Source organism: Chryseobacterium sp. PvR013 (assembly GCF_017833095.1).
Classification (GTDB): Bacteria; Bacteroidota; Bacteroidia; order Flavobacteriales; family Weeksellaceae; genus Chryseobacterium; species Chryseobacterium culicis_A.
In genome coordinates this window covers 1,153,428-1,211,098 of the sequence record NZ_JAFIBT010000001.1, presented here as the reverse complement: position 1 = coordinate 1,211,098, position 57,671 = coordinate 1,153,428, and the positions used below count along the sequence as shown (strand labels likewise).

Here is a 57,671-nt window from a genome sequence, read left to right as displayed (position 1 = left end):
GTGAGTCTGATTTTTCAAAGAATCTGAAATTTATCGACAGCAAAAAAGATATCGTTTCTAAAAAATACACGAACGAAAAAATCAAGAAATCTGAGGTTAATTATAATGCGAATACTTTAACTGTTAATTTCACTAATGCAGACCAGCATCAGATCGTTGTTGAATTTCAGGTAAGTAACAATAATATTGCTTTCCGCTATAATATTCCACCGATGAAAGATCGGTTAAGCGCCATCGTTAAGTCAGAAACTACAGGTTACAGATTCCCGTCACAAACCACTACTTTTCTATCACCCATGATGAAGCCTATGACAGGATTTGCCCGCACAGCACCCAGTTATGAAAGTGGCTATAAAGCAGATGCTGAACTGGGAATCCCATCTGATTACGGGTATGTTTTTCCTGGTCTGTTTCATATCGGAAATGAGGGTTGGGTATTGCTTTCTGAGACAGGAGTGAACAGTACATATTGTGCTTCACACCTTGAAAACACAGCAGAAAAAAGCCTTTATAAAGTAGCCTATCCGAATATCGCAGAAAATAACGGTTTCGGAAGCACCGGAGCTGCTGTTTCTCTTCCTGGAAAAACGCCTTGGAGAACAATTACATTGGGCCGCTCTCTGAAACCCATTGTAGAAACCACCATTCCTTTTGATGTGGTAGATGCCATGTATGAGCCTTCACAGGAGTATCAGTTTGGGAAATCCACCTGGAGCTGGATTCTTTGGCAGGACAAAAGTATGAACTATGATGATCAGGTAAAATTCATAGACCTTGCCGCTGCGCTGAAATATCAGTTTATTCTTATGGATGCACTTTGGGATAAAAATATAGGCAAAGAACGAATGAAAACCCTCATTCAATATGCAAAATCAAAAAATGTAGGCGTATTGCTCTGGTACAATTCCAACGGAGCAGCCAATGATGCACCGATGGGACCTAGAAACAAAATGAGCTCATCCGTTGAGCGTAAAAAAGAAATGAAATGGCTGAAAGATGTCGGTGTAAAAGGACTCAAAGTCGATTTCTTCGGAGGAGACAAACAGGAAACTATGCGTCTTTACGAAGATATTTTATCAGATGCCAATGATTATGGATTAACCATTATTTTTCACGGAGCCACTGTACCAAGAGGCTGGGAAGTAATGTACCCGAATTATGCAGGAAGCGAAGCCGTTCTTGCCTCAGAAATGCTCTATTTCTCAGAAGATGTCCGTAAGCAGGAAGCTTTTTTTGCCACACTTCATCCTTTTATCAGAAATACCGTGGGAAGTATGGAATTCGGAGGAACTTTTCTCAATACATATTTAACGGAATCTAACAGGGATAAAAATAAAAGATATACCACCGACAGCTTTCAGCTGGCTACAGCAGTGCTGTTTCAGAATCCGGTTCAGATGTTTGGGATCATGCCGAACAATCTTACTGATGCTCCGGAATTTCAGCTCCGCTTTATGAAAGAAGTTCCGACCCTTTGGGATGAAACGGTTTTCATAGACGGCTATCCCGGGAAATATGCTGTGTTAGCGAGAAGGCATCAGAATCAATGGTATGTAGCTGGTGTAAATGCTGAGAAACAATCCCAAAAACTGAAAATAAAACTTCCGATGTTCGCCGGGAAAAATTTGAAACTTATCAATGATGATGTAGCAGGAAATTCATCAGAGAAAGAAGTGAAAATGAATGCTAAAGGAGATTTTACCATTGAAATGCAGCCACAAGGAGGTTTTGTACTGAAAAATTAAAGAAGTAAACCTTACAGGTTTTTAAAACCTGTAAGGTTTGAATTGAGTAAAAAGACTATAAAGCTTTTGAAAATTAAAAGAACTGATTATGAATCATTTAAAAATATTTTTTCTCACTGTATTATTTGGGTTTTGTATACAAATTCATGCAGCAGAACCGTTCATCACCACTGAGAAAACCTCCGGAAGTATCGCTTTAAAAGAAAAAACATTCCATCTTTCGATTTTTACTAATTCCGGAACAGATCAGGGGATTATGAGGGCTGTGAAAAATCTGCAGACCGACTTTGAGAAAGTGACAGGAGAGCAGCCTGTGATTCTTAACCGTATTTCAGGATTGCAGTCGCCTTTACTCATTATCGGAACGGTCGGGACAAAATCGGTCATTGATGATTTAATCAGGCAAAAAAAACTGGACGGTAGGGGATTAATCGGAAAAAGAGAAAAATATATCATTCAGAATGTCAGCAATCCTTTTCCGGGAGTTTCTGAGGCCATTGTGATTGCAGGAAGTGATAAAAGGGGAACCATTTACGGGATTTATGAAATGTCTCAGCAAATAGGTGTTTCACCATGGTATTACTGGGCAGATGTTCCGGTTGAGAAAAAAGAAAATTTATATTTCAAAAAAGGGATCTATACTGATGGTGAGCCTGCTGTAGAATACCGAGGAATTTTCCTTAATGATGAGGAACCTTCACTCGGAGGTTGGGCAAGATCTACATTTGGCGGAGTAAACAGCAAGTTTTACGAAAAAGTTTTTGAGCTGATCCTGCGACTAAAAGGAAATTACATCTGGCCGGCAATGTGGGGAAAAGCATTCTATGACGATGATGCTCTGAGCGGGCCGTTAGCGAATGAAATGGGTATTGTTATGGGAACTTCGCACCATGAACCTATGGCTTTGGCACAGACCGACTGGCACAGGTATATTAAAAAAAATAACCTCCCGAATGTCTGGGATTACGCTAAAAATGCAGAAGTACTGCAAAAATTCTGGAAATCCGGACTCGAAAGAAGCAAAAACTGGGAAAAGCTCGTTACAGTGGGAATGCGGGGTGACGGTGACGAAGCGATGGGAGAGGGAACCAATATTTCCCTGCTGGAGAAAATTGTAAAAGATCAGCGTAAAATCATTGTAGATGTTACGGGGAAAAAAGCAGAGAAAACCCCTCAGGTCTGGGCATTATATAAAGAAGTTCAGGATTATTATGATAAAGGAATGCGGGTTCCGGATGATGTGATCCTGCTGTTCTGTGATGATAACTGGGGAAATGTAAGAAAGCTTCCGGACCTTTCAAAACCTTTGCATAAAGGAGGATATGGAATCTATTACCACTTCGATTATGTGGGCGGACCGAGAAACTCCAAATGGATCAACATAAGTCCCATCCAGAGAGTCTGGGAACAGATGAATCTTTCTTATGAACATAAGGTAGATAAGCTTTGGGTCGTGAATGTGGGAGATTTAAAACCCATGGAATTTCCGATTAGTTTTTTTCTGGAAATGGCCTGGAATCCAAAGCAGTTTAATGCTAAAAACCTTTTGGAATATACTGAAAAATGGGCTGCTCAGCAGTTTGGTGAAAAACACGCAAAAGAAATTGCCGGGATGATTAATCTGTATGCCAAATACAACAGGAGAGTAACCCCTGAAACCCTTGACAGCAAAACGTACAGCCTTGAAAATTATCATGAATTTGAAGTTGTTTTAAATGATTACAGGGCTCTGGCAGTAGAAGCCTTACGATTAAAAGAACAGATTCCTGCTGAATACCAGGATGCCTATTATCAGTTGGTTTTGTATCCGATTGACGCATGCAGTAATTTATATGAAATGTACTATGCGGTAGCAAAAAACAGAGAACTGGCAGCGAAAAAAGATCCGGAAGCCAATTTCTACGCAGATAAAGTGAAAGTATGCTTTGAAAGAAACGTTTATCTGGATAAGCAATACAATAATGTGATTGCCGGAGGAAAATGGAAGCATATGATGGATCAGATGAGGATAGGATATAAAAACTGGGCAGACGGAAAAGAAAATATAATGCCTGAAGTAATCTATGTTTCTGACGCTGAGGTTTCCAAAGAAAAGGTATTTCAGGAGAAAAACGGATATGTTTCCATTGAGGCAGAAAATTTTGCAAGAATGAGCAATTCTGACCGAATCCACTGGGAAGTGATTCCTGATTTCGGAAAAACAAAATCCGGGGTGACCACATTTCCACAAAATACCTATCCTAAAGCTGAAGAAAATATCTGGCTGGAATATGAGATTAATTTTGAATCCAAAGGTGAGTTTGAGGTTGAACTTCTTTTAGCTCCTACTTTAAATTTTAACCACAACAAAGGTCTCCGTTATGAGATTTCTTTTGACAACGAAACTCCACAGGTTGTCAACTTCAATGGTCATTATAAAGGAGAATTGGGGAGATGGCAGTCTGAACATATCATTAAATCCGTTACCAAACATTCAATTCTGCAGGCAGGAAAACACACATTACGCTTCAAAGTGCTGGAGCCAGGCATTGTCCTGGAAAAACTCCTGATCAATACCGGAGGGTTAAAACCTTCTTACCTGGGCGCTCCCGAAAGCGAAATGCTTCACTAGTGCAAGGTACTTATCACAAACAATACTTTAACCATGAAACATTCATATTCCAAGCCGGATTCTGATAGTTATTGAAATTAACTGTCTCACCGGGAACACACAAAATCACAAAATATTTAAACCAAAACATTATGAAAAAAATTTTAAGTCTTGTTACCATTCATTCTATCGCTCTGTTTTGCAGTCTGATGCTGCAGGGACAGCTTACTACGGTAAAAATTGACAAGAATACTGCTTATCAGAAAATTAGAGGGTTTGGAGGATTTGTCTGCAGTCCACAGTTTGCCTATAACCATATGTCTACATCAGAAATTCAAACGCTTTGGGGTGCTTCCAGTGAAGGCGGTTATAACATTATGAGATTATATATTCCCGAGAACAGCAGTAACTGGAGTTCCGTACTGGCTACAGCACAGCTCGCCAAATCTATGGGGCTTACTATTTTTGCTTCACCGTGGACAATGCCCGCAGCCTGGAAAACCAATAACCATGTAAATGCTGTCTATACCGATGCCAATGGAGTACAGCAGATTGGATATTTAAAGCCGGAAAATTACCAAGATTATGCGCTTTATCTTAACAGTTTTGTCACCTATCTTCAAAATAATGGGGTAGATCTTGATTATATTTCTATTCAAAATGAGCCGGATGAAATGGCTCAGTATCAGGGATGTATCTGGACGCCTGCACAGATTACTAATTTTATCAAAAATTACGGACAACTCATCAACTGCAAAGTGATTGCTCCGGAAAGTGTAGGATTTACGGATAATTTTGCCAGTGCTTTGCTGGATCCTATTGCAATGGCCAATTTTGAAGTATACGGAGGACATCAGTATGGTCTTATTCAGTCTACCTATAAACAATTCCAGAATTATAACAAAGAAATCTGGCAGACAGAATATCTGATCAACTGGAACTCTTCAGCCACCCAGCCGGCCCGGGATTTCAGCTGGAATACAGATGCTTTTACTTTCGCAAGCAGTGTCAACAATGCATTATTAGGGAATATCAATGCATGGATCCATTACTCTTCCAAAAGGTATTATGGGTTAATGGGTGACGGAGCTTACGGAACCTCCGCAGGCGTAATGACCAAAAGAGGCTATATACTTTCACATTATGCCAAATATACAATAGGGAAAACGAGAATAGAAGCCAAATGGGATGACAAAACCGGTGTTTTACAAGGCTCATCCTATATTTCCCAGGATGGAAATCAGGTGGTTCTTATGGTCATTAATCCTTCTCAGAACACGTATAGTTTAAAGGTAGATCTGCCTTTTTACACGACTTCAGGAACAAAAGTTCTTACCAATATGCAATCCAATATGGTAAGCACACCGATTTCAATGGGTACGGCAACATTCAGACCTACAGCTGACATCAGTCCTTCCAGTGTCATGACTTTTGTTTTTAATAAAAGCGGTGACAGACCTGCTTCTCTGATGACAGGCGGCGATATTCATTATAATAAAATTGAAACCCAGACTGCTACCAGTACAGCCTTTGGTACAGGATTCAATATAAGTAATACAACCGTAACATTCTCCAATCCAAGCCCTCTTATCAGCAATAATATGACTGCGGCTAACGGATATCTTCAGCTTAATGACAGGTATAATAAGCTAATCCTGCATGTAAACAGCTATACAACAGCAGGACAAAGCTATTCAGACAATACAACGTTATATTATATCAATAGCCAGGGTGTAACGAAATCGTATAATTATGGAAAGATTAATTTTCCCCAGGGAGGAAATTTTGATATCACATTCGATATTTCCAGACAGGTTCTTACAGATGGATGCAAAGGAATTTTAGGATTGAGAAATTCCAACTACAGCTCTGTGCTTACCTTTAATCTGGGAGATGTTTATTTCAATGTAGGTAATGAAATTGCTTCTAAATTCGGAGGAACTTATTCCGCAAGTGATAGTTATCTGATGGATGCCCTTGAAAATGGCTATTACACTTCTGTAGATTTCAGAAATACATCAGGAGTTACTTCCTCCAATAACTGGCAGCCTATGAGTACTAATACCAACAGCATTTATTATGTAAATTCGAATGTAAGCTCATCTGCCAATAATGTGATTGCAGGTACAACTTGTTCAAATCTTGTCCTTTCCGGTCAGAACACGGATTTTCAGGTACCTTTTAATTTTACCGCCAATACCGCTTCTTACAGCCGTACTTTTAATGGTTATGACGTATTGATCTTACCATTTCAGGCTAATATACCATCCGGAGTTACTGCCTATATGATGTCTCCCGATGCCAGTAATATCAACTGTACCACAATTTCAAACGGAATCATTCCTGCAAATACTCCGGTAATCATCAATGCAACAGGAAATATTACGTTCAACGGTTCAGGAAATGTTTCCACACCCAAAGCAATCACGTTCAATCAGATAAACGGAGTCTATCAGAGTATCAAAGTTCCGGCTAATGCTTATGTGCTGAAAACAGAAAACGGAGTAACAGGTTTCTATAAAGTAACAGCCGGAAGTGAGCCTTCAATAGGTTCTTTCAAAGCATATCTTACAGAAGAGAATACCTATTCTTCCAACGTTCTTCCTTTAAATTTCGGATCATTAAGCACCAGAAATATTTCTATGGAAACTAAAAAAGAGGGTGTAAAAATATATCCTAATCCTGTAAAAACAGATCTTTTCATTGATTCTGATTTTTCAGAAGCTGCTGCCACCATTTTTGATGCAAAAGGAAGCGTCATCAGATCCGGACTGAAAATAAACCAGGGAAAAAACCAGATTAATATGGGAGATTTCCCGGCTGGCATTTACTTTATTGAGGTTACTCAAAAAAATAATACGGTGGTAAAACAAAAATTTGTCAAAGAGTAAATGGAATCCAAAGCCATCATAAGCTATTGTTATGATGGCTTTATCAATATCCATACAATGATGAAATAAAAATGAAGATTGAAACAGAGAAGCATTAAAAACATACATACAGTCATCTTTGAAAATCTTTGAAATCTGTGGTTGGAAAATTAGCCGCAAATATCATAAGAGTTTTCGGGACTTTATTGAAACCATACTATTTATGAAAAGAATTGTATTAACCCTATGTGCAATACTGGCAGTGCCTTTATTGTTTGCACAAGATCATTATAGATACCCGTTCAGGAACCCGGATCTTCCGGTGAATGAAAGAATAGAAAACCTTCTTAGTTTACTGACAACAGAAGAAAAAATAGGAATGATGATGGATAATTCCCAGGCAGTTCCCCGTTTGGAAATCCCTGCTTATGGATGGTGGAATGAAGCGCTGCATGGAGTGGCAAGAGCAGGAACAGCTACTGTTTTTCCTCAGGCGATCGGGATGGCAGCCACATGGGATGTTCCGGAACATTTTAAAACTTTTGAAATGATTTCTGATGAAGCACGGGCGAAATACAACAGGTCTTTTGATGATGCTCAAAAAACAGGACGATACGAAGGGCTCACCTTCTGGACACCCAATATCAATATTTTCCGTGATCCAAGATGGGGAAGAGGCCAGGAAACATACGGCGAAGATCCTTATCTTACCTCTGCTCTCGGGGTGGCAGCCGTCAAAGGTTTGCAGGGAAACGACCCGAAATATTTTAAAACCCATGCTTGCGCCAAACATTTTGCGGTACATAGCGGACCAGAATGGAATCGCCACTCTTACAATGCAGAAATTTCAAAAAGAGATCTGTATGAGACCTACCTGCCCGCTTTCAAAGCATTGGTTCAGGAAGGAAATGTAAGAGAAGTGATGTGTGCGTACAATGCTTTTGACGGGCAGCCATGTTGTGCAAACAATACTTTACTTACTGAAATTCTCCGTGGAAAATGGAAGTATGACGGAATGGTGGTCTCAGATTGCTGGGCACTGGCCGATTTCTTTCAGAAAAAATACCATGGCACCCATCCTGACGAGAAAACAACCGCAGCAGATGCCTTGAAACATTCTACAGATCTTGAATGCGGAGATACATATAACAATCTGAACAAATCTCTTGCAAGCGGCCTGATCACCGAAAATGATATCGATGCATCGATGCGCCGAATCCTGAAAGGCTGGTTGGAACTGGGTATGCTTGATCCGAAATCTTCCGTTCACTGGAATACCATTCCATATTCTGTAGTAGATTCTGAAGAGCATAAAAAACAGGCATTAAAAATGGCACAAAAATCAATTGTGCTGATGAAAAACGAAAAAAATATTCTGCCTCTCAGCAGAAGTATTAAAAAAATTGCAGTTGTAGGCCCGAATGCTGATGATGGATTGATGCAGCTGGGAAACTATAACGGAACTCCTTCTTCCATGGTAACCATTTTAGATGGAGTCAAAACCAAATTCCCGAATGCTGAAATTATTTACGAAAAAGGAAGTGAAGTAACAGATCCTTCGTCCAGAACTTCACTCTATCAGAATTTTATCAGTCAGAAAAACGGCTCGAAAGGAATGAAAGTAGCGTTTTTCAATAACAATGAATTTAAGGGTCAACCGGCCAATACTTCCGTAAATTCCACTGCTATCAGCTACAACAGCTTTGGAGGAACCCAGCTTGCACCCAATGTAGGAAGAGAAAATACTTCAGCTATTATTTCAGGCATTTTCAAAAGCACTTATACAGGTGATGTTGTGTTTTCTGCTTCCACTTCTGATATCTATACACTTTTCGTGGATGGGAAAGAAATTGCTACAAGAAAAGGACCTGACGCAAGACATCCTTCAGAGTTTCCTGTAAAAATGGAAAAAGGAAAAGAATACCGGATAGAGCTGCGTCATACACAAAAAGGAAAATATGTGAGCATCACCTTTGAAGTGTACAGAAAAGACCCCGTGAATTTTGCTCAAGTAAGAGAAAAGGTAAAAAATGCAGACGTCATTGTCTTTGCAGGCGGACTTTCTCCAAGTCTGGAAGGTGAAGAGATGATGGTGAATGCAGAAGGCTTCAGAGGAGGGGACAAAACTTCGATCGCCCTTCCCAAAGTGCAGCGGGAACTTTTGGCAGAACTGAGAAAAACGGGAAAACCTGTTGTCTTTGTTCTTTGTACCGGAAGCGCTCTGGGATTGGAACAGGATGAGAAAAATTACGATGTATTGTTGAACGCCTGGTATGGCGGACAGTCCGGAGGAACTGCTGTGGCAGATGTTTTGGCAGGGGATTATAATCCTTCCGGAAAATTACCCATTACTTTTTATAAAAACCTTGAACAGCTGGACAACGCTCTTTCAAAGACAAGCAAACATGAAGGTTTTGAAAATTATGATATGCAGGGGAGAACGTACCGTTATATGACAGAAAAGTCTCTTTACGAATTCGGACATGGCCTGAGCTATTCAAAATTTGTTTACGGAGATTCAAAGCTGGGCAAAAATACAATCAGTACTAACGAAAATGTAACGATCACAATTCCGGTAACCAATGTTTCAGAAAGGGATGGCGAAGAAGTCATTCAGGTCTATATCAAAAGAAATAATGATACCCAGGCACCGGTAAAAACGTTAAGAGCTTTTGAAAGGACTTTAATCAGATCTAAAGAAACAAAAAATATTCAGCTGACGCTCTCTAAAGACTCATTTGCCTTCTATGATGAAAAAGCAGATGATCTGGTTTCAAAACCTGGCGACTATACCATTTTTTATGGCGGAACTTCTGATGATGCAGGGTTGAAAAGTATTCCGATAAAAGTAAAATAAAACTGATCCGGAACAATTGAAACCATTGCAACCCTACTGTAGCTTTCAAAATATACGATCTATGACAACAAAAAATAAAATATTTTCCATTGCTATTTCCCTCAGTGCTGCTTTTTTTTCGGCTCAGAATAATACGGTCCGTACTTTTAATCTGGATCTGAAAGAAACCTCTGCACCTATTAAAATACAGCCCACCATGTACGGGATTTTCTTTGAAGACATCAATTTTGCGGCAGATGGCGGATTGTATGCGGAACTGATTAAAAACCGCAGCTTTGAATTTGACGAACCTTTCACAGGATGGAAACAACCTAATACAAAAACACTTTCTCCTAATCTGGATTCCGGATTTTTGACCATTTATTCTGATCCTGCCAAAACGAATAAAAATTACGCAAGAATTACCGTTCTCAATGATAAAAATTATATTCTGGAGAATGAAGGATTCAGAGGAATAGGCCTTCATCAGGGAGAACAATATGATTTCAGCTTTAATCTGGAGAATGTTTCTGGAAATATTGCTGCAGTAAATGCAAGTCTTGTTGATGAAAACGGTAAGGAAATTTCTTCAGTTTCCACACTCATCAAAGGAAAGGGATGGCAGAAGTATACAGCCGTTTTCAAAGCATCGCAAACCATTGAAAAAGCAAAACTTCGGATCACATTTACAGGAAATGGTATTGTGAACATGGATATGATTTCTCTTTTCCCACGGGATACCTGGAAAGGCAGAAAAGGAGGCTTGCGAAAAGATCTCGTTCAGAAGTTATATGATTTGCAGCCCGGATTTTTGAGATTTCCGGGAGGCTGTATTGTAGAAGGAAGAACATTGGCGGAACGCTATCAGTGGAAAAAAACAATAGAAAATGTTGCAGACCGCGAATATCTCATCAATAAATGGAGTACAGGATTTCCGCACAGGCTTACACCGGATTACGGGCAGTCTTTCGGATTGGGATTTTTTGAATATTTCCAGCTTTCCGAAGATCTCGGCGCAGAACCTGTTCCTATTCTGAGCTGTGGAATGGCATGTCAGTTCAATACCGCCGAGCTGGTAAAAATGGAAGATTTGGATTCTTATGTTCAGGATGCTCTGGACCTTATTGAATTTGCCAACGGAGATTCCGGAACAAAATGGGGGAGAATCCGTATTGAACTGGGACATCCAAAGCCTTTTAATTTAAAATTTATCGGAGTGGGAAATGAGCAGTGGGGAGCAGATTATATCGAACGCTATAAAGTATTTGAAAAAGCCATTCATGCAAAATATCCTGACATTAAGATTATCTCCGGAAGCGGCCCGTCACCCGATGGCGAATTCTTTGAATATGGCTGGAGAGAACTAAAACAGCTTAATGCACAGATTGTCGATGAACATTATTATAACTCACCCGAATGGTTCATGAAAAATGCCGGAAGATATGACGAATATGACCGTTCCGGACCTAAAGTTTTTGCCGGAGAATATGCAGCCCAATCTGTAGCTGTGGTAAAACCTGATAATAAAAATAACTGGTTAACTGCACTTTCAGAAGCCACTTTTATGACTGGTCTTGAGAGAAACGCAGATGTTGTTTATATGACTTCCTATGCACCACTTTTAGCACATGCTGATGGCTGGCAGTGGACACCTGATCTCATCTGGTTCAATAACCTGAAATCTTATGCCACTCCCAATTATTATGTGCAGAAATTATTTTCCAACAATAAAGGAACGGATCTACTCAAAATAGAAAGTAACGGAAAAGCTGTATCCGGCAAGGAAAAATTATACGCTACCGCAGTGAGGGATGCTAAAAATAATGAGATCATTATTAAAATGGTTAATGCTGATAATCATGCTAAAACGGTTAGTGTCAATTCTGGAATTCTGAAAATGGGTAAGAAAATAACTAAGATCCTTCTGTCTGCACCACAGCTTTCTACTGAAAATAATTTCGATGCTGAACCGATAAAACCTAAAGAAGAGATTTCTGAAACCAAAAATGGTGAAATTTCAACGGAAATTCCTGCCAATTCTTTAGTGGTTTTAAAAGTGAAAACAATTTAATTTATTGTAATATATGTGTTTATAAAAAATAAGTGTGTTTTTTACATTTATTTAAAATAGAATCTTATATTTGTTTTTATCTCATCAGGAGAATTGAAATCTCAACAATCAAAAACGTTTTACAACCATGAAAAAATATGTTATCGGGCTGGACTATGGCACAGATTCCGTACGGGCGGTTCTTAGCGATACAGAAAACGGATCTGAAATAACTTCTTCAGTCAGCTATTATCAGAGATGGAAAGAAGGTAGATTTTGTAATCCCTCAGCAAATAGTTTCAGGCAGCATCCTTCAGATCATATGGAAGGTCTGGAGAAGACTATTTCAGAAGTAGTAAGAGAAAGCGGGATACCACCTGAGCACATCGTTAGTATTTGTATTGATACCACAGGCTCTTCACCGTTACCTGTAAACAGTGATGGTATTGCCTTAGCACTGGTTCCCGGATTTGAAGAAAATCCCAATGCCATGATGATTTTATGGAAAGACCATACCGCTATCCCGGAAGCCGAAGAAATCAACACTCTTGCAAGAACATGGGGTGGTGAAGATTATACAAAATTTGAAGGTGGAATCTACTCTTCAGAATGGTTTTGGGCGAAAATATTACACATCAATAGAATAGACGAAGAGGTAAAGAATACTGCTTTTACCTGGATGGAACATTGTGATTATCTTACCTATCTTTTATCAGATCATAAAGATCTTACCACCTTTAAAAGAAGCCGTTGTGCAGCAGGTCACAAAGCAATGTGGCACCAGTCATGGGATGGCCTGCCTTCTGAAGAATTTCTTAACAGGCTTGACCCTTCTCTGGGAGAGCTTAGAAGAAGATTATACAGGGAAACCTATACTTCAGATGAAATTGCAGGCTATCTGAATGAAGAATGGGCGGCAAAAACAGGTCTTTCCACCAAAACGATTATTGCCGTAGGAACTTTTGATGCCCACTCAGGAGCTGTGGGAGCAAAAGTGGAAGAAAATACGCTCATCAGGATCATGGGAACTTCTACCTGTGATATTATGGTGGCCTCACGGGAAGCCATTGGGGATAGAACCGTAAAGGGAATCTGCGGACAGGTTGACGGCTCCGTAATTCCTGGCTTGATAGGGCTTGAAGCAGGGCAATCCGCCTTTGGAGATGTTTTAGCATGGTATAAAGATATTCTGATGTGGCCTGTTCAACAGGTTATGATGTATTCCGAAAGTATTTCAGACGCACAGAAGGCAAAGCTCGTTGCTGAAATGGAGACCGGACTTATCAGGAAATTAACTCTTGAAGCAGAAAAAATTCCTCTTTCAGACAGTGTTCCGATTGCATTAGACTGGATCAATGGAAGAAGAACACCGGATGCAGATCAGGAGCTTAAAGCGGCCATCAGCCAGCTTTCTTTGGGAACAAAAGCACCTCATATTTTCAAAGCTTTGGTGAATGCTATTTGCTTTGGAGCTAAAAAAATTGTTGACCGTTTTGAAGAGGAAGGTGTGAAAATCAATAAAGTGATCGGGATCGGAGGAGTAGCAAGGAAATCGCCGTTTATCATGCAGACACTAGCTAATGTCCTGGATATGCCGATTGTTGTTGCCGCTTCGGACCAGACTCCCGCGTTAGGGGCTGCTGTTTATGCAGCCGTATCAGCAGGAATTTATCCGACTGTACAGGAAGCAAGTATAAAAATGGGCTCCGGATTTGAAGCGGAATACCAACCCAAAGCCGAAGAAGTACAGCACTACAGAAAACTAATGAAGCAATACCAGAAGCTCGCTGATTTTGTAGAATACAATACCCAACTGAAAAACAACAGGAAAGAACTTCAGAACTCCTGAATATTAACCTTTTGAATGATACTCAAAATGAATACTTATAAAGAACTCCAAAGAGAATGTTATGAAGCGAATATGCAGCTGGATGCGCTGAAGCTGGTGGTGTATACTTTCGGGAATGTGAGTGCTGTAGACCGTGATAAAGGAATTTTTGCCATTAAACCAAGCGGTGTCCCTTACGACATTTTAAAGCCGGAAGATATGGTGATTCTGGACTTTGATGCCAATGTCATTGAAGGCAGACTCAGACCTTCTTCCGACACCAAAACTCATGCTTACCTATATAAGAACTGGGGAAATATCGGTGGAATTTCACACACTCATGCCATCTATTCCGTGGCGTGGGCACAGGCACAAATGGATATTCCTGTTTTCGGGACCACCCATGCAGACCATTTAACAACAGATATTCCCTGCGCTCCACCCATGCGGGATGAGCTGATTGAAGGAAACTACGAATACAATACAGGAATCCAGATTCTGGAATGCTTTAAAGAAAAGAAGCTCTCTCCGGAAGAGGTAGAAATGGTTCTGATCGGCAATCACGGTCCGTTTACCTGGGGAAAAAATGCTGAGAAAGCAGTCTACAACAGCAAAGTACTGGAAACCATTGCCGAAATGGCTTATCTCACCAGGCAGATCAATCCTGATGCAGAACGTCTGAAGGATTCGCTCATCAAAAAACACTACGAACGTAAGCACGGCAAGAATGCCTACTACGGACAGGAATTTAAACACTAAACACTTCAACATAAACAACTATTAACGATCAACAAAATTATGTTAACACCCCTCAATACCAAAGAAGTCTGGTTCATCACAGGAAGTCAGCATTTATACGGTCCTGAAACACTTGCTCAGGTAGCAGACCACTCACAAAAAATTGTGGCAGAACTTGAAAAATCTTCTTTCATTCCGGTAAAAGTTATTGTAAAGCCAACGGTAAAAACTACCGAAGAAATATTTGAAACCATTGCAGCAGTCAATCAGGCAGAAAACTGTATAGGAATCATCACATGGATGCATACTTTTTCACCCGCCAAAATGTGGATCAGAGGATTAAAAATTTTACAGAAACCTCTTCTGCATCTGCATACCCAGTTCAACAGAGATATTCCGTGGTCTACCATGGATATGGATTTTATGAATCTTAACCAGGCAGCTCACGGAGACCGTGAATTTGGTTTTATGGTAAGCAGACTGCGAAAGAGCAGAAAAGTAGTGGTAGGACACTGGTCAGAAGAAAGAGTTCAGAAGCAGATTGGTGACTGGAGCCGTGTTGCTGCAGGTTGGGACGACTGGCAGGGAGCTAAATTTGCCCGTTTCGGAGATAATATGAGATTTGTAGCCGTTACAGATGGTGACAAAGTGGAAGCTGAAACCCAATTTGGCTTTTCAGTCAATACCTGGGGAATCGGTGATCTTGTCGGAGTTATCAACTCTGTAAGTGAAGGAGAAATAAAAAGCCTGATGGAAGAATATGAATCTTCTTATCACATGGCAGCATCTCTTTTGGCAGGAGGATCCAACAGAAGTTCACTTCATACCGCTGCAAAAATTGAATTGGGACTTGAAAAATTTTTAAAAGACGGAGGATTTAAAGGATTTTCAGATACCTTTGAAGACCTTCACGGACTGGAGCAGCTGCCGGGAATTGCCGTACAGCGACTGATGCAGAAAGGATACGGATTTGCAGGCGAAGGAGACTGGAAAACAGCAGCACTCGTACGTGCAATGAAAACAATGGGGCAGGGCCTTGAAGGAGGAAATGCCTTTATGGAAGATTATACGTATCATCTGGATCCGTCCAATCCTTCTATTTTAGGCTCCCATATGCTGGAAGTAGACCCTGTGTTGGCCGCCGGAAAACCTTCATGCGAGATTCATCCGCTGGGAATCGGAGGAAAAGCAGATCCGGTGCGTCTCGTTTTTAACTCCAGAGGAAATATTGATTCTCTGAACGCTGCCCTGATGGACTTTGGAAACCATTTCAGGCTGCTGATCAACAAAACCAGAGCATTGGAAATTACAGAAGAGCTGCCAAAACTTCCAGTAGCAAGGGTTTTATGGAAACCTCTTCCTGATTTATATACCGCCGCAGAAGCCTGGATACTGGCTGGAGGTGCACACCATACATGTTATAGTGAAAATATTTCAGCGGAGCAGCTGGAGGATTTTGCTGAGATAGCAGGGATTGAATCATTAGTCATTGATGAAGATACCAAAATGCGTGACTTTAAAAATACACTTCGTTGGAATGAAATGTATTATCGTTAATTAATTTTAAAAAATATGTAAATAATTATGAAAAAAGCAACACATAATGGCATTTTTATTTTATTATTTTTAATTATTTTCGGCTGCAGAAAAGAAAATAACAAACAGGATATTTCAGGAAAAATGGAGAATGTGCATACTTCAGACTATGGAGTGACGCCAAAAGGCGATTCTATTAAAAAATATACGCTGACCAATAAAAACGGGATGAAAGTTGAGGTCATCAACTTCGGAGGAATTATCACTTCCTTAACCGCTCCGGATAGAACCGGAAAATACGAGGATGTAGTGCTTGGCTTTACAAAACCTGAAGGATATTTCAATGGCAACCCGTATTATTTCGGGGCATTGATCGGAAGATATGGCAATAGAATTGCCAACGCAAAATTCTCACTGGAAGGTAAAGCATACGAAATCGATAAAAATGATGGCCCCAACAGCCTTCACGGAGGAAAAGAGGGATTTCATACCAGATTCTGGAATATTGAAGAGGTAAAGGATGCAAAATTTCCGACATTGAAATTGTCTTACACCAGTGCAGACGGTGAAGAGGGATATCCGGGAAAGCTGACAACAACCGTTTTCTACACCCTTACAGACGACAATGCTTTGGAAATTTCCTATGAAGCAGAAACCGATAAGCATACAGTGGTAAATCTTACCCAACATTCTTATTTTAACCTGTCAGGAAATTTTACTAAAACGATCACTGATCATGAACTGCAGATTAATGCAGATCATTTTCTTCCGGTCAATGAAACTTTGATTCCTACCGGTGAGCAGAAAGCCGTAAAAGGGACTCCTTTTGATTTCACGGTTTCAAAACCGATCGGAAAAGATATTAGTGCAGAAGACGATCAGCTGAAAAAAGGGAAAGGATATGACCACAACTGGATACCGAACGGAAAAGGTCTGAGAAGTATCGCCAAGGTATATCACAAGGGAACAGGAAGGCTGATGGAAGTCTTCACAGATGAACCTGGAGTACAGTTTTATTCCGGTAATTTTCTTGACGGAAAGTTTGATACCAAAACCGGCGGTAAAAATGAATTCAGAACAGGATTCTGCTTAGAGACACAGCATTTCCCGGATTCACCGAACCAGCCTTCTTTTCCTTCCACAGAATTGAAACCCGGGCAGAAATACCAGTCGAAAACCATCTATAAATTCTCCGTTAAAAACTAAACCATGGGAAAATTAGCAACTATTGATATTATCATATTCCTGATCTATTTCGTAGTGGTAGCTTCCTACGGACTATGGATTTATAAAAAGAAAAAATCTGAATCTACAGGAAGTAAAGATTATTTCCTGGCGGAAGGATCTTTGACCTGGTGGGCGATCGGAGCCAGCTTAATCGCTTCCAATATTTCTGCTGAACAGTTTATCGGAATGAGTGGTGAAGGTTTCTTTGTCGGGATTGCTGTTGCCGCTTACGAGTGGATTGCTGCCCTTGCGCTGATCATTATTGCGGTCTGGTTTATTCCGATTTATCTTAAAAATAAGATCTATACCATGCCCCAGTTTCTGGAAAGAAGGTATAACAAATCGGTTTCATTGATCATGGCAGTCTTCTGGCTGTTTCTATATGTTATCGTGAATCTTACTTCCATTCTTTACCTTGGAGCTCTAGCTATCGATACTTTACTAGGAGGAGAACATCTTCACGGTATTATGATCGCTCTTTTGTTGATGGCCCTTCTGATAGGTCTCGGAGGAATGAAAGTGATAGGATATACAGACGTTATCCAGGTGGCTGTCCTTATTATCGGAGGTTTTGCAACGGTGTATATGGCTTTGCAGATTGTAGACCAGAGAATCAACGGAGCGGCTGTAGGAAATGCGCTGGCAGGATTCAATACCCTGATCAATGAAGCTCCGCAGCACTTTAAGCTTATTCTTCAAAAACCGACAACTACAACCACTACCTTGGCAATGCCTCAGAACCTTGATGTACAGAAGTATGTCGTGTTACCAGGTTTGGCCATGTATTTTGCCGGTCAATGGATCGTTAACCTGAACTATTGGGGCTGTAATCAATACATCACCCAGAGAGCTTTGGGTGCAGATCTGAAAACAGCAAGAACAGGAATTTTATTTGCCGGATTTCTGAAATTATTCATGCCTGTGATCGTAATGCTTCCGGGAATTGCTGCTTATGTTTTATATTCCAAGGGACATCTTCCGGGATTCAACGGAGTGAAAGATGGAGCATACTCTGCAATATTAGGATTTTTACCTGCAGGCCTTAAAGGGTTGGCTATTGCAGCATTGACGGCAGCAATCGTAGCTTCACTGGCTGGAAAAGTGAATAGTATCTCAACGATTTTTACACTGGATATCTATAAAAAATATCTTAAAACAGATGCCACTGAGATCCAGATGGTAAGAACAGGAAGATGGGTAATTATTATTGCGATGATGACCGCCCTAGCATTTACATGGACGGATGTTTTGGGAATAGGGGGAGAAGGGGGCTTTACGTTTATTCAGAAATATACAGGATTTATCAGCCCCGGAGTTTTTGCCATGTTTATCTTAGGAATGTTCTGGAAAAGGACAACTGGAACGGCTGCTTTAGTAGGTGTTATCTTAGGTTTTGTTCTGGCAATCTTCTTCAACAGCTTTGCTGTGGATATTTTTGGCAAAGAAACCTGGATGTATACAGCATTTACCTATGAAAAGCTTGAAAACGGAATCGTTCATACCATTACCGAAATTCCTTTTCTGATCAATATGGGATGGTCGTTTTTTATCACGATAATTGCCATGATACTGATCAGCCTTGCAGGTCCCAAGGTGAATCCTAAAGCCTTTGCCATTGATGCAACAATGTTTAAAGTAGATAACAGAACTTTGGTTTTAATTGTGATGACACTACTTTTACTGACTGCCTTATATGTAAAGTTTTGGTAAAAGTAAATAGTCAATAGTGAATTCGTTTCACTTGTCAATTTTAAAAATTCCCCATTAACTTGCGGAGCAAAATTGACTTTTCACATAAGATTTAAAATTTATTACATGACAAAAGTGAATAGTCAATAGTGAATTCGTTTCACTGTCAATTTTAAAAATTCACCATTGACGTGCGAAGCAAAATTGACTTTTCACATAAGATTTAAAATTTATTACATGACAAAAGTGAATAGTCAATAGTGAATTCGTTTCACTGTCAATTTTATAAATTCACCATTGACTTGCGAAGCAAAATTGACTTTTCATATACAATAAAAAAACAGGATGCTTAAAAAGCATCCTGTTTTTTTATTGGTATCAGTTCATCCCAATATATTTGAACTTGAACAATTGACACGAAGTACCGTAATAGTCCCAAAGATGTAGGTTTGAATTGCCATCCATGGTACAGTTGGGGATATCCCAGCCACGTGTAGGATCCACCTTGGACAGGATTTTGTAATAACCGTTGGAGGCGGCAACTACCTGCCAGCTCTGTGCATCATTACTATAGCTTTGCCAAAGCCGGATTGCAGTTCCCAGTGTATTGCTGTTACTGGCAAGATCAATGCAGCGATTGGATGTACTCGCTTTGGATACAAAACGCCAATAGCCATTACCTGCGTCAATAGCGACCCATCGCTGTGCCGCAGCACCATTCCTTGTCCATGGTCTTAATACTGCGCCATTGGCGTCCTCTCCGGATTTCAAATCAAGTACTTTGTTCGTATCGGTCTGAAACTCGATCTCATAAATACCATTATTGACCAGGCTGCTGTTTGTATTACAGTTTCCAACAGGATAATTGGAGGATGCATATTGCTGGAACCACTGTTTAACTGGTGCGGCGCATGCTTCCCAATCGTTGTTGTAGGCGGTTCCTGTATTAACATCGCCTTTGTGGAGAAGATTATCCGGGGCAAGAACATTCCAGCTTACATTGCCTGACTGATCAACAATATATTTTAAATTGGCGCCAAATCCGCTTCCGCCTGCCGTACCAGTTGTACCGATGCCGAAGGTACCATATCCCTGAGGTGCCCAGTCGGTTTCAGTAATGGCGATTGGTGCTATATCTGCAATTGGTTTAACATTGATATTCCATGCGCTCTGAAAGGATTGATAGTTGGTGAGGCCGCCCCAATAACCAGGATAGATGTGAACAGCATATCCAATATTGCCACCGGTGATTTGGTTATTGACATAGCCTTGATAATGTGATTGCCAGCCCGTACCTGGTATCCAGCAAACATTATTAGCCCCGTTGTTGCGAATGATGTTCACTAATGGCTGAAAGAAGTTTTTGAGTGCTGCAAAATGTTCATTTCCTGTACTGCCCCAAGTACCATTTGTTCCCAGGATTTCAACAGGTTCATTGGCTAATTCAAACATCACATTGTCAGCATTCTTTAATCCGGGATGCTGAGACAGAAAAGTCCATACGGTCTTGAGATAGCTATGGTACGCATCATTGACTGCAATACGACTTGGGCATACGCCTGGTGGACGTAGGATGACATACATTCCCAGGCTTCGGGCATGGTTGATCAGTGGGATTATCACCTGATCTGTATAAGTAACCAGACGGTTATAATTGAATCTTGAGATATCATTCTCAGGGATAGCCGGTCCGGGATCATTGGTCCAATACGGATCAATATGAAGGCGGATGTAATTGAGATACCAGCCATCAGCAGCGCTGCTGAGCTTGTTCATGACAGCTTTATTATAGTTCAGAGCACCCTGTACATTGTAATTATCCCAGGTACAGTAGCCGGAATTGGCACCATACTGACAGCCATTGAACCATGGGCTGGGAGTTATGGCAACACCATGTAAGATAACATTATTGTCACAGGGATCTTTAAGGTATCTGCCTCCAACATGCAGCATTGGTGTTGCTGCCAATGCTCTTGCACTAATGCTGGTACTTAAGTTGGTTTCAGGTTCTTCTAGTAAATTTTTTTCATCCATCGTAGAACAGCTGGAAAGAATGATTAACAGAAAGGCCAGAAAAAGCCACATTTTGTTTGTTTTCATAATTGATATATTTAAAGGTTTGGTCTTATTTTTTAGCTTTCAATAACTTGTTTCCCATCCTGCACAGGAGTATTGCGCAGATAAGTAAAACTTTCTGATTTATTGACGCTGGATGTGAATGAGGATTGATGCTATATTTTTCTATTAAAACTACTCAACTGCTTGTTTCCGGTTCTTCAACAATGGTTTTAACAGAACAATAGAATCATTTCTACTCAGTTTCTGATTTGAAAATCTTTTTCTCTCTTTTTCTGGTTTCCCATGAAGGTGAGGGTAGGTTTGTGAAAATCTAAGTTGTTGTCAAATATGGTTATTAGTTTTGTATAAAAATAAACAAAATATTAATTATAAATTAATATTTTATCAAAAATTAACAAAAAATTACATATCATAAATACGATTATAAACCATTTAATTATAATCTATCGTGTGGTAGGAGAAAATAAAAAACCTTATCATAAATTTTTATTACGATCATTCTGAAAAAGCAGGAATAACTGTTTGGCTTGCTTGAAATTGTCGGTAAGTACACAAAAAAAATCTCGCAAAAGTGAGATTTTTAATAAGGGTATGTGGAATTTTATATCACTCTAAACTGTTAACTTTCTACAAATTCTCTTCTAAAATTATAAAGTTGTTTATTAGATCTTAAACATAAATCCGCGGGAGATTTTTTTGTTGTATTTTTTTTCGTCAAAGCGGTAAAGAAAAGATCCCTTTCTGGACGAAGTCATATCCTTTTTGTTGGTATTCAAAAGAATATCCATACTGTTGATCTTACTGGTAAAATTCCGTTTATCAAATTTTTCATCAAAAATGGCTTCGTAGAGATTCTGAAGATCCTTCATTGTGAATTTTTCAGGAAGAAGCTCAAACCCGATAGGTCCTGTGGAAGCTCTTCTCCTTAGCCTGGCTACAGCATCCTTTACCATTTCATTATGATCGAAGATAAGATCAGGTGCTTTCTGCAGTTCTACCCATTCTGCACTGTACTGCTCATTGATCTGAATATCTTTCTCAATATTGATCAGTGCATAATAGGAGATAGACATGATTCTGGCTGTTGGCTCCCGCTTAATTTCCGTATAGCATTTCAGCTGTTCAAGATAAATATTTTCAAGACCGGTTAATGTACACAGAACTCTGTTAGCGGCTTCATCAGAGGTTTCCTCACTGCCAACGAAACCACCCATCAGGGACCATTCGCCCATCTGCGGTTCAAAATTTCTTTTTACCAAAAGGATTTTTAGATTTTCGCCATCAAAACCGAAAATGATACAGTCAACGGCAACAAGGTGTTTGGGATATTGGGAGTAATCCTCAGTCATCTTTTATATTTTACTACAAAGGTAAATCTTTTATGGATATGATATTATATAAATGTGATTCATACACTTTTTAATCTGAATGATTTATTTCATTAAAATTATTCCTAAAGGATATTTTGGGAACTAAAACAGTCAGCAAAACTGAAAATTATCACTAAAATGAGGTTAATCATACATGAATTGAATGTTAAAATTATGTTAAAATATAAATTTATATTGATAATAATTAATAAACAGGACTTAACGTTAAAAATACGATAAGGTATTTGCTGTATTGTTGAAATTTCTACCAAAACATATCCTGAAGTCATTTTCATAGGGAATCGTATAATTTCAGCGCTTTGATTTTTTGTGATCTGATTATCTTATTTTTTATGATAAGGTAATGTGTTTTCTGTTATTTTTAGGGCTTTACCGGAAGTTTTAAATGAAAAAATAATGGATTCAGACTCAGAAAATGTTTCGTATATAGATTCTTTCCATTATTTTAGAAATGTTGAATTAACATTTATTCATGACTCCAAAACTTTCAGTTATTTTATTATGTTTTGCTGCATTCACCTCTGCACAGGTGAAGAAGAAAATTCATTATTTCCCTTTGGAAACTGTAAAATTATCAGAAAGTATTTTCAATAAAGCTATGATGGCAGACCGTCAATATCTCATGGCCATGGAACCGGACAGATTGCTGGCTCCTTATCTTAAAGAAGCCGGGCTGAAACCTAAGGCAGATAATTATCCCAATTGGGAAAATACAGGGTTGGATGGGCACATAGGAGGACATTACATTTCAGCATTATCCCTGATGTACGCTTCTACAGGAGATACTGCAATACAACAGAGAATTGATTATATGATCAATGAACTGGAACACTGCCAAAATACCTCTCCGGACGGATACATTTCAGGGATTCCCAACGGGAAAAATATATGGAAAGAAATAAAACAGGGAAATATTCGTGCTTCAGGCTTCGGTTTGAATGACCGGTGGGTACCTTTATATAATATTCACAAACTGTACTCAGGGCTGCGCGATGCGTATTGGTATGCCAAAAACGAAAAAGCAAAGGCAATGCTTATAAAGCTTACGGATTGGATGGCAAATGAAGTTTCAGACCTTTCTGATGAGCAGATACAGGATATGCTGCGCAGTGAACATGGAGGGCTCAACGAAGTTTTTGCAGATGTTTATGACATTACTCATGATAAAAAGTATCTGAAACTGGCTCACCGATTTTCCCATCAGGCTATTCTTACACCGCTTTTATCGGGAGAAGATAAGCTTACAGGACTTCATGCCAATACACAGATTCCAAAAGTAATCGGCTATAAACGTATTGCCGATCTTGAGAATAATACGTCCTGGAGTAATGCCGCTGATTTTTTCTGGCATAATATTACAGAGAAAAGATCTTCAGTTATTGGAGGTAACAGTGTCAGTGAGCACTTTAATCCTGTTAATGATTTCAGCAGTATGATAAAAAGTATTGAAGGTCCGGAAACCTGCAATACCTACAATATGCTCAAGCTTACTAAAGAGCTTTATGCAACGCAGCCCGAATCATATTATATAGATTATTACGAAAAAGCATTATATAATCATATTCTTTCCACAGAAAATCATGATCAGGGAGGTTTCGTGTACTTTACACCAATGCGTCCCGGACATTACCGTGTGTATTCACAGCCTCAGACCAGCTTCTGGTGCTGTGTAGGGTCCGGAATGGAAAATCATGCCAAATATGGAGAAATGATTTATGCCCGGTCGGGTAAGGATTTATATGTGAACCTGTTTATTCCTTCCACATTGACATGGAAAAAGCAAAAAGTAGTACTCCGCCAGGTCAATAACTTTCCGGAAGTTCCCGAAACAACATTGATTTTCGATGCTGCAGGAAAATCAGAATTTGACGTAAAACTGAGATGCCCGGCATGGACTACACCTTCGGAAGTAAAAATTCTGATCAACGGAAAACAGCAGAAAGTACAGCGTGGTTCCGACGGCTATTTTACACTGAATAAAAAATGGAAAAAAGGAGATGTCGTGAAAATGATTTTACCGATGCATCTTTTCGCAGAACAGCTGCCTGACCATTCCCATTATTATGCATTTAAATACGGGCCTGTGGTGCTTGCCGCAAAATACGGAACAGAAAATCAGCAGGGGCTTCTTGCGGATGACAGCAGAGGAGGCCATATTGCTCATGGTCCTCAGATCCCTTTAAGCGAAATTCCCGTTATCCTTGGAAATTCTTCAGAAGTTGTCAGTCATGTTGCGCCTTCGAATAATAAACCGCTCAACTTTACCGTTACAGGTCTTTATCCATCTGAAAAATTTGGGAAAGGTTTAGATCTTGTACCGTTTTACAGTATTCAGGCAGAAAGATATATTTTGTACTGGCCTCAGGCTGATAAAAACGGAATAGAAAATACATTGAAGCAAAGGGCAAATGAAGAAGTAGAAACCAGAAAACTGGATATGATTACTACAGATAAGATCCAGCTGGGAGAACAGCAGCCGGAATCAGATCATTTTATAGAAAGTAAAGATTCCGGTACAGGATATTTGGAAGACCGTCATTTCCGAGATGCTAAAGGCTGGTTCAGTTACCAGATGAAAAATAACGAAAAAAAAGCTTTATACCTTTATCTGCTTTATTTTGATGCGAATACCAGCCGTACGCTGAATATTGAGATCAACGGTAAAAAAATCATTACCCAAAATCTGGAAGGAAAGTCCGGAAGTTTACCCCAATATCTGATTGTTCCGATTCCGGATTCAGAAAAGAATAAAGAAAATTTTACTGTAAAATTCCTTGCAGATGAAAAACTCATGACCGCTAAAGTCATCGAAGTCCGTTTACTGACAGAAAATTACGAAAAGAAATAAAGCTGAACCAACATTAAAAACAGATTTTTCCCATGAAAAACAGAACTCTATATTTATTATTTTTTCTCGCAGCTATTTGCAGTTTTCATGCAAAGGTAAGGCTTCCCGCATTGGTTTCAGACGGAATGATCCTTCAGAGAAATCAGGATTTGAAGATCTGGGGATATGCAGATGCAGGAGAAAAAATTACAATTAAGTTTATCAATAAAACGTATAATGCCACAGCAGACCAAAGTGGAAACTGGTCTCTTATGCTTCCAAAGCTTAATGCCGGAGGTCCATATACCATGATGATTAATGAAATTACCCTTAAAGATATTCTTATTGGTGATGTGTGGGTGGCCTCAGGACAATCCAATATGGAGCTTCCGATGCGTAGGCTGACACCTTTGTATGAAAATGAAATTAAAAACGCCAATAATCAGAATATAAGATTCTTCACAGTTCCGCAGAAATATAATTTTAAAGCTCCGCAAAATGATCTTGACGGAGGAAAGTGGGAAAGTACCAATCCTCAGACTATTCTTGATTTTTCGGGGGTTGCTTATTTTTTTGCGAAAGAACTGAATGAAAAAAACAAAGTTCCTGTAGGAATCATTCATACCAGTCTGGGAGGCTCTCCGGTTCAGGCCTGGATGGATGAAAAATCACTGAAAAAATATCCGGAATATCTCGCTGAAGCAGAAAAATGGAAAAATGATGATCTGATACAATCTACAGAATCCCAGGAAAGATCATTGAGCAAAGCATGGTATGCAGAGCTGGATCAGAGTGACATTGGTTTCAACCAGCACTGGGAAAAAGATAACGCTAATGATTCCGGATGGAAAACCATGATGGTTCCGGGATCGTGGGAAGATCAGGAAGGCTCGTTTAAGGGTTCGGTATGGTTCCGTAAGGAAATTATGCTGCCCAAAGGAGTGGATCAGAAAACAGCATTTCTCAATCTGGGAAGGATAAAAGATGCTGATATTACTTACATCAACGGAATCAAAGTAGGAAATGTAACCTATGAATATCCGCCACGCTGGTATGACATTCCGAAAGGTATTTTAAAAGAAGGAAAGAATATCATTATGGTAAGAATTATCAATGGCAGCGGAAAAGGACAGTTTATCGCTGATAAGCCGTATTATCTGGAAATCGACGGACAAAAAACAGACCTTAAAGGCGAGTGGAAATATAAAATAGGAGCAAAAATGGAAAAAATGGCTCCCGGACAGACATTTATCCGCTGGAAACCGGTAGGGCTTTACAATGCCATGATTAATCCGCTGATCAATTATAAAATCAAAGGATTTATCTGGTATCAGGGCGAAAGCAATACAGGAGTTCCAAAAGAATACAGTGATTTGCTGTCGACAATGATCTCAGACTGGCGTTCAAAATGGAACAAAAAAGATATGCCATTCCTGATTGTACAGCTGGCCAATTTCATGGAGAAAAAAGATGAACCTCTGGATAGTGGTTGGGCAGAACTGAGAGAACAGCAGAGACAGGTTTCTCTTAATGTTCCTTATTCAGGACTTGCGGTAACGATTGATTTGGGAGAATGGAATGATATTCATCCCTTGAATAAAAAAACAGTGGGTGACAGGCTTGCTTTACAGGCCCTGAAAGTTGGTGAAGGCAAAAAAATCGTAGCTGACGGACCCGTTTATCAGTCGATGAAAACAGAAAGGAATACCATTGTTTTATCTTTTAAACCTGGTACAGATGATCTGGTACAGGGAAGCCTTAAAGGTTTTGCCATACAGCAGAAAGATGGCAGCTACCAATGGGCAAAAGCAGAAGCAAAAGGAAATAAAGTCAGGGTATGGAATGATCAGGTCAGCAGTCCTGTTAATGTACGCTACGACTGGGCAGATAATCCTGACGGCAATCTTAAAAATAAAAGCGGGCTTCCTGCTTCACCTTTTACAACAGAAAAAAAATAATTTAACATAGAAAACCATATCAAATTCAATGGATAATCAGCCACAAAAAATATCGGTAATCGAAAAAGTAGGGTATAGCTTGGGTGATCTGGCAGCCAACCTTGTTTTTCAGACCTTAGTCACCTACCTGACCTATTTTTATACAGATATTTACGGACTCAAAGCAGAAGATGCTTCTGTTATCACCCTTACGGTAGGTTTAATTGCCGGGTTTGGTTTTAACCCGCTCATCGGAGCGCTGGCGGACCGTACAAGCTCACGATGGGGGAAATTCCGTCCATGGATTTTATGTACCGCTGTACCGCTTGGTATTGCAGCACTATTAGCTTTTAGCACGCCTCACTTTTCCTATCAGGGTAAAATGATCTATGCTGCGGTTACCTATTCATTATTATTGTTATTATATGCATCCAATAACCTGCCATATGCTGCTTTGAGCGGCGTTATCACGGGAGATATGGGAGAAAGAAACAGTATTTCTTCATATCGTTTTGTAGCAGTAATGTTTGCACAGTTCTTTGTACAGGTATTTATGTTGCCTATCATTCTATATGTAGGACATGGAGACAAGGCACAGGGAATTGAAACTGTTATGACATGGCTGGCAGTGATCGGATCCATCATGCTTTTGATTACCTTTTTTACGACCAAAGAAAGAATCATTCCCAAGCCGGAGCAGAAATCAAGTCTGAAAGAAGATTTAAAAGACTTATTTCAAAACAGGCCATGGATTATTATGCTTATCGTGACCGCATTTATATTCATCACGCTGGCCATGAAAGGTGGATCTTACGTATATTATTTTAACAACTATGTGGATGAAAATGCCTTGAAGAACTTTATATCACCCATTACAGCATTTTTTAATTCTGCAGGGATGAATTTCTTTGGGGAAGACCCAAAGTCTGCAGGATTCGGATTATTTAACGCAGGAGGAATTGTGATGATGATCGTAGGGATTACCTTCTCTAAAAAACTGGCAGACCGCTTTGGAAAACGGGACACTTTTATTGCGTCATTATTCATTTCTACCTTGTTTATCCTTGCTTTTATATTCTACCCTCCAAAAGCAGTGGGGATTATGTTTTTATCACAGATTGTACATGGATTCTTTTACGGAATCAGCACACCGCTTTTGTGGGCTATGATTGCTGATGTGGCCGACTATTCAGAATGGAAAAACAACCGCAGGGCTACCGCTATTATTTTCTCTGCCATGATGGTAGGATTGAAAGTTGGTCTTAGCATCGGAAGCTCTCTGGTCGCTTTGATCATCGGAAAATATGGATACATTTCTGTACATGGAAATGAGCAGGTTATTCAACCTGAAACAGTGGCAGCAGGGGCCAAAATGCTTGTGAGTATTTTCCCGTCCATACCGTTTTTCATTGCCTGCGGACTGCTTTTATTTTATAAAATCAACAAAAAAATGGAAGTTCAGATTGAAAAAGATCTGGCTGAAAGAAGAAAATAAAACGATTACTATGAAACGTATTTTAATTGGTTTGGCGGTTATTACCGCTTCCGGGCTGTCGGCGCAGAAATCCGACGGTACTTTAAAAAAAGCATTTCAGGATAAATTCTATATCGGGATCGCTATGAGTCTTCCCCAGATTGATGGTACAGATAAGAAAACAGTAGCGATTATCAAAAAACAATTCAGTTCTGTTGTTGCTGAAAATTGCATGAAATCTATGTTTCTGCAGTCTCAGGAAGGGAAGTTCTTCTTTGATGATGCCGATAAATTTGTTGCTTTCGGGATGAAAAACAGTATGTTCATCATCGGTCATACGTTAATCTGGCATTCCCAGCTTCCAAAATGGTTTTTTACAGACAGCAACGGAAAGGATGTTTCTCCGGAAGTATTGAAACAACGGATGAAAAATCATATTACAACAGTAGTTTCCCGGTACAAAGGAAAAGTAAAAGGATGGGATGTGGTCAATGAAGCCATTCTTGAAGACGGATCCTACAGAAAAAGTAAATTTTACGAAATCCTGGGTGAAGATTTTATTCCTTTGGCATTTCAGTATGCGCAGGAAGCAGATCCTAATGCTGAATTATATTACAACGATTATAATGAATGGTATCCTGAAAAGGTAAAAACAGTCATCACAATGGTTGAAAAACTTAAATCAAGAGGAATCCGTATTGATGGAGTGGGAATGCAGGCCCATGTGGGAATGGATACCCCTTCTATCGATGAATATGGGAAAGCAATTCTGGCTTATTCCAATGCGGGAGTTAAAGTTAATATTACAGAGCTGGAAATTAGTGCGCTGCCTTCTCCATGGGGAAGTTCTGCCAATGTTTCAGATACCGTTGCCTATCAGAAAGAAATGAATCCTTACACCAAAGGACTTCCTAAAGAAGTAGAAATGAAATGGGAAAAGCGTTACCTTGATTTCTTTGGCTTGTTCTTACAACATAAAGATAAAATAAGAAGGGTAACTTTATGGGGAGTTACCGATAAGCAGTCTTGGAAAAACGATTTCCCGGTGAAGGGAAGAACAGATTACCCATTACTGTTTGACAGAAAAGACCAGGAAAAACCTGTAGTACAAAAAATAATAAAATTGGCAGAGAAAAATTAAAATCAATAGAATTTTTACTTAATGAAAAAATCAAAATATTTATTCCCGGAAGATTATATGGCAGATCCTTCCGTTCATGTTTTTGAAAATAAAATCTATATCTATCCTTCTCACGACCGCGAAAGTGGAATTGAAGAAAACGATAACGGAGACCATTTTGACATGAATGATTACCATGTCTTCTCAATGGATGATGTAGACAGCGGAGACATAAAAGACCATGGTGTAGTTCTTTCAGTAAAAGATATTCCATGGGCGGGAAGACAGCTGTGGGATTGCGATGTAGCTTTCAAAGATGGGAAATATTATATGTATTTTCCCCTGAAAGATCAGAATGATATCTTCAGAATCGGTCTTGCTGTGAGCGACAAACCTTACGGACCTTTCATCCCTGAAAAACATCCGATGATGGGAAGCTACAGCATCGATCCCTGCATTTTTGAGGATAATGGAAAATATTATATGTATTTCGGAGGAATCTGGGGCGGACAATTGCAGCGATACAGAGATAATAAAGCACTTGAATCTGCCGTAATTCCTGAAAATGATGAACCAGCAATCCATTCAAAGGTGGCTCTGCTGAGCGATGATATGCTTGAATTTGCGGAAGCTCCTAAAGACGTTGTCCTCATTGATGAAAACGGAAAGCCTATGCTTCATGGTGACAAACACCGCTTTTTCGAAGCGTCATGGATGCATCAGTACAATGGTACATATTATTTTTCTTATTCTACCGGAGATACCCATCTGATTTGCTATGCAACCGGGGATAATCCTTACGGACCATTTACTTTCCAGGGAAAAATTCTTACTCCGGTGGTAGGGTGGACTACCCATCACAGCATTGTGGAATTCAAAGGAAAATGGTATCTGTTTTTCCATGATTCCGTTCCGAGTGGCGGTAAAACATGGCTGAGAAGCATGAAAGTGATTGAACTGGAATATGATCAGGAAGGTAAAATCAAGACGATTGAAGGTTTGGAAGACCAGTCATAATCATCTTTAATAATTTAAAATTTTTCAATGCGATATCTGAGACTCAACATTCTATTTTTTCTGATATTTCCGTTACTGGTTTTTGCTGAGGACGGGAGTCAGCTTTGGCTTCGGTTTCCTGCGAAAAACGGAATATCGGCAGATAAAATTATTTCCAAAGGCAACAGTCCAACCCTGAATATTGCCGGAAAAGAGCTGAGCAGCCACTGGCAGGGGCAGACTGTAGAACTACGTACAGAAAACAAAGACAAAAATCTGAAGGACGGCTACAGAATTGTTTCCACGTCCGAAAAAATCGTTATTTCTGCAGGGAAGGAAATAGGGCTGTTGTACGCAGTATATCATATTTTACGATTGCAGCAAACAAAGGCAGATCTGTCTCATTTAAATATTATTGAAAAACCTTCATACGATGTAAGGGTTTTGAACCATTGGGATAATCTGGACGGAAGTATTGAAAGAGGCTATGCCGGAAGATCATTTTGGAAATGGGAAGATTTGCCGGGCAAAATTTCTCCGCGTTACGAAGAATATGCCAGAGCCAATGCTTCGGTGGGGATCAATTCCGTTGTTTTAAATAATGTGAATGCCTCTCCCAATATGCTTAGGGAAGACTATTTAAAAAAGATAAAAGTTCTGGCGGATATTTTCAGACCTTACGGCATTAAAGTATATCTTTCGGTGAATTTCTCTTCGCCGAAAGTTCTGGGAGGATTACCAGATTCAGACCCTTTAAACAAAAATGTACAAAAATGGTGGAGAGATAAAGCAGCTGAAATTTACAAGATGATTCCCGATTTCGGTGGATTTTTGGTGAAAGCCAACTCCGAAGGCCAGCCTGGCCCTCAGGATTACGGAAGAACTCATGCGGACGGAGCCAATATGATGGCCGATGCCCTGAAGCCTTACAACGGAATCGTTATGTGGAGAGCATTTGTCTACAGTCCAAGTAAAGACGACAGAGCCAAACAGGCTTACCAGGAATTTGTTCCTCTGGACGGTAAATTCAGGGATAATGTAATTATTCAGATCAAAAACGGTCCGGTGGATTTCCAGCCGCGCGAAGCATTCAATCCACTCTTCGGAGCTTTGAGAAAAACTTCTGAAATGGTAGAGTTTCAGATCACCCAGGAATATCTGGGCTTTTCAAACCATCTTGTTTTTCTGGCTCCTTTATTCAAGGAAACACTTGATAGTGATACTTATTCTGACGGACAGGGATCCACGATTGCTAAAATTACAGACGGCACCTTAAGACCTGCAAAAATTTCAGCTATTTCAGCCGTTGCCAATGTCGGGGAAGATACCAACTGGACCGGGCATCATTTTGCACAGGCCAACTGGTATGCATTCGGCAGATTAGCATGGAATCACGAGCTGAGTTCAGAGCAGATTGCAGATGAATGGATTAAAATGACCTTCACAGACGATCATAACTTCCTGAATCCGGTAAAAGAAATGATGCTTTCTTCCAGAGAAACCGCTGTGGATTACATGATGCCTTTAGGACTGCATCATATCTTTGCAGGAGGTCATCACTACGGCCCTGAACCATGGGGAGATTATAAAGGCGGAAGACCGGACTGGTCACCAGTCTATTACCATCAGGCTGATGCTGAAGGGTTAGGTTTTGACAGGACAAAAACAGGAAGTAATGCTGTTTCACAGTATTTTCCACCACTGAATGAAAGATACGGGAATATCTCAACCTGTCCGGAGAATCTTATTCTTTGGTTTCATCATGTTCCGTGGGATTATACAATGAAAGATGGAAAAAACCTATGGGATGAGCTGTGCTATACGTATGATTCAGGGGTGAAAAAAGTAAGGGATTATCAGAAAATTTGGGATAGAATGGAACCTTACTTAGACAAAGAGCGATTTTCTGATGTTCAGTCAAGGCTCAGAATTCAGTCAAAAGATGCGGTATGGTGGAAAGATGCCTGCCTGCTGTATTTCCAGACTTTTTCCCAAAAACCTATTCCTTATGATATAGAACGTCCTGTTCACGAACTGGAAGATCTGAAAAAGATTAAACTGAACATGGGCCATCACAATTAAAAAATGAGGCAGCTCTTTTTCTGTTAGGAAATGGAGCTGCCTCAAAACAATAAACTGTAAGTAAAATTTTAATCCAAAATAATTTGGAATGATCGATATGTCAATCTATCTTTATATATTCCGTTTTATCGGAGAGAAATTATCTTATTAAAAACATTTCCGTTTTCTTCAACCTGAATGATATACTGATCTGCTGTTTTAGGATCAAGATCAAAAGTGATATCCACTTTGCCGTCAGCATATTTTTTATTAGAAGTATAATATGTTGTATTGGAAAGGTCATATACTGAAATGCTTACAGGTCCTTTTACATCAGACATGTGAAGCTGGGCCATATGACCGGAAATCTTATATTCAGGCTTATGCACAGCGTTCACAGGTGTTTTTTCCACCTCCATTACATTCTCAGCATTAATTTTTATCTTGTATTTTTCAATCTTTGCTTCTGATTCTGCTACCAGATAATACGTTCCAGGCGTAAAGTTCTGGAAGTCATAAGTCCTGATCACATGATCTCCATCTGCAAGATTTTCGAAAAATAGTTCGTCATGTGCAGTGTTATAAACAAAAACAGAAACACTTTTAGCATTTGAAAGCTCAAAATTCAAGGTTTTGTCTTGTACGTTTCCAAAGGAAAGGGAAAAATCTCTGTCCTTACTCATTACATTTGCTGAAACCAATAAAGCTCCTGTAAAAAATACGGCTTTTAATAATGTGCTCATGGGTTAAGGTTTTTAGGATTATTATTGCAAAGCTATGGCAGCAATAATTCTCAGGCTATAATTAAATTTTCATATTGATGTACTATATTAACCTTGTTTAATGATATTACTGTATTATTTGTTAATTTTGCATATGAAATTATTTGTATTTGGCTTATGAAACATGTAAATCCTTCTTTTGAGGCGGTAAGACCTACTATAGGAAGCAGTTTTACCAGCCTTAAATTTCTGACTAATGAGAATATAAAATCACATGTCTGGCATTACCATCCTGAGATTGAGTTGATTTTTGTATGTAAAGGTTCCGGGAAAAGACAGATCGGAAGCAGTATCACTTATTTTTCAGAAGGAGATCTTGCACTGATAGGAAGCAATCTTCCGCATTGCGGACTGACCAATGAAAGTACCCATAATGAGTATGAAATGGTGATCCAGTTTAAGCCTGATTTTTTAGGAGAACCTATCTGGAATATTCCGGAGATGCAAAGAATTTCAGCGCTGCTTGAAAAATCAAAAGCAGGAATCGTGTTCGGGGAAGAGGTGAAGAAAAGAATCGGGAATGAGATTACTGAGATGCATGAAACTTCCTCACTGGACAAACTGTGCAGATTTCTGAAAATTTTGGATGAACTGTCTGTTACACAGGATTACAGGATTTTAAATGCAGGGAAATATTATCTTCAGACACAGATTGAAGACAATGATAGAATCAATCTTATATTCAATTACGTTAAAGATCACTTCAAAGAAGCCATAACCCTCGAAGAGATGGCTGATCTTGCCAATATGAAAGTACCGTCTTTTTGTCGCTACTTTAAAAAAATTACCAACAAGACCTTTACACAGTTTGTCAACGAATATAGGATTACCCATGCCCTCAAGCTTCTGGCAGAACAACCTTTGAGCATTACTGAGGTCAGTTTTGAATCCGGGTTTAATAACTTCAGCTATTTTAACAGGACTTTCAAAGAATATATCCAAAAAAGTCCTTCTCAGTACAGAAAAGAATTCAACTATTTTATAGAGTAATTTACATTCGGGCTTTAAAATCAATCACTATGTTGGAATATGTTAAAATATATGTGTATATTCAACACTTATAAACAGTATTTATAAAAAGTATAATTTCTCTGTTATAAATTCAGCAGTTTATACTTAAGATCACCATGATCTGTTTGATCAGATAAGATTGATATGCATGAACAGTTAATTAACCCAACCCTAGAAAAGTTTAGAGCCGAATTCAAAGAAGAGCCTGAACACATTTTCCTTTCTCCCGGCAGAATTAATATTATCGGAGAGCATGTAGACTATAGCGATGGATTTGTACTTCCTGCTGCCATAGACAAATACATCTGTTTTGCTGTCCGTAAACTCCCCCAGACAAACCTTTGTACCATCATAGCCAAGGATCTCGGAGAAGAATATACATTTGATGTCACAACAGAAATAAAACCGGTACGGCAAATGTGGGCAAACTATATTCTGGGCGTTTTCAGCCAGTTGCAGAAGCCGGGAAATCAATTTTGCGGAATGGAAATTGTTTTCAGCAGTACCATCCCGATGGGATCCGGACTTTCTTCTTCGGCAGCCCTTGAATGCGGTTTTGCGTATATCCTTAATGAGCTTTTTGATCTTCAGTTATCAAAAAAAGAGATTGCAGTGATCGGGCAAAAATCCGAACATACTTTTGCAGGGGTTCAGTGCGGAATTATGGATCAGTTTGCCTCCGTTTTCGGAAAGGAAAATAAGGTCATTATGCTCGACTGTCATACTCTGGAACATCAATATTTTGATGCTGATCTTAAGGGATACAGCCTTTTGCTTTTCGACAGCTGCGTGAAGCATACTCATCTTACATCAGGCTATAATGAAAGGCGTAAAGACGTTGAGCATGGAAAAAAAGTTTTATGGGAAAAATTCCCCGAAGTAGAGAAGTTCCGGGATTTTACTACAACTATGCTTAACAGTGTAAAAGAGGAGATGGGAAATGTTTCATACAAAAGATGTCTTTACTTACTGAATGAGATTAAACGGGTAGAAATGGCGGCCAAAGCAATTTCGGAAGGAAATATTGAATATGTGGGAACACTTCTCACAGAGACCCATGCCGGGCTGTCCACTGAATTTGAAGTCAGCTGCAATGAACTTGACTTTTTGGTGGACAATACATTACAGCAGGAAGGGGTGCTGGGAGCAAGAATCATGGGAGGCGGTTTCGGAGGCTGCAGCATCAACCTTATTCAGGAAGATAAAGCTGAGGAAGTAATTAAAAATATCAGTAAAAGATATCAGGAAAGTTTTAATATCCAAATGAAAGTTTATCAGGTTAAAATTTCAGATGGGATAAAGGAATACACCAATGAATACATCATTTGACCGTAAAAAACATCCCCACAGAAGATACAATCCTCTTTTGGACGAATGGATACTGGTTTCCCCACAGCGGGCAAACAGACCATGGCAGGGGCAGAGAGAAGAAACAGCAGAAGAAAACCGTCCTGAATATGACCGGGACTGCTATCTCTGTTCAGGAAATATTCGTGCTAACGGAGACCGAAACCCTGAATATAAAGGAACCTATGTCTTTAACAATGACTTTGGAGCATTACTGAATGAAGAAGTTGAGTTTTCTGAAAATCATTCCGGATTTTTCACCCTTTTTCCGGAACGCGGGATCAACAGGGTAGTTTGTTTTTCTGAAAATCACAGCCTTACCTTGCCGGAAATGCCTGTGGAACACATCAGAAATGTGGTGGATGTATGGCAGGAGCAGTTCAATGAACTGGCTGCTCTGGACCATATCAATTATGTGCAGATTTTTGAAAATAAAGGAAGCATTATGGGCTGCAGCAACCCACATCCGCACGGCCAGATATGGGCACAGTCGTCCGTTCCGGCAATGGTTCAGAAAACCCAGGATCAGCTGAAATCTTATTTTGAAAAAAATAAAAGAACATTATTGGAAGATTATCTTGAGCAGGAAATGACGGCTGGTGAGCGCATTGTCATAGAAAATGAATGCTTTGCCGCATTGGTACCGTTTTGGGCGTCGTGGCCTTACGAAACAATGATTATCAGCAAACAGAAAAGAGAAAATATTGCGGAATTTTCTGAAGAGGAAAAAGAATCTTTTGCCGCTGTGCTCAAGGATTTGACTACGATATATGACAACCTTTTTGAAACCTCATTTCCTTATTCTGCGGGGATTCACCAATCGCCAACAGATGGAAAAGAACATCCGGAATGGCATTTTCATATGCATTTTTATCCTCCACTTCTCAGAAGTGCGGAAGTTAAAAAATTTATGGTAGGATACGAAATGCTGGCTGAGCCTCAACGGGATATCACCCCGGAACAAAGTGCCGCAATATTAAGAAACCTTTCCACCATTCATTACAAGAAAAAATAATAAATCAATATCTTTGAAAAGAATAAGCAAATTATGATTCTGCCAGGTACAGAATTTCGCTTTTCCCAATAAAATTATGGAACAGATTAAATTAATTGTGACGGACATGGATGGAACGTTTCTCAACTCCAGCCATGAAATGAGCCCTGAGTTTTCAGAAGTTTATAAAGAACTGAAAAAAAGAAATATTGTATTTGTACCCGCAAGCGGAAGACAGATGCCGGGAATTACCCATTACTTCGGAGAAATAGAAAGTGAGATTGGTTTTATTGCCGAAAACGGAGGGTATGTTATCTATAAAGATCAGGAGCTTTTTGCCGATACGCTGGAATACAAATATATTGTTGAGATCATCAAAGCTGTTCGTGAAATACCAGGTGCCAAAGCTGTATTATCCGCTAAAAAAATGGCTTATTATGAAACCGAAGATCAGCAGTTTGTAGATTTTTTCTCAAAGTATTATACCGAAAATATGAAAACAGATGATCTTACGAAAAAAGTTGATGATACAGCTTTTAAAATAGCAGTCTATCATGCTGATGGTTCAGAAAAATACCTGTATCCGGCTCTTAAAAGATTTGAAGAATTTGGTCTGGAAATAGTTGTTTCAGGAGCGCACTGGCTGGATGTGATGAATAAGGATATCAATAAAGGAAACGCTCTGAAAATCCTTCAGAAATCGTTAAACATTTCTCCTGAAAATACAATGGCTTTCGGGGATTATATGAATGATATAGAAATGCTGAAGAATGCCAAATATTCTTACGCCATGAAAAATGCCCACCCGAATGTAAAAGAAGTCGCTAATTTTGAAGCATGTACCAATGACAGCTTCGGGGTTCTGAAAACCATTAAGGATTATCTGCATTTGAATTGATATTTCCTAAAACTATACTACCAGAAACACTATTAAATATAAGGATATGAACAAGTCAACCGCAAGAAAACCCGCCAAACCCTGCTATGAGCATATTGGAGGGAAATTAGGGCAGCTTCTGCTGGAACAATTTGTAGAGAAGGGCTGGATTGCCAAGGATAATCCTGCCGAACGGCAATATTACATTACAGATAAAGGAACAGAGGAATTTACAAAACTAGGGATTGACCTTTCGAAAATAAAAACTGAATAAGAATCACTTTTCAATGTATTATGCCATGCTGAATAATAAAAAGATGAACCCTTGAAAGGTTCATCTTTGTTGTTTAGAAAAGAATTGGTACTTATGATCTGATAAATTCTAACAGATCTTTATTAATGGTAGGGTGTTCCGTTGTTGGCATACCATGCGGAAAGCCAGGATACGTGATCAGCTTTCCGTTCTTTAATAATTTAATTGATTTTAATGCCGCATTGGCAATAGGAACGATTTGGTCATCTTCACCATGCATCACCAAAACAGGAATATCCACAGCTTTAAGATCTTCAGTTAAATCTGTTTCTGAAAAGGCTTTGATTCCATCATAATGTGCGACAATTCCGCCCATCAGTCCCTGTCTCCACCAGTTTCTCTGAACACCGTCTTTTATATTGGCGCCTTCTCTGTTGTAGCCATAGAAAGGGAAAGTCAGATCATAGTAAAACTGGTTTCTGTTGTTTAAGGTCTGTTCTCTGATATTGTCGAAAACTTCCATAGGAACGCCGTCAGGATTGTTCTCACTCTTAACCATTACCGGTGGAATGGCGCTGATTAGAACCGCTTTCTTAGCTCTTCCGTTTGCATATTTGTTAACATAACGGATCACTTCACCACCGCCTGTGGAGTGACCGATGTGTACAACATCCTTCAGATCTAAAAATTCAACCAATTCTGCAGCATCAGAAGCGTATTGCTCAATAGTATGATTGTAGATATTCTGGCTGGAACGTCCGTGACCTCTTCTGTCGTGGGTAACCACTCTGTAACCTTTCTGCAGGAAGAAAATCACCTGTGCATCCCAATCGTCTGAGGACAATGGCCATCCGTGGTGAAACATCAGTACAGGTCCTTCTCCCTGGTCTTTGTAAAAAATTTCTGTTCCGTCTTTTAATGTTAGTGTGCTCATGTTGTTTATTTTTAATGTTATGATTGATTTTGTTTACATATTTTTCTGATTAATAGGCAGTATTTTCACGTACCAGCTGAATAAGGTCTTCGGCACCGCCGTTGAACTTGTTTCCGTTAATGAAAAAAGAAGGAGTTCCGTTCACTCCGCTGACGATACCGCTTTCAAAGTCTGTATCTACTTTTTCTGCTAATTCCTGTTTATGGATATCCGCTTTGAACTGAGGGATATTTAAATCCAGTTTTTCTGCAAGTTTTAACGGGAGACTGTCATTCAGGAATTCCTGATTTTCATAAATGGCATCGTGCATTTCCCAGAATTTTCCCTGCAAAGCTGCCGCTTCTGCTGCCAGAGCCGCCTGTCTTGCATACTGATGCATTTCTGACAGCGGGAAATTTCTGAATACAAATCTGATCTGATCTCCGAATTCTTTCATTAACCCTTTAAGAACCGGATAGGCAGCTCCGCAGAAAGGACATTGATAATCTCCATATTCTACAATGACTAAGCTGGCATTTGAGTTGCCCTGAGTGTGGTCAGCATTACTGACTGATGGTTTTAGTGACATAATTATTTTGTATTAAGGTTTTCCAATGCTTCCAAAATTCCGTCTGCTCCGGGGTTGATGGCGGTGGGTGAGAGGTAGCTCCATTCGATGATGCCGTCTTTATTGATGACAAAAAGGGCTCTGTTGCATTCTCCTTCTTCGTCATTGTAAACACCATATTTCTTGGCTGTTTCTCCTTTGGCTTCAAAATCTGCAAGCAGCGGAAAGTGCAGGTTTCTTGATTGTGAAAATGCAAGGTGACACCATTTGCTGTCTACGGAAATCCCGAAAATCTCTGCATCATATTTTTTGAAATACTTTAGCATTTCGTTGTATAATGCCATCTGGTCACTACACACCGGGCTCCAGTCTGCCGGATAAAATGCAAGGATAACGTTTCGTCCTCTGAATTCGGATAAGGTAATTTTCTGATCTGGGGTTGCAAATAATGTAAAATCAGGGGCAACCGTATTTTTTTCTAGCATAGGATTAGTTTTTAAATGTTGGAATTGGTATTGTTAATGCACAGATGAGGAGTAAGGCTGCCGGAAAGATCAGTGTCCAGTTTCCTGAATAAAAGATCAGGAAAGGAGCAGCTGAAGCACAGAGAGAAAGCCCATCCATAAGAATAACAAATGAAAAAGATTTATTTTGTATTCCTTCCGCTCCTCTGCCTGATCACTCATTACAAAAAGAGCAGCTGTTCTTGCCAGGCTGCTTAAAGTTCCTGTCACAAAATCGGTATTGATCTTCTGGTTACCTACTGAAGTGACAATGGTATTCATAAGACCCATTGAGAAACCGATAACAGCTATGGACACTCCATTGGTAATATGCTCATAATAATCAGTGATACTATAAAGGATCATGATTCCGGAAACTGTGTAGAAGATTATCTTTGTGCTTCTGAACTTCTTTGATAATGATAGGCAAGTTCCTGTATAAATCCCTGCCAGAAAAAAACTGATTACCATGGCAGAACTGATGATAATATCATATTTTTCACTGAAAACTGCTGCTCCTAACTGTGTTGTATTGCCGCTCATAAAAGAAACGTAGGTTTTCCATTGTATCAGTCCTGTAGCATCGGTATATCCTGCGATAAAGGCCAGGAATACTGCCAGTTTCTCCTGCGTTCTGACGGTCTTGTCAGGGAGCAGGATTTTTGTTTCCGGAAGCACAGAAGTTATTTTCCAGGTTTGATAAATACTTTCTTTTCCGGAAATTTTTCTATTTCTCCCTCTTTCAGTCCAAAATTGGTGATGACCACATCTTTTGGGTTTCCTGCCAGCCATTCGCTGAGATCAATGGATTCGTAGGTGCCGTTATTAAATCCGATCAACACTTTACAGACTGTATCTCCTGTATTTTTGATATAATGTCCGGCTCCCATAGGCACATACCCTACATCACCTGCATTGAACCGTTCTGTAACAGAAACTCCCTCTGCCAGAAATACAGACATTTCTGCCTGTCCGGATATAAAATACTGCCACTCATCCGCATTCGGATGCCAGTGCATTTCTCTTAAAGCACCAGGCTGCAACTCCAGTACAGAACCGGCCATTGTGGTGCTGATAGGAAATTCTTTACGGGTAACCAGTCTCTGCAGCCCTCCACCGGGAATGATTCTTGGCTGCTGGGAATGCAGAGGATAGCGGTGAAGACTTGTCAGTTCAATATCTGATTCCTCAGGACGGGCTGTGGCATTCACAGATAATTCGTCCGGAACAACTCCTGCTGCAAAGTAAACTTCTTTCTGAGGAAGTTCTGCTACTTCTTCAAGGCTCAGTTCTAAATTTTGGGCAACAACTTCAGGAGGCATACTTGCCACAAAATCTGTAACGCTGAAGGTATGGTCTTCCGAAAAATTACCGTTGTCAAAAATCAGAATGAAATGACATTCCTCTGTTCCGGTAGCCTGGATAGAATGCCCATAACCTTTCGGAAAATACCACACATCGCCGGGTTCAAAATTATCGGTATAACTCTGTCCGTCCGGATGAATAATGGTTGTACGTGCCGTTCCCGAAATCACATAAGCCCATTCTGCGGCATTGGCATGCCAGTGAAGCTCTCTCATACTTCCGGGCTGTAATCTCATGGAAACTCCGGCAATACCTACAGAAGCAGGGAATTCTTTTACGGAAGCACCTCTTGTTGTACCGCCGTCATTGGTACGCGGTTCTTTTTTTTCTAATTCGTATCTGAAACTTAATGATGATGGATTCATAGTATTATTTTTTTTGTGATTAATTCTCTTTGTTTTGCTATTGTAAAGCTACTCCTGAATTTTACTTTTTCTTGATGTCATTCGGTGAAAAGGCAAAATGAGTCGTTGAAGATATAGAGGGTTTGGCTCTTTTTAAAAAGGCTGGTTATATTGACCTGTCAGTGCTTTATTTTCAATACTTTTTGCAAAGTTTGGAGTTTCCTCATGATTATGAGCATCAGAAGCTGTTTGTCTGGATGCAGCAGCATCTGCAAGGTTGATCCCGTGTTCTTTCAGATACTCAAACATTTCAGGTGTGGCTGTCGCATGAATTTCATTGGTGTAAAGACAGGTATTTTTATCAATCTTTGTCACCTTCAGTTCCCATAAGACCTGAACTTTTGTACGTCCGTTTTTTGTAATTGAATCAGATATAGAAAGCATGCGGCAGTAATCAGGACGGTGAACATCTGCAACATAATGCTGAACCATCAGTGCATCCCCAATAGTTTCCACATTTAAAGAGACTGGTTTGCCATCGAAAGTAACAGAAATAGCAGCTCCGATATGCTGGGTAGAGCAGCGTTGGTATTCGGCGTCCGGCAGATTAAGCAGCCAGTCTGCAATATTTACTTTTTCAATGGGTGCATTGATGATGGCGTTTACGCTTGAATGAGATAGTGCGTTTTCGGGATTTTGTAAGATTTCCATAATAATTTATTTTTGATTGTTTATCTTATTGATGATGTAAAGCTATAACCCGGTCATTTTAATTTTGACTGCTGTTCGGTAAACAGGCGGAAAGTGTCGTTGAATAAGCTGGTGATGTTTAAATAGTAACAGGGCGAACGTTCCTGAAAACAAAAAATCACTGTGGATTACAGTGATTGATAGTGGTTAATTTTTAAATGTGGTTATTTATACAGCCATTTTTTGATCAGTCTGGTATAATTGGGCATTACGATAAATACAATCAGAAAAACAATGATTCCCGAATTGATGAATCCATCAGAGTAATGATTGGCCGGAATATGTAAAAACCGTAAAAAAGGAATTACCAAAGCAGGAATAAGTACGGACAGCGGATAAATGGCTGACCAGGTGGCCAGAAACTGTTTCCAGCGTACCGGAACTTTATTCCCTTCATGTTCTATAGTAAAAAGAAAATCCAACCCGGATCTGATCTGGTAGTGGTCATTTTTTCTGAACAGTGGATTGGCTTTCTCAATAAGTTTTTTCCGGTTATCTGACTCCATCCAGCTTTTAAGATGGTTAATGGTATCAAAACGGATAATGACAGTGTACACAAAAGTCAGATCAGGAATCGGACGAATAATCTGAAGATCAATAAAGCCTTCAGAATGTTTAGTAACAGGTACAATTTCGTCCAGCCATTTTTCATACTGTGATTGTTTTCCATTCAGAATATGATGGGTAATCACTACGGAGGCACCTTGATTTTCCATAACTGATTTTTTATTGGTTAATTTAATAGGCCCTTTTATACTGCCACGGAATCTCTGTTTCAACCCCTAATGTTCTGGCTGAATGAATCGCAAAATAAGGATCTCTAAGATGTTCCCGGGCGATAATCACCAGATCTGCATCTCCATTGGCAATAATATCATTGGCCTGTTCTGCTTCCGTAATCATTCCGACAGCTCCTGTTAAAATCCCGGTTTGCTCTTTAATCGTTTTTGCAAAAGGAACCTGATATCCCGGAAATACCTTATCCTTGCTTACATTGGTAAATCCGCCGCCGGATGCCGTAATGAAATCTACACCTTTTTCTTTAAGGATTTCCGAAAGTCTGATACTGTCTTCCAGAGTCCAGGCTTCCTCTGTTTCTATATAATCAGTAGAAGAAATTCTTACGAAAAGAGGCATTTCAGCAGGAATAGTTTTCCTGATTTCCTGGACTGTTTCCACAAGAAAACGGATTCTGTTTTCAAAACTTCCGCCATATTCATCCTGTCTTTTATTGATCACTGCGGAATAAAACTGATGGAATAGGTAACCATGTGCCGCATGAAGTTCTATGATATCAAAACCTGCTTCAACAGCACGAAGGGCTGCTTTAACAAATTTTGTTTGTACTTCTCGGATCTCATCCATCGTGAGTTCTTCCGCAAAAACTCCATTGAACTCATGAGCAGAGGATGATTTTACAGCCCAGGCACCTTCTTCCGGAGTGAGAGGCTTCATTCTTTCATTCGGGTGCTTAAGGCTTCCTTTTCCCCCTGCATGCCACAACTGAATTCCTATTTTTGCATCCTGTTCATGTACAAAATTCACGATGTTACTCCATGCATCTTTCTGTTCTTCGTTCCAGATTCCAACATCGGATAATGTAGCCAGACCTTCTTCTGAAACGGCTGTACATTCGGTAAGGATCAATCCCGCGCCACCAACAGCACGGCTTCCGAGGTGAACGAGATGCCAGTTGCTTGGAACTCCGTTTTTTGCACTGTATTGCTGCATAGGAGATAATGCAATCCTGTTCTTTAATGTAAGACTGCGAATGTGTATGGGTGAAAATAAATTCATTTTTTCTTATTTTTAAATTGTTTTTGAAAATGCTTCAGCTTCAGAAACGGCTTCCAGCAAAACGTTCTGTACTTCTGCCAGTATTTTTTGGAGATCAGAGCTTTCTGCTGATGCTGTTTCAAGAATATCAATTTTTTCCTTTAACAGAGGATGTAATCCCATGATGGTAATGCTGGATTTCAGATCGTGAGCCCACAGTTTTACCTCCTGAAAATCTTTGTTTTCGTAAGCCGTTGTCAGTTTCTGTATATGATTGGGAATGTTTTCAATAAACTGTTGGGTAACCATTTGTTCGAAGCTTTTGTCGCCACCGCTTACCGTCTGCATATAAGTGAGATCAATATATTGATAACCTGAAGATGGATTTTCGGTTTTCTTTTCGTTTTTATTCTTTTCTTTAAACCCGAGTTTCGAAATCAGCATAAACAACTCTTCTTCATTAACAGGTTTAGGAATATATTCATTCATCCCACGGCTCAGGCATCTTTCTCTTTCTCCTGCCAGCGCATGGGCGGTCATTGCGATGACCGGAATATCCAGTCTGAGTTCTTCCCGCATTTTCTGCGTAGCTGCATATCCGTCCATTTTCGGCATTTGTATATCCATTAAGACCAGGTCACACGCATTGTTTTTGAGATAGCTTACTGCTTCAAGGCCGTTCGATGCAATATGAAAATTAATATTCCATTGAGAAAGAAGATGTTTCATCAGGCTTTGATTAATGACATTATCATCAACCACCAGAACCTTCAGGGGCGTGTTGGATTTATCTTTAAAATATTGAGGATCAACAGCTGGAAGTACTGTAAGCTGTTCTTCAGCAATTCCGTAAGGAATGTAGAAGTGAAATGTAGTTCCTTTGCCTTGTTCACTGCTCACTTCTATGTTTCCGTTCTGCAGTATGATTAAGCTTTTCACGATGGATAAGCCCAATCCTGTTCCTCCGTAATTTCTTGTGGTTGAATCTTCTCCCTGGTTGAATCTTTCGAAGATTTCGGTGAGCTTTTCTTTGTCAATTCCAATTCCTGTATCTGAAATCTTAAATCCCAGAACGGCTTCCTTCTCCGTTTGCTGTTTACTGTAGATTTCAACAGCAATATTTCCCTGGTGGGTAAATTTTATCGCGTTTCCGATGAGGTTGACTAAAATCTGGGTCAGTCTTGTGGCATCTCCCACCAAAGTGTCGGGAATGGAAGGATCAATTGTACTTGAGAGGGTAAGACCTTTCTCTCTGGCCCGTTCAGTAAAAAATGTTTCTACGGAATTGACCAACCCGTTGATACTGAAGATTCCAGGGGTAATGCGCATCATTCCGGCTTCTATTTTAGATAAATCAAGAATGTCATTGATGATGGACATCAGGTTTTCTCCGGAACGTTGTATTGAAGAGACAAATTCTGCTGAAGTTTCATCCAGCGGGCGCTTCTGAAGTAAATTGGTGAAACCGAGAATTCCGCTTAAAGGAGTTCTGATTTCATGGCTCATATTGGCAAGGAAATTTTCTTTGGTTTGTGCCGCCACCAATGCTTTTTTCTCCGCAATATCAAGTTCGTTTATGAGTAACCTCTGGCGTTTAAACTGTCTGAGGATGTGATATCCAACAACAGAACCGCTCAGTATAAGTAAGATCAGCAATGAGATGTCGTAGAATCTTGCTTTTTGTCCCATTTCTTCACTTTTCTGGCTGAGTTCAACCATATTCAGTTTTCTGCTTTCATATATTTTAGCCGTAATGCTGGTGATTTCATTAGAAATTTTTCTCGCACGCGGATTGGCAATGGAGGTATTATCGTCCATGTTTCCAACAGAAAGATAACGGTGCAGGAGTTTATCTTTGGTTGTTTTCTTTTCCATGGCAAGAACACTTAACCTGTGGATCAGCTTTTCTTCTTCAGCGTTTACATTGTCTTTGGAAAGAGAATCCAGAAAATTTTCAATCTGGCTGATTTTTTTGTCAATGCCTTCAAGGTGGGTGGTATCATTCGTTGCAATAGAAGCTCTGATTCTGCTTTCCACTCCAAGAATATCACGATCAATCTCCCGTAAATGATTGCTTGAACGCAATTCGCTCAGCAAGGTATTGTTATTCTGAATCAGTGCCTTGGTATTTCCTGCAGAATTGAGCTGAACAGCTATCAATAGGAGTGAGCCCGAAATAAAGGTCAGGATAATAAAATAGCTGAATCGTTTGTTATCCATTACTGAAGATCTATTTTTCATAATTAACGGTCTGATTTAAAATAAAATACCGATAAAGGTTGATTAACCTTCAAATGTTCGGGAATTGAGATCAAAAAAGGAATCGAATTTCTGATGGCCAGTAACGGCTAAAAGACATTCATTCGTATATTGAGAGCTTTCCTGTATGCGTCTGCCACAGGAATGAATTTACCGTTGATCATAATACCTCCATCCTGAAGGGTGTCAATTTTACCGACAGAAACAATATAGGAGCGGTGAACTCTTATAAAATGATCCTTAGGAAGACGTTCTTCTGCTGTTTTCATTTTACCGTGAATGGCAAACATCTTTTCTTTGGTATAAAACTTTACATAGTCACCCATGGCTTCCGCATAGAAAATATCATCCAGCTTTAAACGCCTAGTAATATTGGAGTCCCTCACGAAAAGAAACTCATCCCTTGTGATTTCTACATTTTCTTTTCTGCTTTCAAGAATAGTTTGTGCCTTGCTTACTGCCTGCAGAAATCTTACCGGCATAATTGGCTTCAGAAGATAATCTGCAATATTAAGCTCAAAGGCTTCCAGCGCATATTCCTTTTTTGAGGTGGTGAAAATGATGATAGTATCTTTACCAGAAAGCGTTTTCGTAAGCTCAATCCCTGTCATTTCCGGCATTTCTATATCGAGAAATATCAGATCGATGGAATTGGACTGAAGATAATGATAAGCTTCTATGGCATTGGAAAACTCGCTGACAATGGAAAGATCTGGAACCTGTTTGGCGAGGTGTGCTAATGTTGTTCTTGCAATATCATTATCATCAACGATTAAGGCTTTCATTGGTATAGTTGTTTATGATTTACACAAATATAATTATAACTTTTTTATTTTGTGTTATCTGAAATAAGAGCGGATCATCCATGCCATTTCTTCATGGGTTTCCATCAGACCTGTAATAAAATCGCTGGTGCCGTAATCTTTATAAGTTTCAGCAAATGGAGTGATATTTCCCCGAAGGAATTCGATGATGCTTTCATGATCACTTAATAAATCTTTCATGTATCCGAGCCCGTCATTTGTTCTTTCGCTGTACTCCGTTAAATGAGTCAGTTCCAGGTAGATTTTCATAGTTGCCGGTGCATAATGTCCGATTTTACGCATGCGTTCAGCAACGCTGTCAATCATTCCATCCAGTTGTCTGTATTGTTCCTCAAAGAAAATGTGGTTGGCGTGGAAGTTGTCTCCGGTTACATTCCAGTGAGCGTTTCTTGTTTTGATGTAAAGAAGCGTTTCGTCTGCTAATAATTTTGCTAATTGTTCTGCAACAGCTTCTGTATTTTTTTCTGTAATTCCGATTTTTGTTTTCATAATAATAAGATTTTAGTTGGCATTATTGCTTTTTTCCTGATGTAAAGGTCAGTTATAATCCTATAAAACGATCTGTATTTTCGGCGAACGGGCAGAATCAATCGGTGAAAAACGGATAAGTTCAGCTTTCGGGTACGTACTAATGAAGTTTCAGAATACTGTAACAGAAATTGATTAGCTGTAAAGGAGTCTTTTTAAAAGGCAAGACTTCCTTCCGCCAGCTCCTGAGCAGGGTAAGCGATTGCTGCCATATGGACTGATCAACATAAGTATTAAGTTCTACTACTATTTTTCAGTCTTTTATAAAAGTATTTTAAATCTATATCTGACGGGGGCACTTAGATGGCATTTTATTTTTCTAATTATGAATGTACAAACAATCATTAGATCAGTGTAATTTGGTATAATTAAAAACTTATAGCCTTATAAATAATTAATATCAAAAAATTATAATAAATTGATTTATAGTGGTTTAAACCTATGGATGACAGGGCTTACAGCTAATTTCAGATACTGCTGAAAACATGTGAATAAAAATTTGTCATCATCAACAATAAAGAGTTTTAAATTTAAATTTATTGAATCTCACTTTTTAATTGAATCACAACTTTTTCAAGGGTCTTTTTTATTTTTTCAAATAAGGAATATAATTCAGGGAATTTTTTATTTTGCTCCATTGCAAGTACTTCAAGCTGTTTTACAATGTTCACTATAGAAGTTATTTCTATAGACTGTATTCCTGGTCTTATTTTATTCATAAGTTTTGCAATTTCGCTATAGTTTTTTTCTTGAAATGCTTTTTCAACCAATAGAATTGTCGTTTCAGTCTGCGCAATAAATACTGAGATCATTTTCCGCATAAATTCCTTATCACCTCTGCTGAGGGTTTGTATGCTTTTCAGATTGTAGAGTCTTTCATGCGTATCAGACACTGTCTTTGCTGTTTTTTCATGAATTTTGACATACTTATAAATTGTATTCAGCAAATTTTCTTCATTAAAAGGCTTTGTGATATAATCATTCATTCCTGCATTAATGCAATGATCTATTTCTGTTTTAAAAGCGTTTGCCGTGAGTGCTATCACAGGAGTTTTAATCGCAAGTTCCTTTCTTAATATTTTAGTTGCTTCGATACCATCCATTTCCGGCATTTGCATGTCCATCAAAATAATGTCAAATTTTTCTCTTCTTAACATTTCTAAGGCTATCTTACCATTTTCAGCTTTGGCGATGCTGCATTTAAAATGTTTTAGTGACTTTTCGGCAACCAGCTGATTAAGGGCATTATCTTCTACCAGCAGAACTCTTGTACCTGCAATGGAAAGATGTTCATTTTGCCAGTCATTTTTTTCCAGATCTTCTTCATTACCTCTGTCCAGAAGTAAAGTTATTTCAATGCATGTACCTGCGTTTTTTTCACTTTTTACATTAATTTCACCTTCCATAAGATGAATAAGTTCTCGTGTAATAGACATTCCAAGACCTGTGCCCCCATATTTTCTTGAAATTGAGCTATCTTCCTGATTAAATTTTTTGAATATATCGCGTACATATTCTTCGCTCATTCCAATACCCGTGTCAGTAATGCTAATTGAAATAGTTTGTTGGTTGAGAGAACTTTTCAGGACCTTGGATTCAACATAGATCTGGCCCTCATTGGTAAATTTTAAGGAATTCCCAATGATGTTATATAGAACCTGCTCAAGTCTTAAAGAATCTCCTTTCAAAACATAAAAAATATCAGAGGAAAAATGGGTAATCAGTTGGAGCTTTTTTTCATCTGCTTTTGGTTTGAGAATAGAAATAACCTTTTGAATGCTATCTTTTAACGAAAAACTTTTGTTTTCCAGAGACATTTCTCCGGATTCAATTTTAGAGATATCAAGTATGTTATTGATAATTGATAATAAATGCTGTGAAGCATTATAGCTGTTTTCTACAAATTCTTGCTGGTTTTCCGATAGGCTGCTTCTCTTAAGTTCACGCAAAAAACCAATGATTCCATTAAGAGGTGTTCGGATTTCATGGCTCATATTGGCCAGAAAAACCTCCTTTGCCTTTGATGCCTCCAAGGCTTTTGATTTTTCCAGTTTTAATTCGTCTTCCAGTTTTTTTTGGTCGGTAATGTCAAGATGAATCCCTATAGAACCTAATAAGTTTCCTTGGTCATCATAACTGGGAGCTCCACTTATTGCCCACCATCTTATTTCACCTCTTTTATTCCTAACAGAAAGCTGATATACACTGGAGACTCCTTTTTTTCTTAATTCTATCTGATCCTGTAAAAAACGAATATTATTTTCTCCATACAGGAAAAGTTCACTGGGGTTTTTACCAATTACTTCATCAAGTTCAAAACCTGAAACATCACAAAAGCTCTGATTAGCGTAACGGATAATCTCATGATTATCAACTTCAATGAGCCCTAAATTCATATTAGCAATAATATTCCGGTATTTTTCCTCTTGCTGCTTTATATAATCTTCTGCTCTTTTTCTTTTTTTCAGCTGTTCAGAGAGATATAGTGATAGTTCTTTAAGATCGTCTGATTTTTTTATTTCAATATCGGAGTCAATAATCTTTAATGACTCATATAGATTGCTGACAGATTCCTGTTTAAGAGTATTTTCATTTTTAAGATTTTGATAAAGTTCCTGATATTCTTCTTCACTTTGTTTAAAAGCGTGGTCCATGAGTTCTTTATCTCTTTCAAATGATTTGTATGATTCATTAACTGCGTGAATAAAATTTTTAAATTGCGGATGATTTTTGCAATCTGCCGTAAGATATTTATTTATCTGTCTCTCGAGTAAATTGTGAAATTTGGTTTCCATATTTATTCAATTTCATTAACGGTGGTAATGGTAATAGTTTGGTTGTGTAGAGCACAATTGCCAAATGGGCTTAAAGGAGATAATTCTCCATATGAGTAAAAACCTATCAGTGACGTATTTGATTTAAAAACATCCCGTACAATATCTACTTCTTCATACACTCTGTCAGCCAATACTATTTTTCTCCCAACACAGCTGATAATGATTCCTAGCTTAATTTTATGTTGGGTCATCTGAAGACATTCGTTTGCTGCGTCATTTGCTGCATCAATAAGCTTATCCATATTGGCTTTCATAAATCTTACCTGACTTCCTTCCGGTAAATCTCCCGCAAAAATCATTGTGTTATCTTTAATTGATAGAATCGTTCTCACTACTGGTGACAGATCCCTGGGCAACTTAAGAGATAATGGAAAAAGCAGAGCAGAGCCGGGAAGCTCTTCAGCATATTTTCCCAAATACTTTTTATAAAGATCCAACGCATTTTTATTATCAATCTCGTAAAGAACATTATCTTGTGATTTTGTAACTATCCTTTCAAGTCCAAAACTTTCCCAGCCTCCTATTGAAGAATGTGATAATTCAAGATGTTCTCCATAAAATCCAACAGCAAGAATTTTATTGGGCTGGGGAACCTGATTAAGTCCAACCACTGTTTTTTCAAATTTATCCCCATCTCCGGCCAGACCTCCTGAGATCAGAACTTTTTCGGGGCGGCTGCTGTTAAGCCCACTTACCAGCTGGCTACCATTTACTTTATTGCCATCTGACATGATGAATACCCATCTAAGTCCTTCTGAAGGCAGATTTTCAATTAATTTTTTTCCTGCATCATAACTGTCTGAAAAATCTTCAATGTCAATCTGCGATGTTTTTAAGGAAGATCTTGAAAAACTGATTGCGGTTAAAACAACTGCCCCGTCATATACTTCATTACAGAAAATTTCTCCTGACGAAGAAGAGAGGGCAATCTCTGCATTCGGGAACTTTTCTTTTAAAAGAATAAAAAAGCTCTCCTTTTCAATAATACTTCTGGTTCCAAATCCTATGACGAGCTGAACTTCGTAATATTCAAGATTTTCATCATTCCTTTCTGATTTGAGGTTTTCGTTTATAAAAAGTAATTTGGCAACTTTCATCTCACTATTTTCTGTTTCAAGGTTATTAATGGGGACGCCAATGTTTGATTTGCATAAGTCTATTAGCTTCGCTGTAAAGGTTTGAAATGTAGTTTTGTGCTGTTGTTTGGGAGAACTTCATAATCAGGATTTAGCTGAAGATGATATTCTAATATTTCTCCTAAGAAAATATTCTCATCAACTATAAATATTTTACACATTTGCGCCGGTTTTAGTTTTTAAGTCTCTTACTAAAATAATGAATTTTCATCATATTATGAATTATTTTGTTGTAAAGATTGATAATTTTAAGTAATAATGAATTATTGTTGAATGTCTTGTGTGGAGTTATGTGAGCAAAATCTCCCTATTAAATACAGTATTGTTATGTGGGGATTTAAATTTTTAGTGAGACGGCGGTCAGCAGACAGGGTATTTAAGTTTGCCTTTCCACAGGGTTTACTTCGATAATAATTCGGTTCATCAGGAAGCTTTGCCGGATAAATGCTTTAAAATTCCTTTAGGAGTAAGAACGAATTACTTCTTAGGGGACAAAATAATTCACAGGGCATATTATCGTTAATATACTGATGATTGGGGCTTGAAATCGAATACACCAGTTGGCGCCGTTTGGCTATTTGTAGCCCCACCAGGAATCGAACCTGAATCTAAAGTTTAGGAAACTTTTATTCTATCCATTGAACTATGAGGCCAGTTTTTAAAAGGAGCACTGCCTTTACTTCTCTAAACTTGATTCTCTTAAACGCAAAGACAAGATTCAATTCCTTTATTAATAAGGAGGCCGGGAAAGCGGCAATGTCTCTGATGAAGCTATACGTTTGCTTATTGAGAATCAAAAGTTGATTACATCTTTGTGCCCTTTAGAATATAAATTTTATATAATTAACCTTTGCGTAAAAGTTTAAGCTGCATACATACTTTTTTCAGATATTAACCGAGTCGAAAATCTTCAGAAAGCTTTATTTAAAAAGGGTATATGGATAAAAGAATCTGCCCTTTAGAGGCAGATCCAGTAGATAAATACATCTCATTTTTTTAATTAGACAACAATAAAAAGCACAGCCGACAATGCTGTGCTTAAATTTTTATTTCAAATTTAATTGCAATTTCAATAGTAGTAAGAAAAGCAAATAAAGTTTCCACTTCGATTTTTATTACATAGTAAATGTAGTAATAATTTTAATACGAAATATGAATTTAATGTTAAAATTCACAAGTTATCCACAATTTGTTGTGGATAACTTATGGGATTCTTTGGAACTATTGTTCAGAAAGATATTTTAAAACAAAATCATTTAAGATTTTTTTCTCTTCATCACTGCCTTTATTGTCCATATGACCATGATTAATCAGAGTGGGTTGTATTGTTATAGAATATTTTTTTTGTTCTGTTTCATTGGGAAGCACACCTTCATCAGCCGGATAATCGTTGGAACGTAAAGAATAAATTTTAGGAACCGAAGTTCTCGGAAGAAACATTCTCCGGTTGTCCATTGTGATGAGTTTATACACCAGATTAGGATGCTGATTACCGAATAGCGCTGCCATATCACCACCATTGGAGTGTCCTATTAAGGTCAGATGTTTATAATCAAGTTCCGGTTTTGTCTTTTTAAGTTCATTGAGCACAAACAGAATGTTATCCGAACCATTTTGCCAGAAAGGTCTTCTCACCATCTGCAAATTTCCTTCTGTGGGGAGCAGACTGTCTGTAGCCAGTTCATGTTGAATGCTTACTGTGAAATAGCCTTTTGAAGCCAGTTTTTCCGTTAAATAAGAGTACACAAGGTAATCTCCGCCTTTATTGAGACCATATCCATGATTGAAAATAATAACCTGTGGGTTGAGAATTTTCTTATCTGTTTCTGGATAATAAAAAGCAACAGGGACTTTACGGTTTCTGCTCTGATCTAAAAAGGTCAAAGTAACAACTTTTACTTCATAATCATAACTTTTAGTATTTTTCTTTTGTACAGTACAGCTGGTTATAAAAAGAGGAATGGCAAAAAGAATAGAAAAGGAGTACTTCATGGATTGTTTTTATTTGACAGAATAAAAGAATGATCTTAGTTCATCTGCAAATATATGAGGTAATTCCAGTGCGGCAAAATGGCCACCTTCGTTCATCTTTTTAAAGCTGGTCACATTTACGAAACGTTCTGCCCATTCTTTGGGAAACTGAGCTTCACGGGGAAATACGAGTACTCCGGCCGGAACATTGCTTTTTTGATGAACGTGTGCTCCGCTCCATAAAGCTGCTGCATCTTCTTTGTACATTCTGGCAGAAGGCCCTATGGTTTGCGTTACCCAGTAAATCATAATATTGGTAAGCATTTCATCTTTCCCTCCAAAGGCTGTTTCTATTAATTCCGGGGGCGCTCCTGCATTGGTAAAACTTATAATCCAGCCTGCAAGTCCAACAGGAGAGTCATTCAGACCATAGGCAAGAGACTGGGGTTTGGTAGACTGAACCATGGCATAGGCTCCTTCACTATACCACCATTGTTGTACAAACTGTGCGAATGCTTTTTCCTCTTCACTCATCGTTGCCGGATCTTCCTGTCCCATAGGATATCCTACATCGGTAAGATGAACAGCTTCCAAGGCATCAGGATATTTTGAAGTCAGTGCTTTTACGACATTCATGCCAATATCCCCTCCGGCAGCATAAAATTTTTCATATCCAAGGACTTCTGTCATCAGTTTTTTCCAAAGATCAGCTACTCTGGCACTGCTAACAGCTGTTTTATCAGAAAAACCAAATCCGGGAATAGAAGGAATAACCAGATCAAAACTCTGTTCACCTTCTGTAAGCAATGGAATAATTTTATGAAAACGATAATAGCTGTCCGGCCAGCCATGGGTAAGAATAAGGGGTTTTGGATGAATTCCTTTTCCTCTTATGTATTGAAAATGAATCAGAATTCCATCTATTTCAGCGGTGTATTGAGGATGTTGATTCAACTGCTGTTCGTGCATTCTCCAGTTGTAATCATTGATCCAATAGTGGGTAAGTTCTTTCAGGTATTTTTCGTTGGTACCATAATTCCAATCAGAACCTTCGGGTTCTCCGGGCCAGCGGGCGTTTTGCAGACGGTTTTTAAGATCGGTGATCACCGATTCAGGAATGTTAACAGTAAATGGTTCCATATTTATATATTTTATTGGTGTAAATGCTTTTTTTGGAATATACTGATAGTAAGAAGGTTATCAAAGTTAAAAACTTTCTCTTTTCAAAAGTGTTGTCGAAATCATAAATTTTTGATTTTTTACCTGGTGAAAAAAGTGTAACTTTAATTCATTAAAATCTCGTAATACATATTACTATGAGTCAGGCTATTTTTTAACCTGAACATCTTAGGTTCAATTTTCTGAACCCAATACCTTCATTATATCATAACTAAAGCAAAGACAATATGTTATTTGCCTTATCAGTGGTCGTTAGCGTAGAATTAGCTATTGATTATTGATATGTAATATTTAAAGAAAATCAATATGAAAACCTATAAAATTGCCGTAATCGGCGGAACAGGAAAATCCGGAAAATATCTGGTGCAAAACCTCCTTGAGAAAGGGTATTCTCTTAAACTTTTAGTCAGAAACCCTGAAAACGTTACCTTTCAAAATCCATTAATTGAAGTTGTAAAAGGAGATGCGAGAGATGAAACCTCAGTTCATAGATTGCTTGAAGGAACTGATCTTGTAATAAGCACTTTAGGACAGTCAAAAGGAGAGAAGTCTATATTCAGTGATGCTGCAAAAAATATCATCAGAGCGATGAACCATTTTGGAATGAAGCGCTATATAGTAACTACCGGTTTGAGTGTAAATACTCTGTCTGATCATAAAAATGAAAGCGTTAAAATGGCTACTGAATGGATGTATCAGAATTATCCTGAAACAACGGAAGACAAACAAAAAGAGTATGAATCTCTTGTGGAAAGTACACTGGACTGGACTTTGGTAAGATTGCCACTGATTCATCTTACCGAAGAAAGGTTTACAACTGAAACAAGTCTTACAGATTGTAAAGGCGAAAGTATCAGTGCTGCGGATCTTGCGGAATTTCTGGTTTCTCAGATTGATGCTGCTGAATATATACAGAAGAGTCCGTTTTTGTACAATCTGAAAGGATAAAGAATATTTAAAGAAGAAGTTGTCTCAATAATCTGGCTAGTGGATTTTTGTCATTCTGACGAAGGAAGAATCCCGTTAATAATCAACGATATGGGATACTTCATTTCATTCAGAATGACAATTTTGAGACAGCTTCTTTTAATTCTTATAAGAGTTTTTATTTTTTTCGACCATACATCAGAATACGCTTAAATGCATAGATTGCCGGATATTTTGTAAATCTTTGAGCGATACGTGATTTAAATTCGGAAATGAAATTTTCTTTTTGTTCTTTTTCCAAACGCTCAAGATAAGGCAGCAGGGCAGTTCCTGAAATAAATTCATAGAGCGCTTCATGATCATCTGCAATAATCGGATAAACTTTCTGGAATATTTCAATATCCTGAATTCCGTTGTCAAACAAAATTTGAGCATAATCATCCATTGAAAGTACAGGCGAATCACGGTTGAAATGATTGAGCTGTGAAGCATAAGGTTCTTCGTCTGCCATTTCCGTAAGAATCTGATTCAGGATATTTTCTTTCTGAACAGGCATCTGAATAGCTAACTGCCCATTCTGTGAAAGTAATCCAATGATTTTAGGAAATAACGTTTCGTGATCATCTGCCCACTGTAAAGCGGCATTGCTGAAGACAAGATCCCATTTTTGGTCAGACTGCGCTGTTTCTTCAATGGTCTGCAGTTTAAAGTGCAAGTTGTCATTTTCAAATTTTTTCGATTTCTCAAGCATTTCTGCTGATGAATCAATTCCTAAAAATGTAGAGCCGTCCAGTTTTTCTGTCAGAATGGAGGTTTGCTCTCCGGTGCCACAGCCTAGGTCAATCGCTTTTATATTGTTTTCAGGCTTGATTAATGCTGCTAAATCATAAAAGGGTTTGTAACGCACATCTTTGTATTGATCATATAATTCGGGATTCCAGGGCATAAAAAATAATTTTGTAATGGGTTAATTTTAATAAAGATAGAGAATCTAAATAAAAAATCGGCTGTTTTTAAAAACAGCCGATTGTATTTTATTGTTCCAATTTTTCCTTGATATATTTTGCGGTGTGTGACTTTTTATTTTTTGTCAGATCTTCAGGAGTTCCTGTAAATACAACTTCTCCGCCATGTTTTCCTGCTTCCGGGCCGATATCAATAATATAGTCGGCACATTTGATAATATCAGGCTGGTGCTCAATAACAATCACTGAATGTCCAAGGTCAATCAATGCCTGCAATGATTTCAATAATTTCTGAATATCATGGAAGTGAAGTCCTGTAGAAGGTTCATCAAAAATAAATAACGTCTTATCCGTTGTTACCCCTTTTACAAGGAATGAAGCCAGCTTCACACGCTGTGCCTCACCGCCGGAAAGGGTAGAAGAGCTTTGTCCCAGCTGAAGATAACCTAAACCTACTTCCTGCAGCGGTCTCAGCTTTGTTACGATCTTCTCTTCATTATTGTCTTTAAAGAATGCCAACGCTTCATCTACGGTCATATGAAGAATGTCAGAGATGTTTTTCTCATCG

Annotated in this window: 42 protein-coding genes and 1 tRNA gene (2 of these 43 cut by a window edge); 22 read left to right on the top strand and 21 right to left on the bottom strand. The window is 38.8% G+C overall.

What is annotated here, in order from left to right; genetic code table 11:
* The 10 genes from JOE44_RS05530 to JOE44_RS05485 form a co-directional block, all read left to right on the top strand.
* On the top strand, positions 1-1,745 hold the 3' portion of the coding sequence (locus tag JOE44_RS05530; protein ID WP_209784696.1) for a glycoside hydrolase family 97 protein. It extends 193 nt beyond the left edge of the window; 1,745 of the gene's 1,938 nt are visible here — the last part of the coding sequence; its start codon lies off the left edge, out of view; the stop codon is at positions 1,743-1,745.
* Between the two features lie 88 nt (positions 1,746-1,833).
* On the top strand, positions 1,834-4,356 hold the full coding sequence (locus JOE44_RS05525) for a glycosyl hydrolase 115 family protein (RefSeq protein ID WP_209784695.1): 2,523 nt from the start codon (positions 1,834-1,836) through the stop codon (positions 4,354-4,356).
* Positions 4,357-4,487: 131 nt separating this feature from the next.
* A complete protein-coding gene (locus JOE44_RS05520) occupies positions 4,488-7,226 on the top strand; it encodes a T9SS type A sorting domain-containing protein (RefSeq protein ID WP_209784694.1) in 2,739 nt (912 codons plus the stop codon).
* 202 nt (positions 7,227-7,428) lie between these two features.
* The gene (locus JOE44_RS05515; protein WP_209784693.1) at positions 7,429-10,062 is read left to right on the top strand and encodes a glycoside hydrolase family 3 C-terminal domain-containing protein; all 2,634 of its coding nucleotides are present in this window, start codon (positions 7,429-7,431) and stop codon (positions 10,060-10,062) included.
* 61 nt (positions 10,063-10,123) lie between these two features.
* The gene (locus JOE44_RS05510) at positions 10,124-12,112 is read left to right on the top strand and encodes an alpha-L-arabinofuranosidase C-terminal domain-containing protein (RefSeq protein WP_209784692.1); all 1,989 of its coding nucleotides are present in this window, start codon (positions 10,124-10,126) and stop codon (positions 12,110-12,112) included.
* Between the two features lie 127 nt (positions 12,113-12,239).
* Positions 12,240-13,940, top strand: coding sequence for a ribulokinase (locus JOE44_RS05505; RefSeq protein WP_209784691.1), 1,701 nt, complete (start codon positions 12,240-12,242; stop codon positions 13,938-13,940).
* A gap of 27 nt (positions 13,941-13,967) precedes the next feature.
* Positions 13,968-14,678 (top strand): L-ribulose-5-phosphate 4-epimerase, encoded by a 711-nt coding sequence (locus tag JOE44_RS05500; RefSeq protein WP_209789105.1) that lies wholly within the window; start codon positions 13,968-13,970, stop codon positions 14,676-14,678.
* Positions 14,679-14,717: 39 nt separating this feature from the next.
* Positions 14,718-16,214, top strand: a complete 1,497-nt coding sequence (gene araA, locus JOE44_RS05495) for an L-arabinose isomerase (RefSeq protein ID WP_209784690.1) — start codon at positions 14,718-14,720, stop codon at positions 16,212-16,214.
* A gap of 27 nt (positions 16,215-16,241) precedes the next feature.
* Entirely contained in the window at positions 16,242-17,399 is a 1,158-nt protein-coding gene (locus tag JOE44_RS05490; protein ID WP_209784689.1) for an aldose epimerase family protein, read from the top strand.
* Positions 17,400-17,402: 3 nt separating this feature from the next.
* Positions 17,403-19,130 (top strand): sodium/solute symporter, encoded by a 1,728-nt coding sequence (locus JOE44_RS05485; protein WP_209784688.1) that lies wholly within the window; start codon positions 17,403-17,405, stop codon positions 19,128-19,130.
* A gap of 357 nt (positions 19,131-19,487) precedes the next feature.
* Here the strand turns inward: JOE44_RS05485 and JOE44_RS05480 are convergent, their stop codons facing one another.
* Both JOE44_RS05480 and JOE44_RS05475 read right to left on the bottom strand, forming a co-directional pair.
* On the bottom strand, positions 19,488-21,209 hold the full coding sequence (locus tag JOE44_RS05480; RefSeq protein WP_209784687.1) for an RICIN domain-containing protein: 1,722 nt from the start codon (positions 21,207-21,209) through the stop codon (positions 19,488-19,490).
* Between the two features lie 641 nt (positions 21,210-21,850).
* Positions 21,851-22,537: an NUDIX domain-containing protein gene (locus JOE44_RS05475; protein ID WP_077416005.1), complete on the bottom strand. Its 687-nt coding sequence runs from the start codon at positions 22,535-22,537 to the stop codon at positions 21,851-21,853.
* A 514-nt stretch (positions 22,538-23,051) separates the two neighbouring features.
* On the opposite strand from JOE44_RS05475, the gene JOE44_RS05470 reads away from it, so the two are divergent.
* From JOE44_RS05470 to JOE44_RS05445, 6 genes are read left to right on the top strand one after another with little or no spacing between them, the layout of a single operon-like run.
* Entirely contained in the window at positions 23,052-25,427 is a 2,376-nt protein-coding gene (locus tag JOE44_RS05470) for a glycoside hydrolase family 127 protein (protein WP_209784686.1), read from the top strand.
* A 32-nt stretch (positions 25,428-25,459) separates the two neighbouring features.
* Entirely contained in the window at positions 25,460-27,364 is a 1,905-nt protein-coding gene (locus JOE44_RS05465; RefSeq protein ID WP_209784685.1) for a sialate O-acetylesterase, read from the top strand.
* Positions 27,365-27,392: 28 nt separating this feature from the next.
* Complete coding sequence (locus tag JOE44_RS05460) at positions 27,393-28,838, top strand: MFS transporter (protein ID WP_209784684.1); 1,446 nt, start codon at positions 27,393-27,395, stop codon at positions 28,836-28,838.
* Between the two features lie 10 nt (positions 28,839-28,848).
* A complete protein-coding gene (locus JOE44_RS05455) occupies positions 28,849-29,958 on the top strand; it encodes an endo-1,4-beta-xylanase (protein WP_209784683.1) in 1,110 nt (369 codons plus the stop codon).
* Positions 29,959-29,979: 21 nt separating this feature from the next.
* Entirely contained in the window at positions 29,980-30,954 is a 975-nt protein-coding gene (locus JOE44_RS05450; protein ID WP_209784682.1) for a glycoside hydrolase family 43 protein, read from the top strand.
* Positions 30,955-30,981: 27 nt separating this feature from the next.
* The gene (locus JOE44_RS05445) at positions 30,982-33,015 is read left to right on the top strand and encodes an alpha-glucuronidase (protein ID WP_209784681.1); all 2,034 of its coding nucleotides are present in this window, start codon (positions 30,982-30,984) and stop codon (positions 33,013-33,015) included.
* A 125-nt stretch (positions 33,016-33,140) separates the two neighbouring features.
* On the opposite strand, the gene JOE44_RS05440 is transcribed toward JOE44_RS05445, so the two are convergent.
* Positions 33,141-33,737 (bottom strand): hypothetical protein, encoded by a 597-nt coding sequence (locus tag JOE44_RS05440; protein WP_209784680.1) that lies wholly within the window; start codon positions 33,735-33,737, stop codon positions 33,141-33,143.
* A 156-nt stretch (positions 33,738-33,893) separates the two neighbouring features.
* Here JOE44_RS05440 and JOE44_RS05435 point away from each other — a divergent pair, with 156 nt between their 5' ends.
* The 5 genes from JOE44_RS05435 to JOE44_RS05415 all read left to right on the top strand — a co-directional run bounded on the left by JOE44_RS05435 (position 33,894) and on the right by JOE44_RS05415 (position 38,279).
* Positions 33,894-34,766, top strand: coding sequence for an AraC family transcriptional regulator (locus tag JOE44_RS05435; protein ID WP_209784679.1), 873 nt, complete (start codon positions 33,894-33,896; stop codon positions 34,764-34,766).
* Between the two features lie 165 nt (positions 34,767-34,931).
* Entirely contained in the window at positions 34,932-36,116 is a 1,185-nt protein-coding gene (galK, locus tag JOE44_RS05430) for a galactokinase (RefSeq protein ID WP_209784678.1), read from the top strand.
* Positions 36,100-37,149 carry a UDP-glucose--hexose-1-phosphate uridylyltransferase gene (locus JOE44_RS05425; protein ID WP_209784677.1) on the top strand — a complete coding sequence of 350 codons (1,050 nt, stop codon included), beginning with the start codon at positions 36,100-36,102 and terminating at the stop codon, positions 37,147-37,149. The genes galK and JOE44_RS05425 overlap by 17 nt, the downstream gene beginning before the upstream one ends.
* Before the next feature lie 76 nt (positions 37,150-37,225).
* Positions 37,226-38,026 carry an HAD family hydrolase gene (locus JOE44_RS05420; protein ID WP_209784676.1) on the top strand — a complete coding sequence of 267 codons (801 nt, stop codon included), beginning with the start codon at positions 37,226-37,228 and terminating at the stop codon, positions 38,024-38,026.
* Between the two features lie 46 nt (positions 38,027-38,072).
* On the top strand, positions 38,073-38,279 hold the full coding sequence (locus JOE44_RS05415) for an ArsR family transcriptional regulator (RefSeq protein ID WP_077416025.1): 207 nt from the start codon (positions 38,073-38,075) through the stop codon (positions 38,277-38,279).
* 91 nt (positions 38,280-38,370) lie between these two features.
* Here the strand turns inward: JOE44_RS05415 and JOE44_RS05410 are convergent, their stop codons facing one another.
* From JOE44_RS05410 to JOE44_RS05335, 16 genes are all read right to left on the bottom strand, one after another.
* Positions 38,371-39,192 (bottom strand): alpha/beta hydrolase, encoded by an 822-nt coding sequence (locus tag JOE44_RS05410; RefSeq protein WP_209784675.1) that lies wholly within the window; start codon positions 39,190-39,192, stop codon positions 38,371-38,373.
* Positions 39,193-39,241: 49 nt separating this feature from the next.
* Positions 39,242-39,760 (bottom strand): thioredoxin domain-containing protein, encoded by a 519-nt coding sequence (locus JOE44_RS05405; protein WP_209784674.1) that lies wholly within the window; start codon positions 39,758-39,760, stop codon positions 39,242-39,244.
* Positions 39,761-39,762: 2 nt separating this feature from the next.
* On the bottom strand, positions 39,763-40,224 hold the full coding sequence (locus tag JOE44_RS05400) for a redoxin domain-containing protein (RefSeq protein ID WP_209784673.1): 462 nt from the start codon (positions 40,222-40,224) through the stop codon (positions 39,763-39,765).
* 96 nt (positions 40,225-40,320) lie between these two features.
* A complete protein-coding gene (locus JOE44_RS05395) occupies positions 40,321-40,920 on the bottom strand; it encodes a YoaK family protein (protein ID WP_209784672.1) in 600 nt (199 codons plus the stop codon).
* Positions 40,921-40,925: 5 nt separating this feature from the next.
* Entirely contained in the window at positions 40,926-41,972 is a 1,047-nt protein-coding gene (locus JOE44_RS05390) for a cupin domain-containing protein (protein ID WP_209784671.1), read from the bottom strand.
* Positions 41,973-42,104: 132 nt separating this feature from the next.
* Positions 42,105-42,662 (bottom strand): hypothetical protein, encoded by a 558-nt coding sequence (locus JOE44_RS05385; RefSeq protein WP_209784670.1) that lies wholly within the window; start codon positions 42,660-42,662, stop codon positions 42,105-42,107.
* A 203-nt stretch (positions 42,663-42,865) separates the two neighbouring features.
* Complete coding sequence (locus JOE44_RS05380; protein WP_245169714.1) at positions 42,866-43,417, bottom strand: antibiotic biosynthesis monooxygenase; 552 nt, start codon at positions 43,415-43,417, stop codon at positions 42,866-42,868.
* A 22-nt stretch (positions 43,418-43,439) separates the two neighbouring features.
* Entirely contained in the window at positions 43,440-44,498 is a 1,059-nt protein-coding gene (locus tag JOE44_RS05375) for an NADH:flavin oxidoreductase/NADH oxidase (RefSeq protein ID WP_209784668.1), read from the bottom strand.
* A 12-nt stretch (positions 44,499-44,510) separates the two neighbouring features.
* Positions 44,511-46,718 carry an ATP-binding protein gene (locus JOE44_RS05370; protein WP_209784667.1) on the bottom strand — a complete coding sequence of 736 codons (2,208 nt, stop codon included), beginning with the start codon at positions 46,716-46,718 and terminating at the stop codon, positions 44,511-44,513.
* Between the two features lie 107 nt (positions 46,719-46,825).
* Positions 46,826-47,521, bottom strand: a complete 696-nt coding sequence (locus JOE44_RS05365) for a LytTR family DNA-binding domain-containing protein (protein WP_209784666.1) — start codon at positions 47,519-47,521, stop codon at positions 46,826-46,828.
* A gap of 54 nt (positions 47,522-47,575) precedes the next feature.
* Positions 47,576-48,049: a DNA starvation/stationary phase protection protein gene (locus tag JOE44_RS05360; RefSeq protein ID WP_209784665.1), complete on the bottom strand. Its 474-nt coding sequence runs from the start codon at positions 48,047-48,049 to the stop codon at positions 47,576-47,578.
* A gap of 575 nt (positions 48,050-48,624) precedes the next feature.
* A complete protein-coding gene (locus JOE44_RS05355; RefSeq protein ID WP_209784664.1) occupies positions 48,625-50,883 on the bottom strand; it encodes a response regulator in 2,259 nt (752 codons plus the stop codon).
* Positions 50,884-50,885: 2 nt separating this feature from the next.
* Positions 50,886-52,022, bottom strand: coding sequence for an FIST N-terminal domain-containing protein (locus JOE44_RS05350; RefSeq protein ID WP_209784663.1), 1,137 nt, complete (start codon positions 52,020-52,022; stop codon positions 50,886-50,888).
* A gap of 620 nt (positions 52,023-52,642) precedes the next feature.
* Positions 52,643-52,714, bottom strand: a tRNA-Arg gene (locus JOE44_RS05345).
* A gap of 568 nt (positions 52,715-53,282) precedes the next feature.
* Complete coding sequence (locus JOE44_RS05340; protein ID WP_209784662.1) at positions 53,283-54,053, bottom strand: alpha/beta hydrolase; 771 nt, start codon at positions 54,051-54,053, stop codon at positions 53,283-53,285.
* A 9-nt stretch (positions 54,054-54,062) separates the two neighbouring features.
* Positions 54,063-55,172, bottom strand: a complete 1,110-nt coding sequence (locus JOE44_RS05335; protein ID WP_209784661.1) for an epoxide hydrolase family protein — start codon at positions 55,170-55,172, stop codon at positions 54,063-54,065.
* Positions 55,173-55,517: 345 nt separating this feature from the next.
* On the opposite strand from JOE44_RS05335, the gene JOE44_RS05330 reads away from it, so the two are divergent.
* Complete coding sequence (locus JOE44_RS05330; protein ID WP_209784660.1) at positions 55,518-56,159, top strand: NAD(P)H-binding protein; 642 nt, start codon at positions 55,518-55,520, stop codon at positions 56,157-56,159.
* Between the two features lie 157 nt (positions 56,160-56,316).
* On the opposite strand, the gene JOE44_RS05325 is transcribed toward JOE44_RS05330, so the two are convergent.
* Positions 56,317-57,084, bottom strand: a complete 768-nt coding sequence (locus JOE44_RS05325; RefSeq protein WP_209784659.1) for a methyltransferase domain-containing protein — start codon at positions 57,082-57,084, stop codon at positions 56,317-56,319.
* 88 nt (positions 57,085-57,172) lie between these two features.
* A protein-coding gene (gene uvrA, locus JOE44_RS05320) for an excinuclease ABC subunit UvrA (RefSeq protein ID WP_209789104.1) crosses the window boundary here: on the bottom strand, positions 57,173-57,671 show its end. The gene runs 2,294 nt beyond the window's last position; the window shows 499 of its 2,793 coding nt (coding positions 2,295-2,793); the start codon falls outside the window, past its right edge — the gene reads right to left on this strand; its stop codon occupies positions 57,173-57,175.

What these genes read in the sequence shown, in the direction of transcription:
- JOE44_RS05335 (WP_209784661.1), bottom strand. Translation starts at nt 55,172, where the DNA reads ATGGAACCATTTACTGTTAACATTCCTGAATCGGTGATCACCGATCTT.
- JOE44_RS05435 (WP_209784679.1), top strand. Translation starts at nt 33,894, where the DNA reads ATGAAACATGTAAATCCTTCTTTTGAGGCGGTAAGACCTACTATAGGA.
- araA (WP_209784690.1), top strand. Translation starts at nt 14,718, where the DNA reads ATGTTAACACCCCTCAATACCAAAGAAGTCTGGTTCATCACAGGAAGT.
- JOE44_RS05490 (WP_209784689.1), top strand. Translation starts at nt 16,242, where the DNA reads ATGAAAAAAGCAACACATAATGGCATTTTTATTTTATTATTTTTAATT.
- JOE44_RS05425 (WP_209784677.1), top strand. Translation starts at nt 36,100, where the DNA reads ATGAATACATCATTTGACCGTAAAAAACATCCCCACAGAAGATACAAT.
- JOE44_RS05415 (WP_077416025.1), top strand. Translation starts at nt 38,073, where the DNA reads ATGAACAAGTCAACCGCAAGAAAACCCGCCAAACCCTGCTATGAGCAT.
- JOE44_RS05500 (WP_209789105.1), top strand. Translation starts at nt 13,968, where the DNA reads ATGAATACTTATAAAGAACTCCAAAGAGAATGTTATGAAGCGAATATG.
- JOE44_RS05350 (WP_209784663.1), bottom strand. Translation starts at nt 52,022, where the DNA reads ATGAAAGTTGCCAAATTACTTTTTATAAACGAAAACCTCAAATCAGAA.
- JOE44_RS05455 (WP_209784683.1), top strand. Translation starts at nt 28,849, where the DNA reads ATGAAACGTATTTTAATTGGTTTGGCGGTTATTACCGCTTCCGGGCTG.
- JOE44_RS05390 (WP_209784671.1), bottom strand. Translation starts at nt 41,972, where the DNA reads ATGAATCCATCATCATTAAGTTTCAGATACGAATTAGAAAAAAAAGAA.
- JOE44_RS05520 (WP_209784694.1), top strand. Translation starts at nt 4,488, where the DNA reads ATGAAAAAAATTTTAAGTCTTGTTACCATTCATTCTATCGCTCTGTTT.
- JOE44_RS05410 (WP_209784675.1), bottom strand. Translation starts at nt 39,192, where the DNA reads ATGAGCACACTAACATTAAAAGACGGAACAGAAATTTTTTACAAAGAC.
- JOE44_RS05375 (WP_209784668.1), bottom strand. Translation starts at nt 44,498, where the DNA reads ATGAATTTATTTTCACCCATACACATTCGCAGTCTTACATTAAAGAAC.
- JOE44_RS05370 (WP_209784667.1), bottom strand. Translation starts at nt 46,718, where the DNA reads ATGAAAAATAGATCTTCAGTAATGGATAACAAACGATTCAGCTATTTT.
- JOE44_RS05470 (WP_209784686.1), top strand. Translation starts at nt 23,052, where the DNA reads ATGACTCCAAAACTTTCAGTTATTTTATTATGTTTTGCTGCATTCACC.
- JOE44_RS05460 (WP_209784684.1), top strand. Translation starts at nt 27,393, where the DNA reads ATGGATAATCAGCCACAAAAAATATCGGTAATCGAAAAAGTAGGGTAT.
- JOE44_RS05340 (WP_209784662.1), bottom strand. Translation starts at nt 54,053, where the DNA reads ATGAAGTACTCCTTTTCTATTCTTTTTGCCATTCCTCTTTTTATAACC.
- JOE44_RS05510 (WP_209784692.1), top strand. Translation starts at nt 10,124, where the DNA reads ATGACAACAAAAAATAAAATATTTTCCATTGCTATTTCCCTCAGTGCT.
- JOE44_RS05405 (WP_209784674.1), bottom strand. Translation starts at nt 39,760, where the DNA reads ATGTCACTAAAACCATCAGTCAGTAATGCTGACCACACTCAGGGCAAC.
- JOE44_RS05400 (WP_209784673.1), bottom strand. Translation starts at nt 40,224, where the DNA reads ATGCTAGAAAAAAATACGGTTGCCCCTGATTTTACATTATTTGCAACC.
- JOE44_RS05450 (WP_209784682.1), top strand. Translation starts at nt 29,980, where the DNA reads ATGAAAAAATCAAAATATTTATTCCCGGAAGATTATATGGCAGATCCT.
- JOE44_RS05355 (WP_209784664.1), bottom strand. Translation starts at nt 50,883, where the DNA reads ATGGAAACCAAATTTCACAATTTACTCGAGAGACAGATAAATAAATAT.
- JOE44_RS05360 (WP_209784665.1), bottom strand. Translation starts at nt 48,049, where the DNA reads ATGAAAACAAAAATCGGAATTACAGAAAAAAATACAGAAGCTGTTGCA.
- JOE44_RS05445 (WP_209784681.1), top strand. Translation starts at nt 30,982, where the DNA reads ATGCGATATCTGAGACTCAACATTCTATTTTTTCTGATATTTCCGTTA.
- JOE44_RS05480 (WP_209784687.1), bottom strand. Translation starts at nt 21,209, where the DNA reads ATGAAAACAAACAAAATGTGGCTTTTTCTGGCCTTTCTGTTAATCATT.
- JOE44_RS05515 (WP_209784693.1), top strand. Translation starts at nt 7,429, where the DNA reads ATGAAAAGAATTGTATTAACCCTATGTGCAATACTGGCAGTGCCTTTA.
- galK (WP_209784678.1), top strand. Translation starts at nt 34,932, where the DNA reads ATGCATGAACAGTTAATTAACCCAACCCTAGAAAAGTTTAGAGCCGAA.
- JOE44_RS05365 (WP_209784666.1), bottom strand. Translation starts at nt 47,521, where the DNA reads ATGAAAGCCTTAATCGTTGATGATAATGATATTGCAAGAACAACATTA.
- JOE44_RS05475 (WP_077416005.1), bottom strand. Translation starts at nt 22,537, where the DNA reads ATGACTGAGGATTACTCCCAATATCCCAAACACCTTGTTGCCGTTGAC.
- JOE44_RS05525 (WP_209784695.1), top strand. Translation starts at nt 1,834, where the DNA reads ATGAATCATTTAAAAATATTTTTTCTCACTGTATTATTTGGGTTTTGT.
- JOE44_RS05420 (WP_209784676.1), top strand. Translation starts at nt 37,226, where the DNA reads ATGGAACAGATTAAATTAATTGTGACGGACATGGATGGAACGTTTCTC.
- JOE44_RS05385 (WP_209784670.1), bottom strand. Translation starts at nt 42,662, where the DNA reads ATGGAAATCTTACAAAATCCCGAAAACGCACTATCTCATTCAAGCGTA.
- JOE44_RS05485 (WP_209784688.1), top strand. Translation starts at nt 17,403, where the DNA reads ATGGGAAAATTAGCAACTATTGATATTATCATATTCCTGATCTATTTC.
- JOE44_RS05330 (WP_209784660.1), top strand. Translation starts at nt 55,518, where the DNA reads ATGAAAACCTATAAAATTGCCGTAATCGGCGGAACAGGAAAATCCGGA.
- JOE44_RS05325 (WP_209784659.1), bottom strand. Translation starts at nt 57,084, where the DNA reads ATGCCCTGGAATCCCGAATTATATGATCAATACAAAGATGTGCGTTAC.
- JOE44_RS05440 (WP_209784680.1), bottom strand. Translation starts at nt 33,737, where the DNA reads ATGAGCACATTATTAAAAGCCGTATTTTTTACAGGAGCTTTATTGGTT.
- JOE44_RS05505 (WP_209784691.1), top strand. Translation starts at nt 12,240, where the DNA reads ATGAAAAAATATGTTATCGGGCTGGACTATGGCACAGATTCCGTACGG.
- JOE44_RS05465 (WP_209784685.1), top strand. Translation starts at nt 25,460, where the DNA reads ATGAAAAACAGAACTCTATATTTATTATTTTTTCTCGCAGCTATTTGC.
- JOE44_RS05380 (WP_245169714.1), bottom strand. Translation starts at nt 43,417, where the DNA reads ATGGAAAATCAAGGTGCCTCCGTAGTGATTACCCATCATATTCTGAAT.